The following is a 57,671-nucleotide window of genomic DNA, read 5'->3' as shown; positions in this document are numbered from 1 at the left end:
ACTTCGAACGGCAACATGATTGCGGCTAGGAATATTTTCTCCCAGAACCGGTAATACCTCTTATTTAAATTTCTTGCAATGATATAAGCGGCAGATGAGCTGCAAAAAACAATGAGAATTACGCTCACTATCGTAAATATCAAACTGTTTTTAAGAGCAAGAAAAAAAGAAGACATCTTAAGGGCTTCCACATAGTTTTCGAAATGCAGCACTTGCGGAAGGGATATTCCGGATAGAGCACTTTCAGCAGGCGACTTTAAGCTTGTGACTATAGCGATGTAGAACGGAGCTATAAAAACGATTGCCAATAACCACATAGCAGCCACCATAAACCATTTCCCTACATTTCCTCTGGCAGTCATTACATCTCCACTTCCCTTTTTCTAAAGATCGTTGAAAGTACAACCCCGGAAATGACAACGATGAGAAGAAATAAATAAGCCAATGCTTGTCCATAGCCTGCCCGGTTGTAAATGAATAAGTTATTGTATATATACAAACCCATGGACTCGGATGAACCAGCTGGACCACCACCTGTTGCAACAAGGAAAAGACCTGTCGAAGATAGTGAGCTTGTAAAATTAATCGTAATATTTATAGTGAATGAAGCCATGATAAGTGGCAGTGTTATCTTGAAAAGCCTATGCATAGCATTCGCTCCATCCACCTTCGCGGACTCATACATCTCGGTAGGTACTGAACTTAGCGCTGCGATATAAATGACCATCGCGACACCGCATCCCCCCCATACCGTAATTAAAGTTGCTGCCGGAATTACAGTGGACATGCTAGCGATAGGGTTACTAATTCCGAATATCTCGGGCAACACTTCTCCATAAATATAGTTCCAAATAAAAATGGCGAGAACACTGCTTAATGCGGTCGGCATGAAGAATATCATGCGGTGGATCGTACGTCCTCTATATGCATTTGTAACGCCTAGCGCTAAGATAAGCGCCACCAAATTAATAAAGAATGTATTTAATAAGGCATACTCTACAGAAATCCGTATGGGCCTAATAATATCAGGATCATGAAAAATATTGATGAAATTGTTTAAGCCGATAAACTCACCTTTAGGTGAAATTCCATCCCAGTTTGTAAAAGCAATATTAAACCCTGAGAAAAATGGATACATGACAGCAAAGAAGAAAAACAACAAAGTAGGTATTAGAAAGGTTGAATTACTGAGCGATTTTTTTATCTGGTTTATTCGCATAAATTTCTCTCCTTACATCCATTTCCCGGGATTAACCCGGGAATTGACTGACTGCATTCACAACTACTGTACGATCATTTTTTGGCGACTCGATCAAAAGCAGCATCTAGATTTTTAAGTGTTTCATCCGCATTGCGCGATTTGGAGAGCATGTAATTGATGATTTCATCATAGAAAACTTTGTCGTATTCCCCGCCGAAATCCATTTGAAAAGCCCCATAGCTTAAAACTTCATTCGCGCTTTGAGCCTGGGCAAACGAATCAAAAGTCGGTTCGAAATCCATCGGCAAATTTTTCGCATTTGAAAGCGTCTTACGATTGTCTTGCATGATTTTCCCGTTTTCTACTGATCCCAAATATTCAATGAATTTTACAGCCATATCTTTGTTTGGAGATTTGGCATAGGCTCCATAGCCGCCGCCGTAAGAAGCATTCTCACTGTTTTTCGCTTCGCCAGCAATAATGAATCGGTTTTTCGAAGCATCATCTGACCATGGGTAAGGGAAGGTACCGAGATTCGCATCTGCATCCTTTGTACGTATGTTCCCTGGCAACCATGAACCATTAATAATCATTGCGGCCTCACCTGAAACCAGAAGATCCTGCGCTTTATCCCAAGTTGTACCTAGCGGATCTGACTGCGAATTGTCGTAGATGTACGTAATTTGATTCAATAAATCTTTGAAACCTACCTGATCATCAACAAAGCTTGTTTTGCGTGACTTGAGATCTTGCGTCCATGATTCATGATAAGCACCGATACTAGGAGCTTTCGCAACATGAATCATATTGTTTAAAGTCCAAGAGTCTTTGTAGCCGGATGCGACGGGTATGATCCCTGCAGCTTTCAGCTTTTCGCACGCTTCCATAAATTCAGCCCATGTAGTAGGCGGTGATTCGATTCCCGCTTTAGCGAAGGCATCTTTGTTATAGTAAATGCTATAAAGAGTAAGTTCTGTTCGAAGGGCGTATGTTTTTCCTTCCTTACTCTTGTCTACTACGAGTAGGTTGTCCAAAAAAGGGCCTGTCAGTTCTGCCATGTAGCCGTTTTCAACAAACTGAGGATTACTATTTAAATCGATGTCAAAAATATCAGGTGCATCTCCTGCAGCAAGCTTTGTCTTTAACATTGTGTTGTAATTGTCTGCATTCATGGCGGTAAGTTCAAATTCGACATTCGGATACAATTTGGTAAACTCTTCCGTTGATTTCTCTATCCAAGCTTTACCTGATTCCTCTTGAATATGATGCATCCAACGTAATGTAATGGTCTTTGCTTCTGTAGTCCCTGCCGCCTCTGTAGCTTCTGGTACTGGGTTTTCATTGGATGAACCGCATGCTGATAACAAGCTCATTCCCAAGGCAAGAACGATTGCTAACTTGAACTTCTTCTTCATGGTATATCCCCCTATATTAGATTGGAAACGCTCGTATTTTATGAAAATAGAGCGCTTCCACGACTCATCTACTATACTAGCAAATATGATCGTATTTATAATTTCACTAATCTACAATTTCTCTTAATAAACACAGATTATATCTGTTTATTGAATTCATTTAAGGACACAATCGAACTCGTACAACGCCTGTATCCGCTTCAACCCAAATGCCGAAATCCACTTCATCACCATTGCGATTGCGGTTAGCATGAAAGTTTCCTTCTTGATCGAATCTCCCTTCTTCCACTGAAACATAATCGACACTGCGTGTGAGCGTGAATTCATTTGTTGCATGAGCTGGTAAAGTGTGAGTGATCAGCCGCTTGGGCATGAATAAAAGGCGATAGCCATCTCCAGCTACGTAGAACTCATGTTCCGACGTTTGAATAACTAAACCTCTGCCCCGACGGCCTTCTGCCTTCTGTTTCTGACGGTAATCTTTGTGATACTGGTCATGCCAGTTCCAATCCGAGTCATTATGTCCTCCAGCCGGATGGCAATTCGTGAAAAGAGCTAGTGCGTAATAATGATCGAACTCCAGCCGCTGCATAGGTGAGTACTCGTCTTGATAGATAACCGCTGTTGGCGCCTGCTTGTAGCGCATTAAACCACCAGCGAGCGCTGAAGCAACCTGCATGCTTCCCACTACTGGCCATGCGCTTGGATCCACCTGATCCTCTTCGTCAAGAATACTCTCTGCCCCAAATAGAAAATATCCGATTGCCTTATATTCGCCCAATGCTTTGAACAGAAAGCGCGAATTCCACTCTGCTAACGGAGCAGATTCAGGCACAAATAGCGCATTGTCTTCACGCGTGTAGTCCCTGCAAGCTTCCGTGTAGCCTTCTAGTGTCTGTTGATAAATGTCAGGTGAGATCATATCTAAGTGAGGAGTCATCCATTTCCAAATATCAAGCGTTCTAGATACTGGACCACCAGCAGGGTAGTTAATGCCTGGAATTCTCCAGCTATGCTGCTCCAACCATACATTGGTGAACATGAGAATATCGAATTTTTCCTTGCCCGCTCGGGCTATATCATCTACGTACTCGGAAATATGGTACGCAGTAAACGCTTCTTCAGCTAACGAATCAAACGCACTTATCCAACTTTCAGTGTTCTCATCGTTTTTCTGCCATCTTCGGCTGATTTGACTATTGGGATAATCCTTCATAAATTGACTTAACTGCATAGGAATCGGTGAACGAAATGCCCGTTCTGCCGTTTCGGAATAATCACGATAGGCGCCCGGCATAATTCCTGGTTCATTTTGTACTTGAATAGCGATAAGTACTTCCTTGTTCGGATCCAATGCATGCAAGTACTCCGTAAGCGCGACGAATGCACGCATATCCGCATGCTTAGTCTCTTCACAATGTGGAGATAGACTGTTTAAGCGGCTTCCATCCTGAGCGATTACTCGCCAAAACCTTTGCGGGTTTTCTTTTACCCAGTGAGGTGCATATTTTGCATTCCCGTTCTTCCAAGTTCCGAACCAAATAAAAATTAGTTTATACCCTCTTGCTTTGACCTCTTCCCAAATCGATCTAACCAAAGAGAAATCGTAAATACCTTCTTGCCCTTCCACAACACCCCAATACAGAGGAATAGCTACCGAATTGGCATGGATATGTTTGAGTGCCTCAAAACCACGATTCAATCCCTCTACGGAATATGCACTGGAATTATGAACCTGTGCACCGACAGGAAAAAATGGACGTCCTTCGCTGATAAACCCTTTTCTGTTCATTGATAAGCTCCTTCAACTGTTTTTATAGGTAATGACTTTAATGCCTGTCACTTCTTTGAAGACCGTACTGAAATACGAGGCATTTTTAAAGCCAACTTTCTCAGCAACTTCGTATATCTTCATATCGGTAGTCTTCAGATATCGCTTCGCTTCTTCTATTCTGAGATGATTGATATACTCTGTAATGCGCAGACCCGTCTCCTGCTTAAATAAATTGCTTACATAATTTGGGGTTAAATGGAGTGCAGCAGCTATTTCATTAATGGAAACCTCATTCATATAATTCTTTTGAACCCATTTCAATATTTTTTGGACCGCACGACCATAACCTTCATTTTTTCGGGAAGCAATCTCAATCAGCCGCTGCAGATATCCATTGAATTCACGCATGATTTCATCCATAACTTCTGTATCCTTCAGCATATCGTCTCGCCATAGATAGCTCTCACCGGTAATTTCAGAAAGCTTAACCTTTAAAATTCTCGCAGCCATATGCAATAAAATATCCAATTCGTGAAATACGGTTCTAATCTCTCGAATGTCAGCGTGACTTTCCTTCAATTGTTCAAATAATGCATTCGACTCCGCTACTAACCCTCCGTAATTGCCTGCGCTTAATAGCTCCGTCATCGCTTCAAGCCTAGCGAAAACATGTGTTTCTCTTTTTCCTTTTACTCGAACATGTGCTTGATAATGATAAATCTTGTTCTTGCCTTCATATAATTTGATATTAAGTGCAGACAATGCCTGAGAGAAACACTCGCTCAATTTTTCAATATCTTCACAATTGCCTCCGATCCCAATCGTTATTGAATGCTTCTCGGTTCGATGGATAGATAATCTGACTTGTTCAGCAATGTTGTGTATGATGTTATATTTTTTAGTTTCGCTTTTTTCATCTCGAAATCCGACAATTAGAACAGCTAAATGATGCTCAACTTGCGCAAACACATATTGAACGGTTTCCATATCTAATTGTTGACGCAATTCAAGCTCAATGTTCGCAAACGCGATGGGGTTCGATTCTATAGCCAATAGGGTCATATTTGAAATAGGCATATCCTGGTTGAGTGAACGCAAACTGCTGACCAATTCCAGCTTGTTCGATGATTCTTCCTTCAGAATCCGACTGACTAGACGTTGAATGATGGACGATAAATTATCCTTAATGACTTTATTTCCTGCCTCATGCTTCTGTTCCTCTTCGATTTTCTTTTTGCATTTGATTAGCAATTGATGTAACTGCTGTTCCTTCAGATCGTGCTTGAGCAAGTAATCCTCGGCCCCTAAAGTTAGCGCTTCCTTGACGAATTCGAAATCATTATAAGAACTAAGAACAATAATCTTAACCTTAGGATACTCACGTTTTACGGTCTCAATGAGAGAAATGCCATTCATGATCGGCATGCTGATATCCGTAAGTATCAGATCAGGTTCGTTTTCCGATATCAGTTCAAGGGCATGCCTGCCGTTAACCGCTTCTGCCGTAATATGAAAATCAATGGCCGTCCAATCCATTAAGGATCTAATTGCGTATCTGAACATGACGTCATCTTCAACAATCATAACGCTAATCAAGTGTTCGCCCCTCCCACTCCCCCGTTGTGAAAGGCAATACGGCCTCCACTATTGTTCCTTTTCCGAGTTCACTACGGTAACTTAAACCATATTGCGGACCAAAATAAAGCTTGATTCTCTCATTCACATTCCGAACGCCTATGCTATTTAATCCCGGATACTTACGAGCCTTGTCTTCCAATATAGCCGCGACTTGTTCCTCAGTCATTCCTACCCCGTTATCTTCAACCGTCAATACAATGAACGCGTCCCGCCTTAAAGCTCCGATTTTGATTAGTCCGCCTTCTTTTGACATATCTAATCCGTGAAAAAGAGCGTTTTCCACAAGCGGCTGCAAAATCAGCTTAAGCACTTTTGCGTTTTTGGCGTTTTCATCAATGTCATATCGTGTTTGAAATCGATCCTCGTATCTGAATTTCTGGAGTAGTACGTAGTTTTTCACATATTCCACTTCTTCATGTAAAGAAATGAAATTCCCCTTCTTATCTATGGCGCCTTTCAGCAGTTCGATTAACGAGATGACTAAGCTTTCTATCTCTTTCTGTTTCTTTAGATTAGCCAGCCATCTGATCGTACCTAGTGTGTTATATAGAAAATGAGGGTTAATCTGTGCCTGAAGCGTCTCGAATTCCGCTTGCTGCTTTGCAATTCGTTCTGTATAAACCGTATTAACCAGCTCATTGACCTTGCTCACCATAAAGTTAAACCGCAAACCTAGTAATCCGATTTCATCATAGCTGGAAGGCTGTACCCGAACCGAGAAATCTCCTTTTTCAATTTTTCTCATGCTTTTTTCTAAACGTGAAATATTTCTGCTAACGCTATGCGAAATCGCATACGCAATGGCTAGAGCAACTATAATGGATACACAAACAACGACTAAAATCGCGGTTTTTAATGTATCCACATTTTTCAGCATATAAGATAACGGAACAAAGCAAATCACTTTCCATTTTTGATTAGTACTTTCGACTGCAGTAACCAGGAATCTTTCTCCATTGATATCCATGTTTACAGATTGATTATTAAACGAGACAACTCCGCTGCCTAGCACCTGCATAGTCATATCCCAGATCCCCGAGTCTTTATCAGCCAGAATAATTTCGTCGTTGGCATTCAGTACGGCCAGGTTTGCTTCTTGAATACTTCTCACGTTTTTGTCTTTAATCAGCCTAAAATAGCTGCTGTCCACCGTAAACACGATATCCCCTAGATAGTCCAGCGACTCTGTGTCCACTATTCGCCTTCCAAACATGACCTCATTTCCATCAATCTTTGGTCTAGTCCACACCGTATTGTTTAGAGCGCTGTCCAATTTATCATAGGTAATTAAAAAATTTTGCTGACGCGACAATTCTAATTGACTAGCGTCATCCAGGCTTCCGTTATCTTTAAACCAATACCTGACGTCGCCGCTGGCTGCTCTAATACTCAATGAATTGATTTCATCAATAGATGCAATATATTTGCTAAAGATATTGCTTAAATCTTTATTTGCCGACACATCATACCCTTTTAAATTGATTTTTTTCAAAATCTCCTTCAATGAAGTGAACGAATCCCCACTGTCCGAAGCGAAAGTAAAAGAGAATTGTTCAAAATCGTTTGTCCTGTATTCGATGTTCTCTGTAATTTGACTTATCAACTGCTGCGAAATTTCTTGGGTGTTTTTAAGCATTACTTTATTAGACGTAATCATGACCATATAACCTATTAAAAATGACATAAAGAGAATAATGAAGATGTATGAGATGAGAAATTTGGTTCTAATTTTAAAATTAAGAAACCATCCTATTAATGTTTTCATTACATCTTCCTCTTTCTCCGAGATCGGTGTTTTTACTGATCATCATATAGTACTTGAAAAACTGCCGATTCGAAGTAGTTTTCTCCTTTATATAAAGTTTATGCGTCTAATAATGATCCTCCTCGTCATTTATTGAAAACGGATACATGCTGTTCCATGATCATATTTTATAACGCTGAGGATGAGCATAAAATAAAAAAAACTACAGTTTCTTTAATATTATTACGTTATTTTTAAACCTTCTATTATGAAACAAATAAAAAAACCACCTAAAAAGGTGGCGTTAACTCTTTGAAAGTAAATAAGTAATGATAAAAGCGGAAAGCCTTATCCTATTGAAATGATCGTATTTCATTCTAAAAAACCTTTGTGCCTCTCCATTATGTCCAATAAATCTTCTTGCCTTCTAAATCCTCTTTCTCTGGTAACGGACCAATGAAGCTCGGCTCTACCGTATTCGCCGTTTTATCGTTCGGATTGGGTTCACATGGATAATAACCGTTATCTTCAAATTGTGATGACTTCCAACCTTCGAGCGGAGCAAGAGGGAAGAAGAACGAATTTCCCTTGAAGCAATGAGAATGGCCTTCTGCCTGTGCCACTATTTCGATCGGGCTCATTCCTTCATACTGGTAGAATACATTGTGTTCATGCAAGGATTTTAGCCCCGAATCCGCTTGGATAATACAACGCCTGTCGTTGACGCTAATATTATTCCGCAAAATCGTACCTTCATAGTCAGGGTTATAGTTAATCCCAGCACAATCCAGCCAAAATCCGCCTTCGTTATCATGAGAGTAATTATATTGGAATATAGTCGTTCCGGCAGTCCCCCAGTCCGTATCAAATGCTGTACCGTCATTTTCAAATAAACGTGTTCGTGCTACTTCGTTGTATTGAATAAGTGCATTCGAAGTGGCACACACCCAAATGCCAGCAATCAACTTTGTGTCCGTCAAATTGCCTAGTTCGCCAGCATCGAAGCAACGGTTGAATTCAATGAGCGGAGATACACTATTAGCCACTATAATGCCGTCAGTGCCTGTACGCCGAATCGTATTGTTACGCACAACGATGCCCGTATGATAGATATCAACAATAAAATCTTCCTGCTGATTCACTCGGATTCCACTTGTTAGCACGTCATGAATATAGTTGCCGGAAATAACCACGTCGTCCAATCGACTCGTTTCCGAGGAACGGCCGGGAATGCTGACATAAATGCCCGAATTCCAATACATGCTATAGTAAGGTTCAAGATCTCTTCGATTCTCACCTGTGACATCAAAAATCTCGCAGTTCTCAATACGGATTCCCGATGTTATGGCTTCTGCTTTACCGTATACAGCAATGCCATTGCGGAGTGCACGCTCGTCAGCATGATTAGTCACTCTAATATTACGAATCGTCCAATGGCTGTGACCGTCAATTTTGACGGCTGCTTCCGCGCCATTACCGGCGATCAATGGATTATCCCCTACACCGTAACGATCCACCTCAATTGGCAATCCTTTTACGCCAGAACCGGTTGGGCATAACATTCCCTCCCATAATCCGCCTGCGTGGAACAGTATGCGATCACCGGGAAGAAACAATGCCTCGTTAACTCTATCTAATGATTTCCAGGTTTCTTGCTCTGATCGCCCATCATGATCGTCGTTACCTTCTATTTCGTTAACATAGAACGTTCTCATATGCGCCCCTCTTCCTTTTTAAAATATTCGCTTTCCATGCTCGGCGTTAACCGGCAAAATCTTGCGCAGCGCCTCTAAGCGAAACGCTGCTGGCCAAGCAACAAGCCACTGCGTAGGTGTATTTTCACTTTTCCCATACGTGTAGTTGCACGACTCATCTTGGCTGCCGACGGGTCGTGGCGATTTACCGTCAAGCCTCAAATCCCCATCAGATATTCCCTGCTGGCCATGCCTCCAGATAGCCCCTGCACGCTCATGCCATTGTGAGTGACCTGTCAAAGCTGCAAGATCACACAATTCATGAACGTAACAAAGTGCGAAAGGATCCATTCCGCCATGTATGGATACCGCCGTTCCTCCAAATGTATCGTAATCCAATTGCCCGAGAAGGCTTTCCTCCGGGAATGGCTTTGTGAAATGCCATTGCCACGTTGACAGATACCATGCGGCACGCTCCGCGCATGCGAGGTAAGAAGGATCGCCAGTTATGTCATGCAGCAGCATACTGCTTTTCAGCAGAGGAATACATGATTCCTTGTCTATTGAGAATATATCCAATGCACCTGCTGTCGTATACCCGCTCTGTTGCAATTCTGTCATATAATAAGCATGACTGCGCCTCGCTTCCGACAGATAACGTTCGCTGCCCGTTGCTTTAGCCGCTTCGCAAAGTGCCATCGTGAGAAATGCGCCTGTGCCCCCATCCTTCACGGCCGGTGAAAGATCCGATTCCAACCAACTCTTTCCTATCCGTCCGGAATCGTCCATAACCTTCAATGCGAAATCACAAATTCGCATCGCCATTTGTCCATAAGCTGGCCGATCAATACCCAATAGCTCAGCATTCCGCTCTGCCTCGAATAGTTGAACAGCGGCTGTTCCCAGGTTGCAGGCATCCGTAGTCTTGGCATGTCCGTTCGTGTACATATTATCGTCATAATGCGTTGGGATAAGACCCGTCGGCCCAGCAGCGGCAAGCCATGCATCTAATACGCTGATCGCCATCTCGGCAGCTTCCTTGTCACCTACCATCGCAGAGTGAACCAGCAAGGAATTCGCGATTGAAGCGTTCTGTCCGCACCATCCAATTTCATATTTCTGCACGGATCGTTTCATCCATGTCTCATTCTCCCAAATGAAGCCGATGCTGAAACCTTTGAATCCATCAGCTTCTTCGGTGTAGAGCAGCTTCGCATACTGAATGCCAAGCTCCCACAGATTTTCGTTAGAGCGCATTGGAGCTCGCCATACATAGTTCTGCTTCCAAGCTTCGTCAAGCAGCTTGCTCCATGACTCTCGAGGACGTTCGGTTGCGACAAACACCAACATGACACTGAACTCGTTTCGCGGCGAAATAGGTTTACGGTAGTGCTGATTTCGCTTGCCATCCGTGAACACTGGAAGTGGTCCGTCTTGTTCCGGCCATAGCCATTCGTGGACGGCTCCTCCGTTCTCCTCATAGACCGAGCAGGCTCCATCCAACTGTCCTGCAGGAAGAAATCCGCCTGCCGACATCCCGCTTCCCTCCGAATAGCTCGCCCCAGGAACGCTCATTCGGTGCCAGCCAAATCGCCACGGCAAGCCGGATTCTGGTTCCCTTTGATTAGCAAAGTAGGTGGGTTCTTCCTTTATCTCTGCTTGTTCGACAGTCGTTGCCGCATTTCGGACATCGATAAAATCTTGAATGGCGAATGTATTGCCGTTGTATTGCAGTGCCGGGATGAGATAATATTCAATCCCAAAATCCGCTTCGAATCGCATCGTCATCTCTGTCATTGGCGTCTTCGTGCTTCTCTGCCAACTAACGACGCCCTCCTCAGTCAATACAAAGCTATCCTTTGAGTTAGCTTCGTTAACAGCGGTGCCTACCTTTCGTCCATTCAGGTAGAACTCCGTGCCTTGCTCTCCTTCATGCCAATGAAGCAAAGTCATTCAGAAACCTCCCTATTCATCTAGATGAAGTGACCTAATCCCTCTTACCCTTTAACACTTCCAACAACGATACCTTTTACGAAATATTTTTGCAGAAACGGATACGCCATAATAATCGGCAATGTTCCCAAGAAAATCTGCGAAGCTTTTAGAGTACGGTCGGATATTTGAGATAGATTCATCAAATCCTCGCGGGTCATTGCACCAAAATCACCCTGAACCACAATGGTTTGTATATAACTCTGAAGCGGATAATTCATCGGATTGTTCATTAGAATAAGACCATCGAACCAGCTATTCCAGTTATCAACCATGGAGAACAGCGCAAGTGTAGCTAGTGCAGGCATCGAAATAGGAATGAATACACGCCAAAGAACCGTCCATTGACCTGCGCCGTCCATGACGGCTGCTTCCTCAAGCTCCTTTGGCGTTTGGCGAAAGAAATTCAACATGAGCACGACACTAAATATGGGAACTGCCCCCGGCAGAACTAGCGCCCATATGCTGTCAAGCAGGCCAAACTGCTTGATCGTGATGTACCACGGTATCATTCCGCCGTTGAATAATAGAGGAATGAAGAAAACCCAAGCATAAATGCTCCTGAAAGCAAATTGACCCGACTCCTTTGATAATGGGTATGCAACCAGCACAATCAGCAATAGATTAAGCGGGGTCCCTATCGCAATACGCTGCACCGATACGAGCATCGCTCTCCAAAACTCCTCGCGCCCGCCAACGTATTCATAGGACTTAAGCGTAAATTCAACCGGCCACAGTTTTATCAACCCGGCAGCAGCCGCAGAACTGGAACTGAATGATACAGCTGCGATGTGTATGAGCGGCAAGATGCATAGCAGGGAAACCAGCGTAAGCAGCACACCGTTGATGATTGCGAACCCATCGATTCGTCTCCTGATTGAAGAAGCGGAGTCTTTGGGGTATTTACCTGTTGCGATGTCCTTGGACATATCCGTTCCTCCTTAAAATATCCGATACTTTGCAAATCGGTAAGCACAGAAATAGGACACCGAAATGAGCAGCAGCGATACGATTGATTTAAATAGTCCAACAGCGGTTGCGACCCCATACTGGGCATCAAGTAACCCAATTCGGTAGACGAATGTATCTAGGATATCGCCGCTCTTGTATACAGGGAGACTATAGAGATTGAATACTTGGTCAAAACCAGCATTCAGTAATTGTCCTAAACTTAGAACGGATAAGAGCACAACGACCATACGCATGCCCGGAATCGTGATATGCCATGCCTTATGCCACCTATTCGCACCGTCAATCGTTGCCGCCTCATATTGTGCGGGATCGATCCCCATAATAGCAGCCAAATACACGATTGTTCCGTAACCGAAATTTTTCCAAACATCCGAAACGACTAGCGTCGTAGGAAACCATCGATTGTCTCCAAGAAAAAAGATAGGTTCTATCCCAAGCGACTTTAAAACGGAGTTCACGATACCGCCTGATGGCGACAGCATGTCAACCAGAATGCCTCCCAATATAACCCAAGACAAGAAATGCGGTAGATAAATTGCTGTCTGAATCGATCGTTTTAAAAACTTTCCTTGAAGCTCATTCAGCAATATCGCAAATACGATAGGCACAATGAGACCAAGCAGCAGCTTTAAACTGGAAATATACATCGTATTCCAAAGCACCTGCGTGAAGCCGGGTAGATTCATCACATATTTAAAATTGTCCAAACCAATCCATTTCTGATCGCCGAACAATCCCTTTGCAGGAATAAATTTTTGAAATGCAATCACGATTCCCGCCATTGGTATATAGGAGAATGCGATGATAAAAGCCAATCCCGGCAAAATCATTGCGTGAAGCGGGAGCTCTTGTCGCCATTTGCGTTTAATCATTTTTCTCGCCTCCACAAAAAACGTACTAAGAAAAAAGGGAGGATGGTCAATGCCAATCACTCCCCCTAACCTGAATTCTACTTGATACGCGCGTCATTAACTTCTTTGGTTATATCGTCGCCGCCAAGTCTTTTCCAATCCGTAACAAACTTATCAAAGCTATCAATCGAATCCCCAAGAATAATATTGATAAACGTTTCATTCTGAAGCTTATCGAGCGTCGATTTTCTTTCGATCATGGTCGGCGTTGGAACCGTAGTGAAGCCGTCCATCAAAAACTGTCCATTCTTATCATACTGGTCAATGACAGAGTAAGAGCTTGCCGGACCATAAATTCGTTCCCAGCCCCACAGTGCGAATCCTTCTTTGCTTCCTGAAGCGAATTCATCCAGCTTTGCTTGAATCGTTTTGGCTTCTCCCTTGAGAGCCGAAGTATCTCCCGATTGTCGTGCCGCATTAATCTCACGGAAAGCTGCAAGATTTTTGAACGCTGGTCCAGGTGTTACCGGGGATAGTTTCCATACGCCTTCCGCTTCCGGAGGTGCATAGTACTTGTCGTTTTCCTCACTTTCTCCCCAGTTCTTTTCTAAATGCAGATTATACATTTTAATAACCGCTTCGGGATTTGCTGCTCCCTTACGAACTGCGTACGCCAATCGCGTATTTGACTGAAGCGGAACTTTCGCTCCATCGCCAGTTTCACTCACGATAGGAAATGCCTGCCACTCTGCGTTGGGATCATTATCACGGCTAGCCTGCAACGGCCAAAGTGAGTTCCATTGTTGGCCATATTCCATACCAATCTTGCCAACTGCAAACTGCTCTGCTACTTTGCCTGAATCTTTGATGCCAAATTCCTTTTCAATCTGCTGCGCTTTCAGCATATTCTGAAGCACTTGCAGAGCCTTCTTGACTTCCGGCTGCACCCCACCGTAAACAACAGTGCCCGAAGCATCCTCTACCCACATGTTAGGGAAGGCATTATACCCAGCCATGAAACCTTCAAGTGCCATCGCGCCGCCCCATAGTTCCCTCGACAAGCCCAGGCCAAATGTATCCTGCTTGCCATTACCGTCTGGATCGCTTTCTGTGAAAGCTTTCGAAATAGCGAGTACATCATCCATCGTCTTAGGAGGCTGCAAACCGAGTTTCTCCAGCCAGTCCGTTCTAATCCATAGCAATTGCGAACGATCAATTGCGCCATCCGTTAATGGCAATCCCATCAATTTACCATCAATGGTCGTACTGTCGAAAGGTGCTGTACCTTCCTGAGCAAGCGTGTCTTTCGTCAACTGCGAAGCATATTTGTCGTACAATTCCGTTAGATCCTCAATCATATCGGAATCAGCCAACTGCTTAAGCTGGATGGCATCTACTTGGATGACATCCGGCAACTCCCCTGATGCCAGCGTAACATTCAACTTTTGGGTGTATTGATCAGTGCCTTTGACAACCCAATCGTATTTGATTTTGATGCCTAGCGACTCCTCGTATAAGCGCGTCCAACGGTTGTCCGCCAACGTTTCTCCTGATAGATTGCCGAGAACGTTCGTCTCGAGCGTGTCGTCTGTGGATCTTACAAACGAGACTTCGATAGGAGGATCATATTTGCTGAGCGGGCCTTCCTCTACGCTCGAAGAGGCGTTGTTTTTATTTGTCGCCTCTCCCTCATTCTTGTTATCGCTTTCATTTTTGCCGCAAGCCGATAAAATCAACACAATGATCATGATTGCAATCAGTGGCAGTAGGACATTTCGTTTGCTTTTCCACCTATTCATTGCGATTCCCCCTTCTTGATTCTATTTAGCTGCGATTGTAAGACTACAATCTTCCGCTAACACAATTATGCCTTACGGGAACCAGTCTATCCATGTACTTGTTTTGACATTCCTTACCCTTATTCTACTTTTTTGATAGCGCTTTCCTAAACTCTTGGGGAGTGACACCAATTGCTTTTTTGAAGAAACGGGTGAATGAATGAGCAGTCTCATAACCTACTAACGCACCTACTTCATGAATCTTATCCTCGCCTCTTTCCAACAAATCTTTGGCCTTTCTCAGCCGTATATCCTCGATGTAAGTAGAGAGATTAACACCACATTCTTGTTTGAATAACCTAGATAGGTAGGCGGGATTGAAGTGAACGAGCTCTGACAGCCGTACTAAGGATAAATCGCCTGAAAGATGATCCTCTATATATGCTTGAACACGGTCGATAATATCTCCAGCTCTGCGTCTTTCCTCCGTATGGCGTGCCATAAACAGCATACGAGCCGTCTCCTTCGCGTAAGCCATCGCCTCGCTTCGTGTGGCATGATCGTCGAAACGAATAAGACGACCAAATTCAATCTTAATATTAGTTGGCCGCCAACGATTGATATGAGACAGAAGCGCTAGTGTAATCGCATAATAGGATTCCAACGCCTGCATACTATCCACATTCGCAGCTAGAAGCTCCTGCTCCCATTGTTCCAGCAAGGCTTCGAACTGTGGCTTACGGCCAGACTCCAGGTAACCGATTAGCAGCTCAGCCTTCTGTATTGGTGTTCGATCTTGAGAGAATGGTCTTGGATCTCCTTCTTCATCGTCCGAATGATCCGTGACAATCATTGACACTCCATCGCCGATTTGCAGCCATAATAATTGCTGCAGTCTTTCGTAACATGAAACGAGCTCCTCCCACGGTCTCATCGATTCGTTGATTGCAAAGGCGACCGATAATCCGAGCGATTCCGTACATGCCTTCTGAATGAGCTCAAGCGTACCTTGAACAAATCGACCGATCTCGATTGGTTCCTTATCTGTGTACTCTTCATCCAACCTTAACGGTTGGATGAACCAAACCAAATTGCCGCGCCAGTCTGTCACGCAAGTAGATCTAAGCTGATCTGATAAGAAGGAATCGGTCAAGTAACAAACAGAGCTCAGTGAATCCTTCCTCGCTGCGTGCAAGGAATCGACATCCGTATCCAGTATCTGGCATATCGTCATCAGAATCGGCTTATCCGGATCAAGCTGCAGTCCCATTTCTTCAAACTCGAATGCGAGATTAGTAATGGGAACCTTCCCGGTTAAAAGATCTCTAAAATAGTCACCATGCAGATGGGACTCCAGTTTTTCCTCGAGTTCCTGCGATCGCTGTTGCAAATCGGTCATTCGCAGACTCTCATCCAACTCACGTACCGTTTCTGTTATTTTCGCAATCAGTTTGTCGTAACCTTCCGTCTTCAGCAGGTAACTAACTCCTGGAGACTGGATAGCGTGATAAACGTACCCGAATTCTGGATAGCCCGTAAGAAAAATAGTGCGACATCTTGGCCAATGGGCTTTGATTCGCTCGAATAACTCCAACCCGTCCATATCCGGCATACGGATATCTGTCAGCACAATATCTATCCGCGTACGACCGAGCCACTCGAGTGCTTCGCTGGCAGAATAAGCTTTACATACGTCCAATTCAGGCTCGTCCAGCCCGCTGATTACCTCATACAATCCATCAGTGATATATTCTTCATCGTCAACAATAAGCAATCTAAACATGATTCATTCTCCTCTCCTTTGGGAAGTACAGAACTACTCGTAGGCCCCCAAACTCACTTCGATCCACGCGGAGCCCGCTCTTCTCGCCTAAGCTTAATGCGAGCCTGCGATGAATGTTGATCAAGCCTGTCGTTTCTTCACCCGGTTCAATGCTGTTCATCGCACTCGATAATTGCATCAGACTTTGATCATTCAGACTATTTCCGTTATCCTCTACAACAATACTCCACTCCTCTTCCGTCGATTCAAAGCGGATGCAGAGATAACCGCCCTTCTTCATTTTTTCCAAACTATGTTCAAAGCTATTCTCAATAATTGGCTGTACGATCAGACGCGGAACGGCAATAAACGCCATATTCTCAGGCAACGGGTCAAATTGTACTTTAATGCGCCGAGAAAATCGGAAAGCCTGAATATTTGTATAGATACGAGCATGATGGATTTCATCACGAAGAGGAATGTCGTCTGATGCGTTTCTCGTAATGAATTGAAAGTATTCACCCAACTGCATTGTAAACTGTTCAACACTTTCATAGTCTTTCGTTCTCGCCATCGTATTGAGAATAAAGAAACTGTTATACAGAAAGTGCGGGTTGATCTGTGACTGCAGTTGCTTCAATTCGGCACGCTGCGTCATAATCTCTTGCTTATAAACGCGATCAATCAAATTGCGAAGGTTGCCTACCATATGGTTGAATCGGCTGTAAAGATATCGGAATTCATCATTATGCTTGTGCTTGATTTCAATGTTGAGATCTCCGTTCTCCATGCGACGAAAACTTTTAACCAGCGTAAGGAGGGGCTTATGGATGAGCTTATACGTCGACAAGGTGTATACAACGATAATAAGAATTGCAGTCAATATGAACACCCACGCCCAAATATAGAAACGATCAATGGGCTGTAAAATGACGTGTTCAGGGATATATTTGCCAATCGTAAGATCCAAAACTTCAGAGGTTGATTGCGTGAACAAATAATTGTTTCCTTTGACTTTTATGGAAGCCGTTCTAGCATCGTCATCTTCACCTAATCTTTGTGCAACATCCTTGATAATAAAGTCATTTTCAATGCCGCTTATCGTTCGGAGAGTAAAGTTCGAATCTGTGACCATTAGATAGGATCCGCTTCCGGCATAAGTATTAAACTGACTTAATGCTGCCCGTAGTTTATCGGTGTCGAGCTCTATCTCCACAACAAACAATGGACTTGCACCTTTCGTACCGCTAAGCCTCGAAGCGCTAATATGAAGACCATCATGCCAAACGATCAATTTTGCGCCTTGCCCGAATTTAGTCTGCAAATTATAATAGCGCTCTTCATCGAAGGTGTATGCACCCTCCTTAGACGAAATAGATTTTCCCGTTGATGGTACATGGGCAGACACATTACGAATGTAAGCGCTGCTATTTTGAATAGTCGTTAACCGATCTTGGACTAGATTAATGCTCTCGGTACGCTTGACGTTGCCCATCGCCGCCCATGTAACGGACAGCTTATTCAAATTGCCATCATTAATCGAATCGTATAAGAGGAACTTCATTCGTTCAAGCTCATTTTCAAGGTCTGATAGGTAGGTGGAAACCTGCGTCTCTGCTGATTGAGAGATATCATCTCTAGCCGTCTTGACGCTCCAATTGTAGATATAAAAGCCAAGCAAAAAAATGGGGATCATAATGAGCAAAAAAGTCGTAATCAGCCGGATAAAAATAGAGTTTGGAAACGAAATATCTAGCCTAGTTCTCATGGTTGCCCTCCGTGTCATGAAGTGTGTTCACAATGTTAAGAGATATTGTATGGGGATGGATCTTGAGTTTCATTATCTTATCACATTCAAAGGATACGTAAAGGGAGTTATTTTGAAATCGGGCTGATATCTGACATGGAGCTTAACAACATGCTGCCTGCTCCTCCTCTAAACTGCTTCGAATCATACAGTATTGGAATTTCAATACTTCTTTAATCGCGATGGGTGGCACTATAAAAAAGGAGCCGTCTCATAAGGTCAGAAATGACCATATCGGACAGCCCCTTGCATGCAATAAATATAGACAGAAATACAGCTCGTCAGGCAGCTATAAAAACGACTTCAAACATTCATTTGTTTACTGAGTTTTTACTCCATCACTTTTGTTTGGGAGACATCTCCGGAATGGAGAATAAAGTAAAAATACTAATGAATGCCACTGCACCGAATACCAAATAAAAACCCGTCCAACCTGTTGTCGCTACGAGAAAAGGCGCGATAAACAATACAACCGGATTTGCTAGATTCGTAGGGATTCCGATGATGCCTAAATCCTTGCCTGCATTGTTTTTGTTCGGTAACAGCCTGATCATAAGAGCCGTATCAACAGAGAGGAATACCCCATATGCAATGCCTATCATCCCAAAAGAAACCAATACTAATGGGAACGAATGCGTAAATGCCTGAATGACAAGCGCGGCCGCCATGAATACTCCAGAAAAATAAACGAACGGTTTTTGTTTTCTTAGCTTATCCGATAATGTTCCTCCAAGTACTGTCGTTATGGAGATCGTCACCACTGTGATAACCCCAATCAAACCGACATAGCCTTGGACGGTCTCATCTGAAAATTTGAATTTTTGCAGCATCATGACCGTATTATAGGCGGATGTGGCAAACGCGAATCCGATTAGCAATCTGGTGAAGAGACCCCATGTGAATGCTGGATATTTTCGTGGACTAGGGTAGACAGCTGTGATCCTCTCTATGAAAGATCCCTTTATTTTCGCGGAATACACATACTCGACCTTACCTTCCTTAATCATGAGCACCTGTATGATAATGCCCACACAAGCTGCGACTCCAAGAATCGTCGTTTTTAACGTTAAAGCCGATGCTCCCATTAGCGTGGACATGAGCGCCAAAGCCGCTGTGGAGAAGATCAAACCTCCGAAACCGGTTATGCCGCCGTATGTTCCAAGGCGGGATTCGTCAATTTGATCAGCAGCCAGTACCGGATTTAAGGCAAAGTTAAATGAAAGCGCAGCGACGGAAAGACCCCAGAATACCGCAACCTGAATCGCATTGGTGGCATAGGCGGTTGGAATAATGGAAAGCGCTCCAACAAGGCCGCCTAATAAAATCCAGAGCCTTCTGCGTCCAAACCGCGAAACGGTACGGTCGCTTATATATCCGCAAAAGGGTCCGAAAAGGAGAGCGATGAGTCCGATAATACCGCTGATATATCCGAATAATTCGCCATAGTGCACCGGATCCAGCTCTTTTAGCTTAAAAGGAATAATTAATGTAGGCGCAATCACATTAACAGACAAAATAAAGGCTTGCCCTACCATATTGGCAGCAACAAGACGTTTAAATGGAGTAATAACCTGTCGATTAATAGTAGACATTTGTAATATAGATCCTCCTTTCAGGATGACGGGCTGAGTTTAACTTTGAAAACCGGCATCATCAGTAGCTGACGATACCGGCTGTATACGAGCAAGGTACGATAGATAATAGTCTACGCGCTTTTATTCCACATCTAACGTTAATACAAAGGGTTCTGCCAACGTACATAGTTTCCATTCCGGCAGCCCTGCACCATTAGCATTCCCTGTCTTCATGAAGTTGGTCCAGTATCCGACCATCCGATTGGATAATGCCTTGTCGTCGGCAGTCATCGGACGCCAATTGCGTGACAAGGTATGGAATACATACCAAGGCTCGCAGCCATGGTATGCGCCTTCATCATTACCAGGCAGCGGCCGCGTGAAATAGTAGACATAGCTAGGCTTTCTTCCGATTTCCTGCTGTTTCATGCTCCAACCGATACTACCCTTATATACATCAGCTTTGTCATCGTTTTCTAGCATCTCTGGAGTAACCCCTATGTCGTTGCGCGTGCTGCCCAGCATATAGTCAATGTCCATCGTAAGGCCTTGCTCAACAGAAGCATTGTAACCTGTTGGCACAATCCGGCCATCTATGACAGGAACGAACATAAGACTGCTTCCGTCCCCTTCGCGCAATACAGCCATCATAGCCCCAAGGCCGATTTCAAATATCTTCTCTGCTGGCAAAGCCCTTAGTTCTTCCAGACTAACAAGACCTGCTGCTTCGAAAATCGCTTTTCCCTGTTCTTCAGCGATGTCCTGGGTCCGATCACTATCGATCCCTGGCAAATACCCGCCGCTGCTCTGCATGATCGCGTGATGAACAAGCCCTTTCGTCATCGGGGATGACACCAAAGTCTGGACACTCCTCCCGCCTGCACTGCAGCCAAATATTGTCACATTCTCAGGATCTCCACCGAATGCTTCAATGTTTTCACGCACCCAATGCAGTGCCGCCAACTGATCCAAAATCCCGTAGTTGCCAGACATTCCGTCCTGTTCCTGACTGAGTTCTTGGCAGGAGAAGAAACCAAACACACTCAAACGGTAATTGAGCGATACCAATATGACTCCCTGCCGCCCATACTCCTCGCCGTCCACTTCCATCGAGGCGCCATGACCTTCGAAAAATCCACCACCGTGAATCCATACCGCAACTGGAAATCTTTCACCAGCTCCCTTTGCAGGAGTCCAAACATTCAGATATAGGCAATCTTCACTCATTGGCGGCTCGAAGTCTGGGGATGAATCCGGTGACTCCTTCGGTATTTGAATGCACCGGTTCCCCCATTTATCCGCATTCCTTACGCCTGCCCAGGAATCTGGCTCCTGAGGAGGGGCAAAGCGAAGAGCGCCTATTGGCGGTTTAGCGTACGGTATTCCTTTAAAAACCTCCACATCACCTTGCGTTACACCTTTTAGCACGCCATATTTAGTCTGTACGTTCATATTACCGATCCCTTTCATTCATCTTTCATGACTTTATTCATATGAGCCATTCTCTTTCTTCTTCATTATAGAAGGCGCTTACAGTTTCGTATTGCATATTGGTGATCTATATTTCATAATGGTGACATACTTCTACGAGGAGCGTTCGCAATGTATGACATGAAGAAATACTGTGAGTATTTGTATCATTTTTTACATTTTCCAGTTTATTTGTTTGCGGATAAGGAACTGATTGCTTGTTACCCTTCAGAGGATATCGTGCCGCCAGCTGCTTATTTGGATCAACTTTGGGAAGTAGAAATCAACGTAACCTACATCATTACACCGTTCTACACCTACTATGGTTGTGTGCGGATACAAAATAGCAGCTCCTGTATTGTCCTTGGACCGATCAGTGACTTGCCATATACGAGAGAGATATTGAATGGCATGCTTAAAGAGCATGCTATTGAACTATCCAAAGCAGATCCATTTTTTAGCTTTTTTTATAAAATACCTGCGGAAAATATAGATACGTTTATCAACTCGCTGTTGTTCATCAACTACACACTGAATCGTACGGAACTTATTAGGGAAGACATCGAGCATCCTGTAGATATTCAACTGTACCGTACCATTCAACAAAAATACGCGGAGATATCGGTTATGATCAAAGAGGAGGGAATATTTAACAATAACTATCTAATCGAGAAAGAGTTTTTTCGATTAATAGAAACCGGAAATATAGAGGGTTTAAAAAAATTTTCCGAGCAAGAATTGAATACGAATATGGGGATACATGCAGATAACAACTTACGAAACTTGAAAAATATGTTTATTATTACCGTTACTTTAACTGCTCGTGCTGCGATAAGAGGTGGACTTACACCAAGCATAGCTTATCAGCTTTCTGACAATTACATTCAACAAGTAGAACGATTGACCGATATGCATGCGATCGGTACTCTCTTTGCTCATGTCTATCTCGACTATGCCAATCGTACGGCTCATTCATTACTTCCACCTGATGCAGATCATGTGCTTCGCCAGGTCGTAACCTATGTTCGCGAGAACACCAATCGAAATGTGACCGTTATCGAGGTTGCCAGCCATGTAGGTTACAATCGTTCTTATCTCTCCCGAAAAATGAAAGCGGAGCTTGGTTTGGATTTAAGTACGTTCATAAGAAATTGCAAATTGGAAGAAGCAAAGGGTTTATTGGCACATTCCTCTAAAACCATTAGTGAAATTAGCAGCTTTCTCTGTTTTTCCAGCCAAAGTCACTTTCAAAAAGCGTTCAAGAATCTGTATGGAATAACGCCGCAAGCCTATCGCAGATCGACATAGATTACCTTTCATTTATATATGACATATATTCAAAAGCTGTTGTTCCGTATATGGCTTTGAAGTGCTTATTCAAATGAGTCAAATCCACGAATCCACATGCAGCTACCGCTATATAAATATCATTATATTTATCGATGAGCTGCTTGGCATGTTCGATCTTACAGTTAAGAAAGTATTGGTAAGGTGAAATCCCAGTATGTGTCTTGAAAAACCGAATAAATTGAAATTTGGATAGTTGAAGCTCTTTACAAAGCTCATCCAGATCAAGTACTCGTTCTAGGTTAGCATGAATCATTTCTTTTGCTTTTTTCAATAGCAGGTTATCTTTCTTTTCATCTTTAGAGAGATTGGTTTGATCCATGTTATCCGTGAGGGATAGAAGCAATTCACTGCACAATGCCTCATCTTTTCCACGTAATATGGCATCAGTAAGACGAAGTATTCCTTGTTCAAGGATACGATCATACACAATAGGCGTTTTGAAGCGTACGATATCTTTTCTCGCCATCGCATCTAGAAACAATTCCGGGTCTATATATAGCATGACATAATCAATGCCTTCTTTATTATGAGCCATTCCATCATGGGCCTGTTCTGGATTAAATAACATAATCCCATTCTCATAAGATAATTGTAAACTGCTATCCAAATGATAATGTTGAATGCCACGCAATGTCACACCTACAGCATATTCCTTGTGAGCGTGCTTTTTATATTTGAACTCAGTCAAACTGGCTGACAAAGCAGTAATGCCTGCCGCTTTTTTATAGACAAACTTGTCCACTCCAAACACCTCAGTATCCTATTGCTTACAACCATATTATGAGGGCAGCATAAGCTAAAAATAAGCTCATCGTTACATTCACAATCGTATCATGCTTCTGTAAAAATGTCTTGAATAATGCACCGAAAAGAACCCATGTAGTAAAGGCTGAAAACCCAATCAAAGATATTACTATTATACTTATCGTCATGGCATGGATTCCGTTATAGTGAGGCATAATAAAACTCGGAATAACTGTAACTGCAAACAGGATTACCTTTGGGTTTAAAAACTGCATAAGGAAGCCCGATATTAATATAGATTCTTGGTTTACAGCTGGATGAGTTATATCCTTTTTGTAAATTTGATAAATGAGATAAAACATATACATGCTTCCAATGATCTGCATCAGAATAACTATTTTCGGTATAATCGTGACAAGCAAATTGTTTAATGCCGCAGAAATAACAAGCAATAAAGCAAACCCAACGGTTGCTCCATACGTATATTTCATTGCCTCTTTTGCTCCCAAATGATACACGGTGGATAATATGACCATATTCGTAGGCCCTGGCGTAATGGTGGCAATCATACAATAAATCAAAAAAGATGTAACATCCATGAGAAGACTCCTTTCAAGCTCTTCTCATAGGCTACAACTTTACAGGAAAGGTCTATAGTACATTATTGCAGTTCACTTCCCATTCGATTCCAGCCACTAATTCATAACTCCCATCGAATCATGAACCTCAAATAAAACTTCGGATACGAAGTTACTTTCGCCTTTCTCCATCTATTGAACAAACTCTAGTTAAACTGTTGAATTCATAACATTCATAAAAGTATTGATTATTGCAGACTTCAACAATAGCAGATTATACTAGTACCACGCCATTAAATCAACACATGTTCATATTATGAAAATGAAGGATGCAGTCTATCACGCGAATGATCGTGTAACGATCTTTCAAAAAAATAAGGAGAGTATAAGATTATGACTACTCAGATAAACAGACCTAATATTCTAATTGTAGGTGCCGGGGCAGTGGGAGTACCTGTCGGGTACCATCTCAGCCTTTCCGACTCTGACATTACATTCCTTGTACGGGAAGGACGAAAGGCATTATTCCAGTCTCCTCAACAGCTATATTGTTATGATGACGCGACAGTAAAAAGTTTCACTGATTTCAATGTCATCGAGAATGTTTCTGAACTAGGAGATACGAAGTTCCAGTTTATCATCATCACACTTGATGGCCATACCAGTCGAACGATAGAAAGCATAGACATGCTGCGTAAGCTCGGCGAAATGGTTCGTGCTTCTGAAGCCATTGTCATTATGTGCGGTTCTGGGATTGGCCTTCGCGAGCATTATCTCTCAGTCATGCAGATTTCGGAACAACGCTTGCTCAGAGGCGTTTTTGGTATGTTAAGTCATCAAACGAACGCTGACTTGCCTATTCACGCTCCTACTGACCGTGACAAGCTAGCTAAGACAAGCGTATGTTACAAGCATCCTAAGAGCAGAGTTGGTTTTCAAATCGAAACGAACAACAAAACAGCAGCAAATCAATTTTCCCAAATTTACAGCCAATGCGAGGTATCCCGCTGTGGTCAACTTAGCCCTACGCTGTTTGACCTCTACTCCAGTATTGGTTTTCCTGTATACGCAGCGTGTGAAATTGCTGGCTGGAAAGACTTCTCAACGGTTGTGTCCAACAAGGAGATTTGGAGGATTGCCTGCCGTGCCCAAGGCGAGATAGCAGCGCTTCCGCAACACGGTTTGCTGGGCAAGATGATGGCCTTGTTCATGGGACCGCGTATGATGGCAAAAGTACACCTGAAAATGGAACGAGACATGATGCCGCTAGATTATCAGGCATTCAACCGCTTCCATCATGGCGGTAAGGTTCGTGCTCAGGACTTAGAATCAATGCGGAATTCCCTTGCTGAGGGGGAACGTCGCGGACACAAAATGTCTGCGTTGCAGGAATTACTCAAGCGTTTAGAAGTGCATGAAGCGGTCAGTCAAGCCAACCCAAGATGAAATTATGACAAGAACATCTTTCGTTAATATGAAAAAGCCACCTGTATAGGTGGCTCACACTCACAAAGCGTGCAGAAACAAGCTAGATACCCTTCCATGGACTTCCTATGGGTTTGGAAAATCATCCTCTAGCTACAACTACTTTGGATGAGAATGCTTTTCTTTCCACAATCATCTTGTCGCCAACGATTTCAAATGCACCATGCAATCGAATGTCCTGGGAAGAGGCGCCGATGAACAATTCCATTTTTCCAGGCTCCACAACCTGATCCATATTCAAGTCATGGAAGGCTAATTGCCTCATGTCCACCTCGCAAATTACCTCTTTCATTTCATCTACTTCCAAGCTTAACTTGGCAAATCCAACTAACTGCTTAACAGGTCTTACAATGCTGCTCATACTATCTCTGATATAGATCTGAACGATTTCGTCTCCTTGATGTTGCCCGTTATTTTTGACTTTAAAGCACATTTTTATGGATCCGTCAGAACGAACAGTTGCATCCAAACTTAGATCGCTATATTCAAACTTCGTGTAGCTTAGTCCATGTCCAAAAGGGTACATTGGCTTGTTCATGTCATGATCAATATATTCTGACCAATCATTTATCTCCACATAAAACGGCAGTCGGCTATGATACATAGGGATCTGGCCCTTATCCTTTAAGATTGTCACTGGCATCTTGCCGCTTGGGTTGCATACACCCGTAAGAATATTTACAATCGCCTGCGCCCCAGATTGAGCTGGAAGCCATGAGTACAATAATGCTTTACTTTTTTCATTTATCAGTGGCGAAGCTAGTGGTCTGCCGTCAATGATAATGGAAATGACAGGCTTACCTAACTTAAATGCCTCTTCCATCATTTCAATTTGTGATCTTTCCAGATCAATGTTGATATTGTCCTTATTCTCTCCTGCCGTTGCATCCGAGGCTGTCATACTTTCTCTTCCCCCGAGAACAGCTATGACGAGATCCGCCTGCTGGACGGCGTCTTTGACCTCATCAATACCGCCATCAATAACCGTGAGAATATCACAACCTTGGGCATACAAGATATTTTCCTTTCCAAGTGCCTCTTCCAGTACATTTTTTACCGATTTGCAATTCGGATAATAGGTTTCAACAAATTCTTCTGCTGTCGTATACTCTTTATTGGATTTAGTAGAACTGTTCCTCAAGCCTGCCAAAATCATCTCTTTCTGCTCCGGCGAAGGTTGATCTTCAAAAACAATCCCTCTCTTCTTTAACACATCTTTGTAATCTGTAATCATAGCAAAATAGGCCGTTTTAATAAAATTATCCTCTTCCGAACGGTCAAAGTCACCGCTGGTCGTACTAGCTGTTCCCACAGAGGAGTAGCCGCCAAACATATTTATTTTACTATCTGCATTAGGACCTATAAGAGCGATCTTCACATTCTTTTTCAATGGCAGAATCTGATCTTCATTTTTCACCAACACAATGGATTTCTCGGCAATTTCTTGTGATAGTTCACCGTACTCTCCATTATTTATTTCTTCAATAAAATCGCCTGTTTCGTAAGGATTTTCAAATAAGCCGAGCTTAAATTTAGTCTCAAGAACACGTCTAACTGAAAGATTAATATAGGCTTCTTCTATTTCCCCCAGTTCAACGGCCTCTACCAAATATTGAAAACATGTGTTATTCGGCTGCTCCACATCCATTCCAGCCTGAAGTGCCAATATTGCTGTTTCTTTCTTGTCTTTTGCTACCCTATACCGTGCTTGTGCATGGCTGATACTGCCATAATCCGCTACCACCAAGCCGTTAAATCCTAATTTATCTCTTAAAATGTCGGTAAGCAGCCACTTCGATGTAGAAACCGCCTGATCATTCAAAATACCATAGCTATTCATAATACCCAACACGCCAGATTCATGAATGGCTGCTTCAAACGGAAAACAATACGTGTCGAGCAGTTTTCTTTCGGCTATCTGCTGTTCTCCGCCGTTTCGTCCTCCTTCGGTATTTCCATATCCTACAAAATGTTTAGCCGCAGCCATTAGTTCATTATTGCCTTGAACTCCCTTAACGTAAGCTACTCCCATTTGGGCAACTAAATAAGGATCTTCTCCGTAGGTTTCACCGATTCTGCCCCATCGCGGGTCTCTTCCCAAATCAAACAGAGGCGAATGTACAGCCCGAATTCCGAAGGCCATGAGCTGCTTTTTAACGACATCCCCCATTTTATTGGCTAACTCTGGTTCCCATGTTGAAGCAACATTAAGTGATTGAGGAAAGGTCGTGGCACCTGGTATTTGAGCACCAGCAATTCCTTCGTTATGAACAAGCGCAGGAATCCCTAATCTTGTTTCTTCTACTAAGTATCTTTGTATGCTTTTTAATGTCTCCCTATCCTTATTATTATTGCCCGTCAATGAGACATTCAAATAACTTAAAGTGCCGATACCATCTGGTATGTTTTCTGTGAAACCATCTAGATTATCGGCTCCGCCTATCGCCAATGTACAATACAACTGAGCTACTTTTTCTTGCAGCGTCATTCTCCCAAGCAGGTCTTCGACTCTTTCAAGAGTAGGCTTACTAGCATCTTTATAATTCATCATGAGTTCCTCCAACAAAATGTAATGCTTACACTACTATTTTAAAATAATTATCGTCACCCCTCTTATACTATTGTTGTTTTTTAATACAAATTGTTTCGAAAATGATATAATTGAAACATGAAAAAAAATTTGGATTTATTAAAAGAGCATTCCATTCGTGCCGAATATGCCAGTGATTATTCAGAAAAAATTACGTTGCTTATGATAAACCTGCAAGATGCGCTTTTGACATTAAATCTCGAGGCGGTACGGCGGTTAGCCTCCAATGCGGAAGAGATTAAAGATATTAAACTCTTAGTTGAAGAAGAAGATGTAGATGTTCTAAAACTTTATATGGCTTCCTCGATCTCTTCTTTTGTCTCCATATCGATTCGGAATGGTTTACCCAAAGATGTGGCGGAAATTATGAAAAAGAACCTATTCAAGAAGATTGCGCGTTGTCATAAGAATATAGAGTTAACCAATTGCCATATTCAATTTGTAGAAGAGCTTATTGAAGCCATTAATCGGTATTCCATAAAGCGTTATTCTTCTATCGTGAAGATGGCGATTGAATATATTCATAACAACAAGTTTACATTTATCTATTCCAAGGATGTTGCTAACGCAACAAAAGTAAATCGAAGCTATCTCTCGAAAAAGTTCAGTGAAGAGGTTGGACAAACCATTACCGATTATATCCATCGAGCCAAAATGGAGCTAGCCATTGAATTAATGGGGAGCAATCTATACCACTACAATGAAATAGCCGAGCTATTGGGATACGCCAATTATCCTTACTTCAGCAAAGTATTTAAGAAACTTTACACCAAAGCTCCTCATGCTTACATGAGGGACATGTAGCGAGTTTGCTAAATACAATTGTTCTCAAGATTAGAATACTAATTATGCTTATCCAACAATATAAATAAGCTGCCGTAATGATCGGCAGCCTCTCTCCATCTATGAGTCTAATAGTTAATAACGACCTTCAACCCTGCTGAACTATTAGCCGCATCAGCAATTGCGGCTTCGAAACCATCTAGCTTATATTCATGGGTAACTAGATTATCTAGCTTATAAGGCGTCTTCTCCATAAACTCCAAGACATAATCGACATCCTCATAGCCCGCGCTGCCAATGATCAACTGGCTTCTAATTGTAATTTGTTGAAGATCAATACTTCGTGGCGTATGGTGTATTCCTATTACGACAAACTTCGCCCCGATTTTACCAAACTGTTGGAACTGCTGTGGAATTTGCTCAATACCTACAGCGTCTATAAAGATATCAACATCTGCCTTGTCTCCGAAAATCTCGGTTTTCATCCCAAAATATTCGGCTAGCTTATCGCCAAGGTTCTCATTAAATGAATTACAAACCTCAAAATCAAATTGCTTGAGCAGATTCAATCTGTAATCACTAATGTCTACAATTAAGACCTTTTCAACGCCTCTCGTTCTTAGACCGAACGCAGCGGCAACCCCTATCATGCCTGAACCAAACACCACTGCCGTCTGGCCTGGCTGTGGACTAGCTTGTTTCGCTCCAAAAAAGCCAACTGTGAATGGTTCGATCATAGCCGCAGTTTTATTAGAAATCTTGTCAGATACTTTATATAAATTATGATTCAATTGCGCATTCGGAATAAGGATCTTCTCTGAGAAGCCTCCGACCGTCGCCGCACGCATCATATCTCCTTTAGCAAATGTAGGATAAGGATACACGCGATCACCAACGTTGATATCGCTCACATTCGAACCCACTTCAATGACCTCGCTGACCATTTCATGACCAAATTCACTGTCTTTGAAGATGAGTACTTTCTCCCCTCCATGATTATAGGCCGCAATATCCGAACCACAAATACCGGAAACTAAATTGCGAATAATGACGTCATTGTTGTCAAGAACTGGATCTGGAATCTGTTGAATAACAACATCTCGAACACCCTTATAAATAGCTGCTTTCACGTTAGAGCACCTCCAAATGATTTGACTCTAATAATTTTCTTCATGAGTATATCAAGTACGTGAACGATAGAGATATCAAATATCGTAGCGCTTTTATCAGATTAGTGCTTTCCTACCATACCGCAGTATGAATAATCTCCCCTAGTCGCAACAATTAATCAACTGTCTACGACTAGGGGAGAGATCAGCTCGTTCTATCTTAATCATTCAATATTAATAAGCAGTCCAGCCTGCATCAGCCGTAACCGTAGTGCCGTTAACGAAGCTAGAATCATCCGAAGCCAAAAATAGAGCAACCTTTGCAATATCTTCTGGTTGGCCTAAACCAGGATTGATAGCCATTCCAATCGATGCGCGTTCAGCTCCAAAAGGATTCGGTGCAGTTAACGATGCGGCGATGTTCGTGTTTACGGCACCTGGCGCAATAGCATTACACCGAATGCCGAGCTTCGCATATTGGAAGCCGACGTTCTTCGTAAAGCCGACTACGGCATGCTTCGAAGCTGTATACGCCGCACCTGCCCGTGAACCGAACAAACCTCCGGCTGAAGCGATATTCACGATGACTCCTTGCTGCTTCTCTATGAAGATTGGAAGCACCATCCGGCTAGTTCGCATCGGTCCGGTCGTATTAACGGCGAATACCTTTTCCCAAAGCTCGTCCGTTAGTTCCCCTGCAGGGACGAAATTATCCATAATCCCAGCATTGTTAACCAATATATCTACCGTCCCGAACTTTTCTACAGCAGTGTTGATCAACTGCTGAACATCCGTTTCTATCGCGACATTAGTCGCCACCGCGGTTGCAATTCCGCCTTTCTCCGTAATCCCGTCTACCACTTTGCCCGCATTATCGACGTTGAGATCCGACACAACAACCTTAGCACCTTCTGAGGCGAAGAGCTCCGCAATCGCTTTTCCCATACCTGATCCTGCACCTGTGATCACTGCTACTTTTCCTGAAAGCTTCATTTAACTAACCTCCGTGTTTTGTAGTAAATCGACTAGTATGGTGATTCGAGTGTCTATATCCTTTGGCTGTACTGTAAGTATCGTTCTGAGAAATATAGAGAAAGTGTGGTGTAATGCAATACTCTCCCCTATACCAAGACACGCTGCGCTTTGTCAGTCCAAACTTCTGTTATTCTCAAGCCTGCTTTAATTCTTGCCTTTATATCCGAAGTCCGGAATAGCTTGCCATCTCCTGCGCAGCTCGTGAGCGGCTGCCTTCGGCTTACGTTCTCGCGTAAAGACACCTTTTTTATTTCCTTGTACCCTCACGACGCCTTGACTGGTTTGGAAGTCAGCAAAGTTCCATACATGTTCGCCGACGAAAGCCTCAAATTCATCGAACACCTCATGGTTTGCTCGCAAATATTCAACTTGGTATTCCTCCGTAAACATAACAGGATCTACATCATGCAGACCGGCAACCGTATCAGCGCCGTATTCTGTCATCATGATCGGTTTGCCTGGACAGCGCTCCAGCCAGCCATTCAGTTCCTGCCGCAGCACGGCCTTTGCCGTCTCAAAATCTCCTCCGAACACGTACCAGCCATAATAACGATTAAGACACAACACGTCGACGAATTCAGCTACTTTATCTTTATCTGGGGTTGCCATCATAATATTAACGATCGTAACGGGCCGTTTCTGCGGATCCAATTCTTTAGCCAATTCAACCAGCGGCCTGAAGTACTCCTCCGCCCCATCTTCCTCAGATGCCGGTTCATTGGCTATGCACCACATGACCACGCTTGGATGATTTTTGTCGCGTTCGATCATTTCCCGTACGACTTGCCGATGTGCCTCTTGCGTATTAATCGTCTCCCAAGTATTCCGCTTTGGTCCTGGCTTCGGTGTTATGGCAAAGCTAAGATGCATACCAACAGCCGGAGTCTCGTCAATAACAACGATTCCCTCTTTGTCCGCAAGTCGCATAATTTCTTCCGAATATGGGTAATGCGCCGTGCGGAACGAGTTGGCTCCGATCCACTTCATCAGGTTGAAATCCATGACGTTTGCAGCTTCATTAAGTCCTCTTCCGTTGATCGGGGTATCCTCATGTTTGCCGAAACCTTTGAAGTAGAACGGCTTATTATTGATTAGAAATTTCCCGTTCTTCACTTCTACCGTCCGTACGCCGAAGGGCTGCTCGTATGCGTCTACGACTTGTCCGTCTTGCAGCAATTCAACCTTCAATTGATAGAGATAAGATTTAAGCGGTTCCCACAGCTTAACGTTTTCAAGATGAATACTGCCGGAAGCACTCTGGTTTTCACCGACCGCCCGACCTGCCTGATCGACGCAAGTGACTTTTACTTCGGCCTGACCTTCAATTGATGCTTCATATTTAACCAATCCTGTCGACCCATTCAATTCGGTTACGATACTTACATCTCGAATGTAAGCCTTCATTGGGGTCGTATAAATCTTAACCGGTCTGTGAAGTCCGGCATAGTTGAAGAAGTCGAAGTAGGGGTTATTCTTGACGACCTTGCCTCTCCCTGGAACTTCCATTTCGCTGTAATCCCCCATCGGAAGTGTGGTTTCGTCTACAATATTGTTCACAGCAACCGTAAGCCGGTTTTTACCCGCTTGCAGAAAGGGGCTAATCTCAGCTTCGAAAGGAGTAAATCCGCCTATATGCTCGGCGATTAGCTTCCCGTTCAGATAAACCTTTGCTTTATGCGTTGCTGATCCGAACCTCAATACGATTCGCTCTGAGAATAGCAGGCTAGGAACGGTAAACTCTCTTTCATACCACACCCAGCCCACATGATTGCGAATATCGGCGTTAACCCCCGTATCGTTGAAAGAAGACGGAACAGACATACTGATCGCATCTGTCAGGTAACCGTTATACCATTCTTCTTGAAAGCCGTTCCCCGAATCCAGCTTAAAATTCCAAATACCGCATAAGTCTATGATGCTCCGAGTTTCGGTTACAATGGGATATAACATGCTTTTTCAAGCTCCTTTTGTTTATAGTTTTTGACTTAACTATTATGATAAGCAATCCGAATAAAGCTCTCTATCACTTTAGCGACATTCGGAATAACACTTTCAAGACTTATTACCCTAGCCACAAGAAAACCGGGTCTATAATCAGACCCGGCCATCTAAACATTTATTTATTTGCTGCTGCCCACGCATCGAGCTGCTTCTGTTTCTCAGCGATGACTTTCTCAATGCCTGCAGCTTTCAGCTTTGCATTAAATTCATCCAGCTTATCAGCCGGATCGATCGTTCCGGATTCAAGAATTTTCACATACTGGGTACCAACGTTATTGAGCGCCGTAATCTCGTTTTTAACCGGTTCTGTATTGAACAAGAAACCAAGCGCTTTCGATTTGACTGATTCAGCGTTCGATTTTTTCGTTAGCTCCCATTTATCCGCAGGTTCTGTTTTGTACGTGTAGGTAAGAGACGAGTTTGGTACTAACCAAGCTTGATTGGCATAACCAACTGTACTAATGTCGATACCAGCTGGGAAGTCAACACTTGTTTCCGTTGCCTTCACATAGTGCTTGCCTTCAATGCCCCACAACAGGAGATTGGCGATCGCCGGATCCGAGTACAACATGTTCAAGAACATCATCGTTCTTTCAGGATTGGAAGAGTTTACTGAAATGCCCCATAATGTCAATAGTGTTTCACTGGTAGTCGAATATGTGCTTTCTGCCAGCGGAGCAATGATCAATTCTTTTCCGGTTAGCCGAATCTCTCCTTCTAATGTTCCCGGTCTTTCTGCAACGAAATAAGCAAAGGTCTTGCCCGCTTTCAGCATATCCGAAGGATTGTTCTGGCTAGTCGCCGCATCTTTATTGATAAAGCCAGCTTTAAACCAGCGATGCATCGTATTCAAAGCATCCGAATACTCTTTCGTTTCGTATAAATTCTCGACTTTCAAGCCATTGTCGAAATTTGGTAAGACGCCGTAGCGCTCACCCAATCTGTCGTACCACGTATACTGATCGAAAGGTACGGACAAGCCCACGCCGAGCGGAGTGATAGTGGGCTCATTATCTTTGATTGTCTGGAAAACGGCATCCAGATCGTCCAATGACTTAATAGAAGTGACATCGATGTTATACTTTTCCACCAAGTCTTTCCTCATGGCGACTCCGGGAATACCGGTCGTAAATTCTTTGAAACCAGGAACGCCATACAGTTTTCCGTCTATCTTCGCGCTATTCAGGTACGCCGAATCAATTTGCGCGCTCAACTCTTGGCCGTACTTCTCTACCAAACTATCCAACTCGATATATTTACCTGTACTCACTTCTGAGTTGTACATGCTTGAAAGGGAAAGATACAAATCCAGCTTCTCGCCGCTAGAGCTCATCAAGTTTAATTGCTGCCCATACGCGCCTATGCTAATAGGAAGAAGTTTAACCGTAGCATTAATCTTTTCTTTAGTGATTTTGCTGATTTCATCTTGAACCAGTTGGACATCTGGCGATATTGCGCCAAGTACCGGCATAGCCATCGTAATTTCATACGAATCTTTCGTAGCATCATCCTTTGAATTGCCGGCATTTGCATTTGCTCCGGTTGGTTCTTTGGACGGTGATTCGTTTCCTTTATTATTGGAAGACGAACATGCGGTAAAAAGTCCCATTAACATAATTGTAACTAGCACCATACTGATAACCTTCGTTTTTTTTCTCATTGCGATCCCCCTGATCGTCTTATTGAAGTACAACTTCATCATAACGCCCTATTCGAATATAGACTAACGCTTTCACGACTTCTTGGATAACGCTTTCACGACTTGTATTTGCACTATTCTGCTAACGCGTTCGTTGCAGCAATCTTACCATAATGTGAAGCGCTTGGCTTAGGCAGACGTTCTTGTGTTGTACGATCTACAGCGATAAGCCCAAACCGCTTGGAGAAACCAAGCTGCCATTCAAAATTGTCCAGCAGCGACCAATGCATATAGCCTTTCACGGGAATCCCGTCAGTGATGCATGCGTGTATGCCTCTCAACGCACAATCAATATAAGCTACGCGTCTTTCGTCATCGTCCGTTGCCACACCGTTCTCGGTAATGAAAATCGGCTTGTCCAGATGTTTAGAAACGCACCGAATAACGGCTTCCAGTCCTTGTGGATAAAACTCGTTGCCCATTTGGGTCTTCTCGGCCTCTTCAGGGATTGGCACGAATCCATCGGGTCCGTAAACGGTACGAGTATAGTTCTGTAGGCCAAAGAAGTCGTCGTCTTCCATATAAGATTTGAATTGAAGGAACTCCTCGTTGAGCGCCTCCGCCGCGTTTTCTTCGCCTCCGGGCAAGCTTTGAATATCATATAGAGACATGGTAATCCCGATTTTGGTGTTTGGAGCTGCATTCCGAATGGCAGTTCTCGCTTCCACATGTGCCCGGAAAATAATCTCCAATCCCTTCTCTGAACGTGGACCTAGGAATGAATGCACCTCCTGGGGTGGAACGCCAAAAGCTGTGCTCAACTCCCGATTGTAGGTTTCCATACGCGCTAACATATCTGTGTTAATGCCGACTTGTGCGGCGCCTTGCGATTGGTGCTGTTTAATGATCTTGGCAATACCGATGGAGATGTTCGCCTCATTGATGGTGCAAGCATAAGGAATAAGTTCACCTAATTCAGACATGACCTTAGCGCAATAACGTGCAAATCGGGCAGGCGTTCCTGCCGATTCCCATCCTCCTAACCGGATGAGCCAAACGGGGGAAGTGAAGTGATGCAGCGTCACGATCGGCGTGATTTTATTCTCATGGCAGGCCTTTAGAACGTTCCGATAATGCTCAATAGCCGCATCATCATAAACGCCCTCCTCAGGCTCTAGCCTCGCCCACTCGATCGAAAATCGGTATGAATTCAATCCTAATTGGGCCATTAGGGCGATATCCTCACGATAACGCCGGAAGTGATCTACTGCATCTCCGGAACGCTCTCTGAACGCCGAGCCTTCTAAATTTTCCATCAACCAAAAATCAGAATGTACATTGTTGCCTTCTACTTGATGGGCAGCGGTTGATGCTCCCCACATGAAACCTTTAGGAAATTGAGACGGCATTGTAGTTCCCTCCTGTAGTGTCGATAATAAGTTCTTATTATCAATTTTATAAGTTCTACACGTTTTCAACTAACGTTTTGACGACTACTTCAATGTCGCTTTCCCGACTAATTCAGCGCTATTAAAAGCGGCCTACCGGGTTCTTAACCAAGCTGCCGCTATGAGAAATAGCATTAAACAACGGGTATATCCCTTAAACGTTGATTCAAACGGTCGATCACATCCGAAGATGCCATATCGGGAATAACACCAATTAACACACGAAGCGTCGCTTCTCTTATCTGCTCATCATCCACAGGAAAATTCGCAAGCGCAGGCAATTCATCAAGAATAGCTTGTCGGCAGCTGAGATTATCCCATAAATCCCCAAGTGGAACATCCATGCTAAATTCTGTTATCGCTACATCATGTATGCTACCGGATCCTTTTTCGAAATTGCCGAATTGATTTATTAGCCAAGATACACTGAGCCCAAACCAATTCGCTGCATGCGGATCAACCTGTTTGCTGAACCCACCGGAAGTTACCGGCTTGGCCAAAGAAAGTCCATGACCGCCATTCTGAAAAATATGCAGCTCAAACGGTACTTTGGAACCTTCCAACGCGGCAACAAACGTCAGTGCATGCACCACGGGAACGAGCGCATCAGCGAGCGTATGGAATAAGAACACAGGCGGAGTGGCATCTGTAACCGATTGGTCGACACCTGGAATAGCCACTGGGAATAAGTTGCTTGTTGATTCCATAATCCAAGGATACCCTAATATAAGAGCATTCGGTCTTGTCCGTCCCATCGTACCTAATGCTGCTGCCAAATGACCGCCCGCAGAAAATCCGCATACGGCAACCTTGTTCGGATCCACGCCCCACTCTTGGCTTCGTTCCCTGATAAGCTCAAGCGCCTCCTCCGCATCATTTAACGGCCTCGGGTACTCTGCATTTTGTTTCGTGGAATAGCGCAGTACGAACGCATGGAATCCTTCAGCCAGATAAGCCATCGCGATCGGTTCGGCTTCTCTGTCCGAACAATAGTGATAACCCCCTCCAGGGAAAATCAGGATGGCCGGACGGACTTTGGCATTTTTCATTTCGTTAGAAGAATCCAGTACATAAGCCGTCAAAGTTAAGTTCTCTTGGGATAAGTCTATCGTTTGGTATATCATGGCTACCTTCCTATTCATGTAAATTAAGTTACCTTTTCTACACCAACATCATACGAAACATGCGTTATAAGCGTCTAACGTTTTAACGACTAATTCATAGACATTTTAACGACTTTTATTTCCAAAGAAAAAGCCGGATCCGTCAGGACCCCGCTTTTATCGTACGATATGCGAACTTATTTTTCATTTCCATGCTGCAATCTGAACTCGGTAGGACCCACCCCAGCCATTTTTTTAAATATTTTGGCGAAATGAGAAAAGTTCGTATACCCGACCGCGGTAGCGATTGAGCTAATTGGAACGTTCGTCTGCGACAATAACGACTTCGCATGATTGATTCGTTCTATAAGAATGTAATCTGAAATTGAATATCCCGTTTCCTTCTTAAACATTCTTGACAAATAGTCCGGGTTTAGGAACACCTGTTCGGCCACCTGTTCACGAGGCAAGTCTTGGTCCAGATTAAGCGCAATATAGCGTTTGACGGTTTCGATGACAGTCTCAGCCTCTCTGACCACATCCGCTTGTCTCATGGCTTTATCAACAACATGGCGGACCCAATTCAGCATATCGGTTACCGAGCGTCCTGCTGCTTCGGACAGTTTTCTAGACAGCTCGTCACCGAGCAATTGATAGGCTTGAACGCCTCTGACATTCAGATACGAATACAGCACCTGCATGAAGTCTTGATGAAATTGATGCAGCACATCTGCGCTCATCTCCTGCTTTCGAACGAGATCATTAAGCAGTTTTTCCACCTCGATAAGGACGACATCTTTCGTTCCTGACTTCATTAGAGAAGCCACAGAGCTAAGCTTCGGTAACGTGACCGAAAGCCCAACCTGTTCGTCTATGTCTGTAAACAGTTGGTTGACCGTTGCAACGTTGTTGCGATCCCGATTTCTCAAATTCGCTACCATTACGGCCATTTCATGTGCTTCTACTGGATATCCCAAATAACAGGATAAGTCGCAGTAAAAATACTTGTTGCATGACTCGATATATCGATCACATGTATCCTTAATCAAAGTATTGTCCCACTCAACGTTTTTGCTTTGAACAAGAATGACGAGCAGCATCTCTGGATCTAACTGAAAACAAATTCCGTTTAAATGACTGCCAATAATAATCTCTTGGGCTGTATTTTTCAACGCGTATTCAAGAATTTTCTCATCCCTGCGCTTCAAATCCTTGTTCCAACGTTGGATAGAGATCAAGATCGGGAGAAAAATGGAATCATCCGTGATCGGAACGTTATGACGCTCTACCTGTTCGCGCACTGCGCTAATCGTACTCGGCGTCGAATGGTTGATCAGATCCAGCCAAAACCGCTCAATGATATAGGCATGATGCTTCATCCAAAGTTGATGGGAGACGACATGCCTGTTGTTTTCGCTATACTTGTCCAAAACGTTTTGGGCATTCTCTATTGCATTCTCTAAGTCGGCTACGAGAACAGGCTTAAGCAAATAATCAAGACTTCCCAGTTTCAGCGCTTCCTTCGCATATTTAAAATCAGCATGACTCGTTAGAAAGATCGTCACCGTTTCCGGATGGTGCTCTCTTACCCAAGCTGCCAGCTCCAAACCGCTGCCTTGTGGCATTTCGATATCGCATAACAGGATATCAATGACTTCCTGTTCGAACACGTCCTTTGCTTGCCTCATACTGTAAGCCGTGAAAAACTTGACGATACTAAGTTTCGCAAGATCCAGATCAGCTTTTACGCCTTCGATGGCATGAACCTCATCGTCCACTAATAGCATTTGATAGGTCATCTAGCTTCCCCCGTCTTCTCCATAGTAGGAATAATCATTTCAACCACTGCACCGCCTGATTCCTTATCGTTCTTTAAGTGAATGGATATCGGTTCTGCGTACAATAATTTTAAGCGTCTTTGTACATTCCAGATTCCTGTACGTTCGCCTAGATCGTTCTCAACGCTTCGGCCCGCCTGCAGTTCGCACAGCACTTCATCATCGAAGCCTTGGCCCGTATCCTGAATTCGTATCTTCAAGTAAGAACCGCTTTCTTCGTCGGCATATTGAATGCTTGCAGCGATATGAATCGTTTTTTCCATTGTCATAGCATGCTTGATCGAATTTTCCACGAACGTCTGAATAACTAGCGGCGGTATCGGAATATCCGATAAATAATCCGGTGCATCGATGCACCAAGACAATCGATCAGGGAACCGCAGCATTTGAATACTCAAGTAATTTCGCGTATGCTCGAGCTCATCCTTGAGTTTCACAAAAGAAGTATTGCTGCGGAACAAGAAACGGAAATATTGAATCAATGCCATCGTCATTTGCATAATCAGATCATAGTTTTTGACTTTGGCGAGGTTATATACGATATTCAGAGAGTTTAGGAAGAAGTGCGGGTTCAACTGCAACTGTAAGCGCTGTAATTCTTCTCTTTGCTTATTCAGCTGCTCTTCATATACATTGACACGAAGCGTATCAATCTCCATCATCATAGCGTTGAACGATTCGCCAAGCACCTTGAATTCCTCAGAAGCCTTAGGCAGATTTACGCGCTGACTCCAATCTCCATTGCGGACTTTCTTCATTGCGAGCAATACTCGATTTAACGGTACAAGAATCGATTGCCTTATGGCATAAAGTCCCATTGGAACAAATAATAGAGAAGCGGCGGTAATCAGCCATATAATCCACTGAAGATACGGAAGTTTGGCTAAGATATGCTGGTCAGGAATGAACACGACTAGACTGAAATTTCCTCGTTGAGACGGCGTTCCAACAACCAGAAACTTCTCTTTGTTACCAGACAGGTAATAGTCATGAAGACTTCGTTTCAACTCGATTCCACGGTCTTTGGCGATATCCGTACCCGCTATCGGCTCTCCTTCCGAATTCGAGAGCAGCACCTCACCGCTCTCTCCGATCTGAAGGGAATTCAGCGGCGTAAGCAAACGATCGGTTTTGACCCATGCACCTAAATAAACATTCCCGTATTGAACCATTTCGATTAAATAATCATCTTGCGCAATTTTATGATGCTGCCATCCAATTGGAGTCTTCCCATTTGAATGTAAACGATTTTGAATCGAATCAACAATATATTTTTGATTACGGTCTATTTCTTCAATCGATATACTGCTCTTGGGAACAATCATAAAATCATTCTGCTTCGGTTCATACACGAAGAAGGTATCGATCGAATCGTATAACAAAATATCCTTTGAAAGTAAATTAAACAAGTAGAACTTGGCACTATAATACTCTGTGTCTGTGGAAGATAGTCCCAGCGATGTCAAATCGGAGCCTGAGCCACCTACTGTATTCATGTAGGCATCGGCGTCGTTCAGTCCGGTATCGATCTGGTTCATGTACAAAGTTAACAAATTATTATAGGAATCAGCGACTTGTCCGCGAACGACATGTATGGCATAGAAGTTATTGTATAAGAGCATTCCAATTAACGGTAAAGTCATGAGCAGCACGCTTAGTATCACCTTATGACGCAATGCGCTTCGTCCAAACGGCCATTTGCGATTATTCATGATAGAGATGCTCCTTCGATTGAATTTTAACTCTATCATACAAGCAAAGAAAGCCAAAGCGCCACAACCCCTTTTTAGAGTTGCAGCGTTTTGGACGCATACTTACTTTATATCTTCTTAGGCTTATCCCTTCACAGCACCGATTACGATACCCTTGATAAAATATTTTTGGAAAAATGGGTACGCAATCAGAATTGGTAACGCACCGATGACGGCCATCGCCATCTTGACCGAATCACTCGGCATTTGTGCCATCGCTTGGCTGGAGTTGGACGACAGGTTGGTTGTAATAAACTGAATATCCTGCATAATTCGGTTCAATAAGTTTTGAATACTGAAAAGTTCCGGCTTCGTAATATACACCATTCCGTTCTGCCAGTCGTTCCAGTAATAAATCGCTGTGAACATTCCAATAGCAGCGAGGATGGGCTTGGAGATTGGAAGTACGATAGACCACAAAGTCCGATATTCGCTTGCCCCGTCTAATTGTGCAGATTCGATCAATGCTGGTGGTACGGTCGATTGGAAGAACGTACGCATCATCATCATATAGTAGCCGTTCGTCAGTATTCCAGGAACGATCAGCGCCCAAATCGTATTCTTCAAATCAAATAATTGCGTATAAACGAGATAGCTAGGTACAAGGCCGCCGTTGAACAGCATCGTAAAAAGAATAATAAAGATGAACAACCCTCGGTACGGTGTCTCACTTCGAGAGAGCGGATATGCGATGAGCGTCGTTATAATAACGCCGACCACCGTTCCGAACACGGTTACGAATACGGTGACACCGTACGCACGTAATATATCCGAACCTCTATCAAACAGATAAACGTAAGCGTCCGTGCTGAATTTCTGCGGAATGAACGAGTAACCATGCGCCACAATCGCATTCTGATCCGTCAAGGAAGCTGAAATCAGCAGGATGAACGGAATGATGCATGCAGCAGCGAACAATAACATGATAATAGTACTTAACAAGCCAAGAAATCTGCCATCCGATTTCATGATGCTGCCTCCTTAGAACAACGCGTTATCTTTGCTATAACGACGTACAGTATAGTTTGCTAATATGACTAGAAAGAATCCGACAATTGACTGATACACGCCCGCCGCAGTCGACATGCCTAGATCGCCTGAGCCCATTAGACCTTTAAAAACGTACGTATCGATTGTCTCTGTTGTTTCGAACAATGCCCCTGACGCCATCGGCACTTGATAGAATAAGCCAAAGTCGGAGTAGAAAATCCGCCCGATACTGAGCATCGTCATCAAGATAATGATCGGTATCATGATTGGCAGGGTGATATTCGTGATTTGCTTCCAACGATTAGCACCATCCAGCCTTGCCGCCTCATAATATTCTTCATCGATGCCAAGCAGCGCTGCGAAGAAGACAATGCTAGAATAACCGACACTCTTCCAGAAATGAACTAAGCTCAGAATAACAGGCCAGTACTTAGCTTCGCTGTACCACATAATGCCATCCTCAATCCCAAACCATGGCAGCACTGTGTTATTGATAAACCCAGTCTCAGCACTCAACAGAGCATATACGAGATAACTGACAATGACCATAGAGATCAAGTGAGGCATCGTGATAATCGCTTGAAACGACTTAAGCATGACTTTGTTCTTAACCTCATTTAATAAAATAGCCGTGCCAAGAGCTAATACTGTTCCTACGACAATAAAAAAGAGATTATACAGGATTGTGTTACGGGTGATGATAAAAGCATCTGATGTTTTAAACAAATATTCGAAATTGTCGAATCCGATCCAGTCGCTATGAAGGATGCCTTTGGCGAAGTTAATATCCTTGAAAGCGATAACAATTCCTAACATTGGGAGATAGTTATTGAAGAACAAGTACAGTAGGCCCGGAATCATCATGATTAGCAATGGAGCGTGTTTCCTGATATTAATCTTCTTTTTCTTTACTTTTGGCGCGGTTTGTATAGCCGCGGCTGATGCGGCAGGTTCCATAGTTGATCCCCTTCCAATTTGTCTGCGTATTTGTGACTACCCTAATCATAATAGATGTCATGTCGCCTAACTAACGGTTTACCGACTAATGCAATGACGGTTTTACGACTTTAGTGTAACGACCGGAATTTCGACAGAAACTGTACCTAACTCGGGGATAGATACGGTCAGAATAGCATTCCCTGGTTCAAAGCCTGTACGTACAATTGCAAGCAATTGACCTTTGTAGGATGTAAACTCTCCCTTCGAGTAGTTTTCGGTTGTCTGCGGTCTACCAGTTCCGAATGCTGCAAGTACAGCCGCGCCTTCAACGGTTGCTGTCGCCTTGAATTCGGCTGTTGGAACGGTGCGGCCCTCTCCATCAATAATCTCTACAACCGCATGGACCAGCGCTTGCCCATCTGCCGCTAGCTCCTTCTTATCGGTAGTGATTCTGATACCGGCAGGTATTCCGGCCGTTGCCAATAAATCGGCAGATATTTTTTCACCATCTTTATAACTAACCGCTTCCAGTATTCCTGGCTCATAGGCAAGATCGAACTTTGCTGAATAACGATTTTCTCTTCCGGCCGGCTGTTTCCCGAGGCTTCTGCCGTTCAAGATCAGCTCCACCTCTTCGGCAGCCGAATAGATATCCACTTGGACTGGTTTTCCTTCATATCCTACCCAGCTCCACGCATGTTCACACTCCGGCCATCCCCATCTGCCTATAATTTCCGTTTTCCCGTGGTTTGCCGGGTTTTGCGATGCAATAAATGTTTCGTTGGATCCCCACACGATTCTACGGTACGCAAGCTGAGGACGCTCGAAGCCGCACAAATCGAAATCTGCGTCAAAGGCAAGACGCCAAGGATAGGGGGAGACGTGAACAACCCTATCTGCTTGTCCCACCTCATCGGGATCTAAATAAATGTGCTTGCCTAGACCAGCTTCACCTATATAGTCGTAGCTGGTCCAATTGAAATCGCCAATGACATGGGAATAGCGTTCAACGTCATGCCAATACTCAGCCATTTCCAAAGGTTTGCTCTCGGTGCCACAGATGACACGATTAGGGTAACTTGTAATGGAATCCTCGTACTGGTAGTTTAGGTAGTTGTAACCTACAACATCAAGCGGAGCGCAAAATGCTTCCGTATAGTCCCCCCATATGCTTCGGCCGAATTCCGAATCCAAATTTTGAAGTCCTCCTGGACTTGCCGCCGCTTCCATTAGACTCTGATAAAATTTCGCTGTATCTTCGTCGTCAAGCCCATTAAAAAAGGAACACAAGGAGTTGGTGACCAGGCGTGTCGGATCTAGCTCCCTCACCCATGCAGCAAGCTTGGCCGCCCATACATAACCGCTTGACAATCCCCCGCGTTCCGGAACCTCATTTCCCGTCGCCCACATAATGATGCAAGGATGATTCCGATCACGGCAGATAAAGGCTTCCATATCCTTCTTCCAATCCGTTTCGAAGTACTGACTGTAATCATGAGGGTTTTTCTCCATCACCCAGACGTCGAATGCTTCGTTAATAACAAGCAATCCTAGCCGGTCACACGCTTCAAGCATATCTCTCGATGGCGGATTATGGGCGCTGCGGATCGCGTTATAGCCGTTGTCCTTGTGCAGCTTCATCTTGCGGAACTCACTGTCGTAGAACGATGTTGCGCCAAGAATACCATTGTCATGATGCACGCAGCCGCCTTTAAGCTTAATAGTGCGACCGTTTAGCATAAATCCATTCTTGACATCTACAGAAATAGTCCGTATTCCGAATAGTGTGCTGTCCTGATCAATGACATTGTTTTTATCAGACAAACTTCCTACGATTCGGTATAAGCTTGGCGAATCAATATCCCATAGCTCAGCGTTTTTAATTGCAACAGTCACCCGGCCGATAGCCTTATCTCCTGCGGGGACAAATACCTTTATCTTGCCGCTTCCCGCTTCGGTACCGCATAACTCCTTGTCGATTTTAATGTCCACCCACACGCTGGCACTCTCGGCCGAATGGTTTTCCACCGTCGTTTCTATGATGACGAATGCGGTGCCGTTTACAATATGCGACGTATGGGCATAAATTCCCCAAGGCGCGATGTGAAGCTGCGGTGCAGAGCGCAGGTCTACATGACGATAGAGGCCTGAGCCTGTATACCATCTTGCATTTGGCTGCGCTGAATTGTTGACGGTTACCGAGAGCCGGTTTGGTTTCCCCGGCCTCATATAAGGTGTAATATCAGCATGAAACGGTGTATATCCGTAATGATGCTTGGCAACCGTATGACCGTTCAACATAACGGTCGTGTTCATATATGATCCATCAAACTCGACCAACACTCGCTTACCGGCATACGATTCAGGAATGTCCAGCATCTTGGAATAGGTACCGACTCCTCCGTCGTAGTAGCCGCTTAACGACCCGCTCGGTGCCTCCGGGAACGTATCCGTTCCGATCATAAAGTCATGCGGCAAATGTACAGTATTGGGTTCAGATGTGCCATACCCCGGTATGGAAGACGGTATTCCATTAACGAACTCCCATGCGCGGTCAATGCTTTGTCTTTTCATTCAGATTCTCCTTATCGCGGAAGTATGTTACTTATGATAAAGAGAATTTCAAATCCTCACTAACACTCTCACGACTTTCTCATTGACGTTTTAGCGACTTCTTTCGCTTATGCCGATAAGACATAAAAAGAACCCAAGCAACTAGTTAAGCTTGCTTAGGTTCTTTCGATTAATACCTATGAATCCGAATACGGAATTTCGACATACGAAGGGCATACTCCACCGATATGAAGCGTTTGTTCCGCAATTTTCTTCTCTTGCTGGAGCGACCATATCCCAGAAACATTTGGATGTACATGGAAAGCCGGGAAATTCGACGACGATACATCCAAACGAATGCGCGATCCCCTTTTTACCGTCCAAGTAGTGGATAACAATTCCAGATCAACTTCTACCAATTCTCCTGGACAATAATCCAATGGTTGAAGGGCTCCGTTCCGATAGGCTAATGTCGAGATGCTGTCTTGAATGTTGTATGCCTTGCCATCAGGAAATATTTCCATCACTTTCGCAGTAAAAGCCGTGTCCTCAGCGTCTGAACTTACACTTAATCGCACCTTTATACTACCGGCAATTCGCAAATCCTCTTCCAACGGCGCGGATATAAAGGTGATCACATCTTTCCTTGTTGCAGGCTCGTCTTGGACAACGCTGCATACAGATGCTGCACCATTAGGGTCAGCTGGATTCGCATAAATATTCGCACCGCCTTTACTCGGTACGGGTGCATTAGGATCGTACTTGTAAGAAATAGATTCGGACTGTTCCGAATTCTGATTATCCAATATTCCGATTTGTGAATTCGTCTTATTGGATGCTTTCAAGAATAATTTCCGAGTTCCGGTAGGTTGAATCCAATCCTCCCAATTTTTCCAAACTCCTTCACCTATAACATAGGTTTCTGCAACACCTTTACGGTGAGGATAAGAATTCCCCTTTAGATGATGGTCAAACCATTCCAGGGCAGACTTGATCTGAAACATCCCCAATACGCTTTCATTGGGATAGTCCAACTCACCAGCTGGCATATTGGCATGATGCCAAGGTCCAATAATAAACCGGCTCTCTTTTCTCGTCTTTTCCGGAAGATTTTGGAACGAATTGATGCCGGATTTAAGGAAGAAATCAAACCAACCGCCCTGAAAAAGGATAGGAATATTAACTTTTCCTGCTACTTCCTTAAATTCAGACCAGAAACCGGTATTCCAATACGCGCTGCCAGGGCCGGGATTGGTTATCCAGTTTCGATACCAAGGCAATTCTTGACCGAATAATTGCTGGTCCATTTCAATATGCGGATTTACATGCATTGCTTCTTCGCTTTTCTCTACTGGAGTTAGATTATCGTTTCCTCCGGGTCTCATCTCGACCGCCCATTTTGTCCAAAGATCTTGTTTGAACATGCCATTCATATAGAACAGGTCGTAAGGTTCGCCGCCATAAATTGAAAAGTACATCGTCTTGACCTCTGGGGGAACTTGATCGGCTATGCTCCATTGGACATGCCCCAAATACGAACCGCCGAAGGTCCCGATGTTTCCATTCATCCAGCTTTGCTTAACAATCCAATTCACTGTGTCGAGTCCATCTCTTCGTTCGTTTTCGAAAGGCAGCCATTCCCCCTCAGAATCGAGGGTTCCCCTGACTTGCTGATAGACCCCGACATATCCGTATTTAGTAAACCATGGTAGCTGAAATTCTGATAAAGCCTTAACTCCAAAATAAGGGTTGCGCATCAATATTACCGGCCATGGTCCATCTCCCTTGGGGAAGAAAACCCGAGTCTTCAGCTTTACGTCATCGCTCATTTCAACAAGAACATCCTCATGATAACCAAATTCATGCGTAGGCGTAGGTAATTCCATCTCGATTCTTTCTGATATCTGCCCGAACATTTGCTTCATCATTTGCTCGTCCATGTTCTTCCTCCTCATGATTGTCTAATAAAAATATATTAAATCAGTTTAGCCATACCAACTAACATTCTCCCGACTTTTTCACTATTGTTTTAAAGACTTCTTCTTGTGAATAAATCGCCATTCCATCTCAGAGTAAAGCAAAAAAGGCTCCTGAGAGCCTTTTCCAACCTATATGATCTAGTAAGCATTTCCAACTGTTCGCCTATTCTAGATGTTTTTTGATGAACACAGCCGTTTCTTTGAGCACTTGCATTCCTTCTGGAATAAACTTCGCCATAACCGGGAAAGTGTGGAATGTGTCATCCCAAATCTGATAATCTACTTCGACTCCAGCCTTCTTCGCTATTTCGGCAAGAAGATTCGAGTCTTCACATAATACTTCACCACTATCCACTACGATTTTCAATGGCGGAAATCCCTCATAATTTCCATAGAGAGGACTGATGTATGGATGATTGCCATCGTTCTCAGGGAAATACACTTCCTTTAACAACTTGTCAAGATCGGCTGGAATAGACATATCCGTATCGCTATATTTTTTTCTATCCACTTTTCCTGTCATATCAGTAACTGGGGCATATACCGTGACGGATGCCGGAAGAGGAATACCTGCCTCCATCGCTTTTAATGTTGCTACAAGTGCTAGGTTCCCTCCGGCACTTTCCCCTACCAGAGATATTTTGATTCCAGGATACTTCTCAACCAGTGCCTTATAAACCGTAAAACAATCATCGGGGGCAGCTGGAAACGGATGCTCAGGTGCAAGTCGGTAATCGACAGAATATCCCCTCATTCCAGTTTCAGCTACCAATATGGAAAGATAACTTCTCACAGTTCGCGGACTTCCGTATGTGAACGCTCCCCCATGAATTAATAAGATAATACTTTCATCCGTAATTAGTTCTGGTGCAGTTAGTTCAGCCTCTACTCCATAAAAATGAACGGGAGAAAAAGTAACTCCCGGTTCTGTAGGCAGCATGGCAAGTGTTTGATCATTAGCCTCTCTTTGTTTGGGATAATCCACATTTGCACCGAGCTTGGGCATGGCATCGGCGCCAGCTGAAGACTTCATTAACTGTCTCATTTGAATCAATTCTTTGCTTGGCATCATTCGCCTCCTAAATAATCAACTTAATAATCCGCCAGAAATCAAAACGGATCGCCATAACAATCATGTCTATGGTTTGTACATACAGCAATTCCAAAATGGTTGGATTATTGTATTCTAATAATAAGGATAATCTCACTTTGTCACTAACGCTTTCACGACTTATCCACTAACGCTCTAACGACTCTTTTTCAACTTATTAATTGACTTTAATGAATACTATATTTTCCTGCATGCCTTCCGCTTTGACTGTCACTTTGATCTCTCCCTTATCTATCGGTCGAATGACTGCCAATGCGCGTCCGTCAATGGTTGTGCGTATAGAGTCAGAGAAGTTTTCAGTCGTATTAGGATCATCGGTTCCAAACCCGGATAGTTCACCAGGCCCCTCCACCAATACTTGCACCTTGCAGTTTTTTGTCGTGTATATGCTGCCTTCTGAATCTGTAAGCACAATGGGGATAAAAGCCAAATCGGCATCGTCAAAACAAAGTTGATCCCTTTCCGCGAATACCCTTATATTCAATTCTCCTTCAGCTGAATACAATGAGAATCGTTCCTGTTCGACACCATTTGTATACGCCACCGCAACTAGCTCACCCGGATGATATTCCGTGTCGAATACGGCTTTGAAACGATTTTTCTCGCCTGTAGGTTGTCTTCCTAGCGAACTCCCATTGAGCAATAATTCCACTTCTTGCGATTCGGCATAGACCTCCACTTTAATAGGCCTGCCCTCATATCCGAGCCAAGACCAGCTACAAACTGAATCACTCCAACTCCAAGGTGTAACAATTGGCGAGACATGGTAATATTGTGGGCGCTGTACCGCGATATACGGAGCTTTACGCAGCCCGAATACAATTTCGCGATAATAAGATGCGGGGCGTCTGAATCCCGTAATGGAAATGTCGCCCGACATCGAAGTCAGACTGGGGTATGCCCCGTACACCCCTTCTAGGATACTTGATGGCGTATATTTGACCTGCCCGATTCCCGCTTCACCCAAATAATCCCATCCAGTCCAAGTGAAGTCACCGATTACATGGTTGTTGTCAAGCACCTTGCGCCAATTAAGATCAATATCTGGCGGGAAGGTCTCCGTCCCGCATATGATACGGTTAGGAAACAATTCCTGATCCATTTCATATCTGGAATCCATATAGTTGTAACCTGCTATATCCACGCATGCAAAGGATTCCTCCGTCGCTTTTGTCACAACCTCCAGGACCATTACTGCCTTCATCGTATCCCCCAGATTGGTCATCATACCATTGATTTCCTCTTGTGCCTGCTCCCCTTTTTTTTCTTCCGCATTCGCGCGCATCTCATTAAGCAGATCCATAACGGAAACCATTCCGTTAATACTATTGATTGTGAACCTAGTGGAGTCCAGCAATCGGATCTTTTCGGCAAGTCTGCGCCCCCACACCGAACCGTTTGGAGATCCTGTGTCCGGAATTTCGTTTCCAATCGAGTACATAATAACGCTCGGATGGTTGTAACATTTACTCACCATTGCTTCAATATCTGTTTCCCACCATACGGGAAAATCCAATGCGTAATCGAAATCCGATTTATTCATCGTCCATACATCAAAGGCTTCTTCCATTACCAGCATGCCTAGTTTGTCGCAAGCCCTCAGTAGAGCCGAGCTTGCTGGGTGGTGCGACATTCTAATAGCATTAAAACCCGCTTCTTTCAGAATCGTGATTCGGCGTTCTTCCGCAGCAGCAATAGATACCGCTCCGATTGGACCGTTGTCGTGATGGATGCAGGCACCACGAAGTTTAACGCTTTTCCCATTAATGGATAAGCCGGATTTATTATCAAGCTCTAAGCTGCGAATGCCGAATGGTTCCACGCTTTCATCCAACAGATTCTCGGCAGCATCATATATCTTTGTTTTACATACATATAAGTTCGGCTCCTCGACACTCCAAAGTTTTGGGTCCGATACATACATCCGTTGTCGTAATACAGCGGATTCTCCCTTTAATACGGTTACAACACTTTTATCATTGGTCACGATATTTCCTTGATTATCCATAATCTCTGTCTCAACTTGAATCGTAGCCTTTGAGGCGGCAGAATCGTTTTTAATGGATATTGCAGCACATACGACGGCCTGATTATTCGCAACGTTTGGCGTGGTCAGCCTTAAACCTCGCGGTTCAATATAGACAAAATCCGCTGTAAGCATATAAACATCGCGATAAATGCCAGCCCCCGAGTACCAACGGGAATCATCGGCGGTACGTACGATTACCTTAATCTCATTGTCGCTTCCATAGCGAAGAAACCGATCGCCCTCAATGAAAAACTGGGAATAACCATAAGGATGGTGTCCAGCAAAATCTCCATTGATATAAACCATTGCGCGCTGAAATACCCCATCGAACTGAAAAATCACTTTCTTTTTTTCGTAATCTTCAGACACGTGGAAAATCTTCTTATACTCCCAAGTACCGTTCCTGTAAAAGCCCGTCTTAAATGATCCTAAAGCATCCGGTGTGCGTTCAGAGAATAATAAGGCGTCGTATGGAAGTGATACCGTTTTGGAATGCGTTTCGAGCTGCATTCCAAAACTACCTATCTTTTCTGCTACCTGCCAGTCTTTGTTGAATAATCGACTAATCATAATGATCACCTTTTCTCATTAATGATGGTTTTTAAATTGATTCTATACTATTCTCGCTTCCGCATAGAACTCACGCTGACCATATTCAAGACAAACCGTGTCGGTAATACAAAAGCTACTAGTAAGCGTTGGATTATCCGAAGACGAACCGATCATCACGTCGATGACTCCTGCCTCGACCATCCACTTCATCTGGCGATTCAGGAACGCAGTCTGACTGGCATAGAGAGTCAACCTGATCTTTTGGCTCTCGCCGGGTGCGAGAGTAACACGCTTGAAGCCTGCAAGTTCCTTCTGTGGTCGAACCATGCTAGATAGACGGTCTGTAAAGTACAACTGTACAACTTCGTCCCCCACGACGGTACCGGTGTTGGTAACCGTACAGGTGATTTTCACATCCCCGTCTGGTGTGATTTCTTCCGTGGAAAGGTTAAGATCACTTACCTCAAAGCTTGTGTAGGAGAGACCGTGGCCGAACGGATACAATGGGCCTGCCACCTCATTCACATAAGCAGTAGAGTCCCCTCGGCCAAAGGGACCGGAGCCATGGGGCTGCTCGGCATAGATAGGTATTTGCCCCGCATTGCGCAATGCCGTGATCGGCAATTTGCCGCCTGGATTCGATTTTCCAGTAAGGGTATCGGCAACGGCTTTAGCACCCATTTGACCCGGATGCCACGCCTCGATGATAGAAGGGATGTTTTCCGCTGCCCATACGCTTGAGAGTGGGCGACCATTCATATGCACCAGAACCACAGGCGTTCCGGTTGTAAATACAGCTCGCAGCAGTTGCTCCTGCACACCCGGGAGGCCAATATCGCTGGTATCTACATTCTCGCCCATCGAGCAGCTATTACCGGAGCCGTTCTGACCTCCCAGCACCATAATTACAACGTCACTTTTCTCTGCCAGCCCCACAGCTTCATCAAAACCTTCAGTCTTCTTGCCCATGATGTCACAGCCCTGTGCGTATCTCACCTCGCAGCCGGGCAGCGCCTCGTCTATTGCTTCAAACACCGTTTGTATGCCGGGATAGTTCATGGCTATAACCTTCTCAACTGATGGCATCCATGCCAGAGTAGCTTCCATCTCCGGAGCAAGCTGTACGCCTTCCTGACCGCCAGTAGTATTTTGATCGCGTATTTTATCCAGCATCATCTCATGAAAAGCCGGATAGCTGTAGGTGGCGAACATGACCCTCGCGCTATCGGCATTGGGACCGATGACAGCCACTTTTTTAGCGTTTTGAAGAGGCAGCTGGTTACCCTCGTTTTTCAGCAGCACCATACTTTCGCAGGCCAAACGGTACGCGGTTTCTTTTGCTTCGGCACTTTGCATTCTTGTTTTCATAGCTTCACGGTCAGGATACGGATTCTCGAACAGACCAAGGCTGAATTTTAACCACAAAATACGATACACGGCTTCATCGACCAGAGCCAGCGCTGCCGAATCAACTTTCACAGCCTCCACAAAATTGGAACCATAGCACACGATGCTAGGCGTTTCACAGTCCATGCCGGCTTTGAGTGCCTGCAGGCCAGCCTCGGTTACATTAGAAGCCGTACCGTAAGTGCTGCACAGCTTATCTATTGAAGAATAGTCAGAAATCGTGGTACCGGTAAAACCTAACTCGTCTCGCAGCAGATCTTTCTGTACAGCCTTGCTGGCTATCACCGGTTCTCCGTCAATGCTAGAATAGCTGTTCATTACACCGGCAATATTCGCTTTGCGAATGACAGCCTCAAAGGGCTTGGCATACACCTCTCGTAACTCACGCGGGGCAAGATGTGTCGCCGCTTTATTCAAGCCGCCATCGGTTACTGCGTAGCCGACGAAATGCTTGGCACATGCAGCCATTCCCTGCTTCAAATCGTTCGTCTGCAGAGCGTTCACATAAGCAACACCCATTTCACTGCATAGTGTTGGGCTTTCCCCGTAGGTTTCGCCCACTCTACCCCAGCGCGGGTCACGAGAAACATCCAATACTGGCGCCAATGCCTGACGATGGCCTATAGCTAACATCTCCATACGAATTTCATCTGCCATCTTTGCAACAGCTTCGGGGTGCCAGGTAGCACCAAGACCAATAGCGAACGGATAATTTGTAGCCCCTGCGGAAATGGCGCCGTTTAGTGTTTCAACATGGAAGAGAGCCGGAATACCAAGTCGGGTATTTTCAAGCAGGTACTTTTGAACTTTCTCAACCATGTCGGCATTCATATCTGGCGTAAAGCAGCCAGTCAACGTACCGATCTGTCCAATGCCGTTGCCAAGATCGCCCTCCATATTCGTAAAATTACCAATAGCCGCCATAATGCAGTTCATCTGGGCGACCTTTTCCTCCACATTCATGCGGGCAAGCAGATCCTCCACTCGAGTGTCAAAATCAAGTTCGGCATTTTTGTAAGCAATCATTTTCGCATCTCCTTTATTCCATTCGTATGGTTAATTCCAACAGTCAACTTTTATCAAATAATAGAGGCTGCACGCTTTCCATTTCGAAATCTTCTAATTATCGGTTAACCTGCAACTACCTCCGGTTGATCGAACTGGCTATTATACAGGTTCGCGTAGAACCCGCCTTTCCGTATCAATTCATCATGCGTTCCCTGTTCAACAATGTCGCCTTGATCCATGCAAAGAATCATATCCGCATTCCGCACTGTCGACAGCCGGTGTGCAATAATAAAACTAGTTCGTCCCTCCATCAGCTTATCCATCGCCTTCTGGATCAGGATTTCGGTCCGGGTATCCACAGAGCTGGTCGCCTCGTCCAGAATGAGAACTTTAGGATTCGCCAGAATCGCTCTCGCTATCGTAAGCAATTGCTTCTGCCCTTGAGATACGTTGCTCGTTTCCTCGTTCAATTCCATTCGATAGCCTTCGGGCAGCGTACGAACAAAATGATCGACCTGAGCCTCCATAGCTGCCTTGAAGACAGCATTATCTGAGGCGTTCAAGCTGCCGTAGCGGATATTATCCATTATCGTGCCGTTAAACAACCAAGTATCCTGCAGGACCATGCCGAATTTGCTTCGTATATCCTGCCGCTTAAATGCTGTTAGATCATGACCGTCGATAAGTATCCTGCCGCCATCGAGATCATAAAATCGCATTAGAAGCTTGACAATCGTCGTCTTTCCAGCCCCTGTTGGTCCTACGATCGCTACGCGTTGTCCTGGCTTCACATCCAAAGAAAAGTCTTTAATAATCGGATTGCCCTTCTCATAGCCGAACTTCATATGCTCAAACCTGATATGCCCGTGAATCAAGGCTTGATCTATAGTTGAAGACAGCTCATCCTCCGCTTCCTCTTCCTGATTCAGAAAATCGAACACGCGCTCCGAAGCGGCAACAAGGCGCTGAAACTGGCTTGACATGTTCGCCATCTGCATAATGGGCTGGGTAAAGTTCCGAACATATTGAATGAAGGCTTGAATATCGCCGATGCTGACCCGTCCATTAGCGGCCATAGTCCCTCCGACGATACAAATCACGACATATCCGAGATTACTTATGATCATCGTGATCGGCATCATTAAGCCTGAGAAAAATTCAGCTTTTTTCGCATGCGCTGCAAGCTCGCCATTCTCCCTGTCGAATTGCTCCAGCGCCTTTTTCTCGCCGTTAAAAGCTTTCATGACCATATGACCGCCATACATCTCTTCTACATGTCCGTTGACGCGTCCGAGAAAATGCTGTTGATTGCGAAAATGCTTTTGTGATACTCGCACCAAAACCATAACGAACACCATCGAGACAGGCACCATAACAATAGCGATTAGCGTTAACTGCCAGTTGATCGTCAGCATCATGACCACGACGCCGATGACCGTTGCCAATGAAGTGAGAAGTTGGGTAATGATTTGACTGAGTGACTGCTCCATCGTATCCACGTCATTCGTCATTCTAGATAAGACGTCTCCCTGACTGTTCCGATGGAAATACCCCAGAGGCATGCGGTTAATCTTGTTCATAACGGCGTTTCTGAGGCTGTATGAAATCTTTGTGGCAACATCAGCCATGACATGCCCTTGAATATAGCTAAACATCGCCCCAAGCAGATATAAGCCCGCTAAGAAAATAATGATCATACCAATAAAGTGAAAGTCAATTGCATGGGATTCCCCTTGCATAGTACGTGAAATGCCTGCCACGAGCTCGTCGATTGCCGTTGCGAGTATTTTGGGACCAACAATATTGAATAGCGTAGCTCCCACGGCAAGGAAAGCCACAGCAGCGAGCCGCCAACGGAATGGTGACAAGTATGACAACAACATCATCATCCCTGCCTTGAAGTCTTTGGCTGATGTTGGGTGATGGCTGGTTTTGCTCATGCCAATTCCTCCTTCGAAAGCTGGGACTCTGCGATATTACGATAGTTCAAACAATTCTTGAGAAGCTCATGATGTGTTCCTATTCCGACAATTCTTCCTTTATCCAGAACGATAATTTGATCCGCGTTCTTAATCGTGCTCACCCGCTGTGCAACAACCAGAACGACAGCATTACGCGTATACGACCCTAGCCCCTTTCTAAGAGCCGCATCCGTCTTCAAATCCAATGCCGAGAAGCTATCATCGAAAATATAAATAGAAGCTTTCTTGATGAGCGCCCGGGCTATGGCTAGGCGCTGCCTTTGGCCTCCACTGACGTTCGCACCGCCTTGTGAGATGGGTGACATGATTCCTTCCTCCATACGCTTAACGAATCCGGTTGCTTGCGCTACTTCTAGCGCCTCTTCGACTTGCGTTTCGCTGGCTGACTCCATCCCGTATCGAACATTCGAACCGATATCGCCCGAGAATAAAAAACCCTTCTGCGGAACGTAACCGATATTTGCATGCAGCTCCTCTTGCGATTGTTCACGAATATCGATCCCGTTGATTGTGATTTGACCCGCCGTCACATCATAGAAACGGGGAACGAGATTCACGAGTGTTGATTTTCCTGATCCGGTCGTACCGATGAAAGCCGTTGTCTGGCACGGCTTTGCCGTAAAACTGATGTCTTCCAAGACAGGTTCCTCCGCATTCCTATACTGAAAAGACACGGATTTAAATTCAATTGTTACGCCTTCTTTAGCGGCAAATAGCTTCGTGTGCTCGGGATCTCGGATGGACAGTTCGGTGTCAAGCACTTCACGAATCCGCTCTGCGGAAGCGAGCGCTCGCGGGACCATCATGAACATCATCGACATGAGCAGGAAAGACATAATGATCTGCATCGCATACTGCATAAAGGCCAACATATTGCCGATCTGCAGCTCCGACGACTCAATCGCACCCGCCCCCACCCAAATAATCAACAATGTAACAAGGTTCAAGACTAACGTCATCGCCGGAAACAGGAATGCCATCGTCCGCTGGACGAATCGATTGGTCACTCTAAGAGTGTCATTCGCTTGCTCGAATCTAGCCTCCTCATAGTTTTCGTTGCCAAACGCACGAATGACCAACATACCTGAGAGGCTCTCCCGGCTAATCAGATTCAACTTATCAATTAATACCTGCAGCTTTTTGAATCTCGGCAAAGATAAGGAAAACAAGACGAGAATAATGCCCACAATTGAAATGACAGCTACAGCAATGATCCAACTAAGTGATACGCTGCTTCGAATAGCAAAAATAATGCCGCCGATGCCCATGATAGGCGCTAAGAGAATTAGACGCAGACCCATCAGGATTAGCTGCTGAATTTGCTGCACATCATTAGTTGTTCGGGTAATGAGGGAAGCAGTTGAGAACTGGTCGTACTCCACGCTTGAGAATCGGGTAACTTTCTCGAATAGGTCTCGACGAATTCGCAGGGCAACGGATGTGCCAATCTTGGAAGCATACCAGCCCACTATGATCGCAGCGAGACCTCCGAGTAACGCAACCGCCAGCATTTTCAATCCCATTCCTAACATGTAGTTTCGTTGGAGCTGATTGAGGTCCACGCCAAGCTCACTATAGAATAGACGCGTGAATAAGATGCTCATCTGCTTGCCAGCCAAAGTCTCGTCCATCGCTGCCGCTGAGATGAGATCGTCAAATTCGCCGGAAGCTTTGTTCTCCGTAAACTGCGGTGACATGGCATACAATTGTTCCAAACTCATGTTTGTGATGCCTTCTTGGTCAATGGCAAAAGGTACGAACGAAGATCCATGTAGCTCTTGCATATAGAGAACCAAAGCGTAGACGGCACGGGCATAGGCTTCGTCGACAGCCTTGAACCGCTTGTCGACCAGTTTGAACACGTCTTGCTTCTCGGTTGCTGGGTATCTAGCATAATCAGCCTCACTCGTTCCGGCAGCGACTAGAATATAGCCATTCGCAAATGTTGCCAATTCCTGCTCGCTCAGAAACGTCTTTAGCAGCTCGAAACCGTCT

General features: G+C 44.3%; 38 protein-coding genes and 1 pseudogene (2 of these 39 cut by a window edge). 3 read left to right on the top strand and 36 right to left on the bottom strand.

What is annotated here, in order from left to right; genetic code table 11:
* From FGT79_RS00375 to FGT79_RS00305, 16 genes and pseudogenes are all read right to left on the bottom strand, one after another.
* Positions 1–362 carry the 5' end (the start) of a carbohydrate ABC transporter permease gene (locus tag FGT79_RS00375; RefSeq protein ID WP_138750818.1) on the bottom strand. The gene continues 472 nt to the left of window position 1, outside the view, so only the first 362 of its 834 coding nucleotides appear in the window; its start codon is at positions 360–362; the stop codon falls past the left edge of the window.
* Positions 362–1,219 (bottom strand): carbohydrate ABC transporter permease, encoded by an 858-nt coding sequence (locus FGT79_RS00370; RefSeq protein ID WP_138750817.1) that lies wholly within the window; start codon positions 1,217–1,219, stop codon positions 362–364. The genes FGT79_RS00375 and FGT79_RS00370 overlap by 1 nt, the downstream gene beginning before the upstream one ends.
* A 74-nt stretch (positions 1,220–1,293) precedes the next feature.
* The gene (locus FGT79_RS00365; protein WP_138750816.1) at positions 1,294–2,616 is read right to left on the bottom strand and encodes an ABC transporter substrate-binding protein; all 1,323 of its coding nucleotides are present in this window, start codon (positions 2,614–2,616) and stop codon (positions 1,294–1,296) included.
* A 160-nt stretch (positions 2,617–2,776) separates the two neighbouring features.
* A complete protein-coding gene (locus FGT79_RS00360) occupies positions 2,777–4,408 on the bottom strand; it encodes a DUF5597 domain-containing protein (RefSeq protein WP_138750815.1) in 1,632 nt (543 codons plus the stop codon).
* A 12-nt stretch (positions 4,409–4,420) separates the two neighbouring features.
* A complete protein-coding gene (locus tag FGT79_RS00355; protein ID WP_138750814.1) occupies positions 4,421–5,986 on the bottom strand; it encodes a response regulator in 1,566 nt (521 codons plus the stop codon).
* Entirely contained in the window at positions 5,979–7,793 is a 1,815-nt protein-coding gene (locus FGT79_RS00350) for a sensor histidine kinase (protein WP_138750813.1), read from the bottom strand. The genes FGT79_RS00355 and FGT79_RS00350 overlap by 8 nt, the downstream gene beginning before the upstream one ends.
* A gap of 380 nt (positions 7,794–8,173) precedes the next feature.
* Positions 8,174–9,487 (bottom strand): right-handed parallel beta-helix repeat-containing protein, encoded by a 1,314-nt coding sequence (locus FGT79_RS00345; protein ID WP_138750812.1) that lies wholly within the window; start codon positions 9,485–9,487, stop codon positions 8,174–8,176.
* Between the two features lie 18 nt (positions 9,488–9,505).
* A complete protein-coding gene (locus tag FGT79_RS00340; RefSeq protein ID WP_138750811.1) occupies positions 9,506–11,419 on the bottom strand; it encodes a hypothetical protein in 1,914 nt (637 codons plus the stop codon).
* A 44-nt stretch (positions 11,420–11,463) separates the two neighbouring features.
* Positions 11,464–12,387, bottom strand: coding sequence for a carbohydrate ABC transporter permease (locus FGT79_RS00335; protein WP_138750810.1), 924 nt, complete (start codon positions 12,385–12,387; stop codon positions 11,464–11,466).
* 12 nt (positions 12,388–12,399) lie between these two features.
* On the bottom strand, positions 12,400–13,302 hold the full coding sequence (locus tag FGT79_RS00330) for an ABC transporter permease (protein WP_138750809.1): 903 nt from the start codon (positions 13,300–13,302) through the stop codon (positions 12,400–12,402).
* A 77-nt stretch (positions 13,303–13,379) separates the two neighbouring features.
* Entirely contained in the window at positions 13,380–15,080 is a 1,701-nt protein-coding gene (locus FGT79_RS00325; protein WP_246096059.1) for an extracellular solute-binding protein, read from the bottom strand.
* A gap of 124 nt (positions 15,081–15,204) precedes the next feature.
* Positions 15,205–16,842, bottom strand: a complete 1,638-nt coding sequence (locus FGT79_RS00320; protein ID WP_138750808.1) for a response regulator — start codon at positions 16,840–16,842, stop codon at positions 15,205–15,207.
* On the bottom strand, positions 16,835–18,589 hold the full coding sequence (locus FGT79_RS00315) for a sensor histidine kinase (protein ID WP_138750807.1): 1,755 nt from the start codon (positions 18,587–18,589) through the stop codon (positions 16,835–16,837). The genes FGT79_RS00320 and FGT79_RS00315 overlap by 8 nt, the downstream gene beginning before the upstream one ends.
* 377 nt (positions 18,590–18,966) lie before the next feature.
* A complete protein-coding gene (locus FGT79_RS00310; protein ID WP_138750806.1) occupies positions 18,967–20,220 on the bottom strand; it encodes an MFS transporter in 1,254 nt (417 codons plus the stop codon).
* 123 nt (positions 20,221–20,343) lie between these two features.
* A complete protein-coding gene (locus FGT79_RS32450) occupies positions 20,344–20,631 on the bottom strand; it encodes a carboxylesterase family protein (RefSeq protein ID WP_425464998.1) in 288 nt (95 codons plus the stop codon).
* A 48-nt stretch (positions 20,632–20,679) separates the two neighbouring features.
* Positions 20,680–21,654 (bottom strand): annotated as a pseudogene (locus FGT79_RS00305) (carboxylesterase/lipase family protein); the annotation flags it as partial.
* 150 nt (positions 21,655–21,804) lie between these two features.
* Between FGT79_RS00305 and FGT79_RS00300 the strand changes: the two are divergent.
* Positions 21,805–22,980: an AraC family transcriptional regulator gene (locus tag FGT79_RS00300; RefSeq protein ID WP_138750804.1), complete on the top strand. Its 1,176-nt coding sequence runs from the start codon at positions 21,805–21,807 to the stop codon at positions 22,978–22,980.
* A gap of 1 nt (position 22,981) precedes the next feature.
* On the opposite strand, the gene FGT79_RS00295 is transcribed toward FGT79_RS00300, so the two are convergent.
* Together FGT79_RS00295 and FGT79_RS00290 are read right to left on the bottom strand one after the other, a co-directional pair.
* Positions 22,982–23,764, bottom strand: coding sequence for an AraC family transcriptional regulator (locus tag FGT79_RS00295; RefSeq protein ID WP_138750803.1), 783 nt, complete (start codon positions 23,762–23,764; stop codon positions 22,982–22,984).
* A 25-nt stretch (positions 23,765–23,789) separates the two neighbouring features.
* Entirely contained in the window at positions 23,790–24,365 is a 576-nt protein-coding gene (locus FGT79_RS00290) for a LysE family translocator (protein ID WP_138750802.1), read from the bottom strand.
* Between the two features lie 372 nt (positions 24,366–24,737).
* Between FGT79_RS00290 and FGT79_RS00285 the strand changes: the two genes are divergently transcribed.
* The gene (locus FGT79_RS00285; protein WP_212758489.1) at positions 24,738–25,790 is read left to right on the top strand and encodes a ketopantoate reductase family protein; all 1,053 of its coding nucleotides are present in this window, start codon (positions 24,738–24,740) and stop codon (positions 25,788–25,790) included.
* Between the two features lie 121 nt (positions 25,791–25,911).
* Here the strand turns inward: FGT79_RS00285 and FGT79_RS00280 are convergent, their stop codons facing one another.
* Complete coding sequence (locus FGT79_RS00280) at positions 25,912–28,380, bottom strand: glycoside hydrolase family 3 N-terminal domain-containing protein (RefSeq protein WP_138750801.1); 2,469 nt, start codon at positions 28,378–28,380, stop codon at positions 25,912–25,914.
* Between the two features lie 117 nt (positions 28,381–28,497).
* Here FGT79_RS00280 and FGT79_RS00275 point away from each other — a divergent pair, with 117 nt between their 5' ends.
* Complete coding sequence (locus FGT79_RS00275) at positions 28,498–29,223, top strand: helix-turn-helix domain-containing protein (protein WP_138750800.1); 726 nt, start codon at positions 28,498–28,500, stop codon at positions 29,221–29,223.
* 107 nt (positions 29,224–29,330) lie between these two features.
* Here the strand turns inward: FGT79_RS00275 and FGT79_RS00270 are convergent, their stop codons facing one another.
* The 17 genes from FGT79_RS00270 to FGT79_RS00190 form a co-directional block, all read right to left on the bottom strand.
* Positions 29,331–30,332 carry a zinc-dependent alcohol dehydrogenase gene (locus FGT79_RS00270; protein ID WP_138750799.1) on the bottom strand — a complete coding sequence of 334 codons (1,002 nt, stop codon included), beginning with the start codon at positions 30,330–30,332 and terminating at the stop codon, positions 29,331–29,333.
* Between the two features lie 213 nt (positions 30,333–30,545).
* The gene (locus tag FGT79_RS00265) at positions 30,546–31,304 is read right to left on the bottom strand and encodes an SDR family oxidoreductase (RefSeq protein WP_138750798.1); all 759 of its coding nucleotides are present in this window, start codon (positions 31,302–31,304) and stop codon (positions 30,546–30,548) included.
* A 186-nt stretch (positions 31,305–31,490) separates the two neighbouring features.
* Positions 31,491–33,296 carry a beta-glucuronidase gene (gene uidA / locus FGT79_RS00260; protein WP_138750797.1) on the bottom strand — a complete coding sequence of 602 codons (1,806 nt, stop codon included), beginning with the start codon at positions 33,294–33,296 and terminating at the stop codon, positions 31,491–31,493.
* A gap of 166 nt (positions 33,297–33,462) precedes the next feature.
* The gene (locus FGT79_RS00255; RefSeq protein ID WP_138750796.1) at positions 33,463–35,007 is read right to left on the bottom strand and encodes an ABC transporter substrate-binding protein; all 1,545 of its coding nucleotides are present in this window, start codon (positions 35,005–35,007) and stop codon (positions 33,463–33,465) included.
* 113 nt (positions 35,008–35,120) lie between these two features.
* Positions 35,121–36,395 carry a glycoside hydrolase family 1 protein gene (locus tag FGT79_RS00250; RefSeq protein WP_138750795.1) on the bottom strand — a complete coding sequence of 425 codons (1,275 nt, stop codon included), beginning with the start codon at positions 36,393–36,395 and terminating at the stop codon, positions 35,121–35,123.
* Between the two features lie 173 nt (positions 36,396–36,568).
* On the bottom strand, positions 36,569–37,558 hold the full coding sequence (locus FGT79_RS00245; protein WP_138750794.1) for an alpha/beta hydrolase: 990 nt from the start codon (positions 37,556–37,558) through the stop codon (positions 36,569–36,571).
* A gap of 176 nt (positions 37,559–37,734) precedes the next feature.
* Entirely contained in the window at positions 37,735–39,336 is a 1,602-nt protein-coding gene (locus FGT79_RS00240; RefSeq protein ID WP_138750793.1) for a response regulator transcription factor, read from the bottom strand.
* Positions 39,333–41,087, bottom strand: a complete 1,755-nt coding sequence (locus FGT79_RS00235; protein WP_171056019.1) for a sensor histidine kinase — start codon at positions 41,085–41,087, stop codon at positions 39,333–39,335. Before FGT79_RS00235 ends, FGT79_RS00240 begins: the two co-directional genes overlap by 4 nt.
* A 123-nt stretch (positions 41,088–41,210) precedes the next feature.
* Positions 41,211–42,095 (bottom strand): carbohydrate ABC transporter permease, encoded by an 885-nt coding sequence (locus FGT79_RS00230; RefSeq protein WP_138750791.1) that lies wholly within the window; start codon positions 42,093–42,095, stop codon positions 41,211–41,213.
* Positions 42,096–42,107: 12 nt separating this feature from the next.
* Positions 42,108–43,073: an ABC transporter permease gene (locus FGT79_RS00225; RefSeq protein ID WP_138750790.1), complete on the bottom strand. Its 966-nt coding sequence runs from the start codon at positions 43,071–43,073 to the stop codon at positions 42,108–42,110.
* Positions 43,074–43,175: 102 nt separating this feature from the next.
* A complete protein-coding gene (locus FGT79_RS00220) occupies positions 43,176–45,629 on the bottom strand; it encodes a glycoside hydrolase family 2 TIM barrel-domain containing protein (RefSeq protein WP_138750789.1) in 2,454 nt (817 codons plus the stop codon).
* A 176-nt stretch (positions 45,630–45,805) separates the two neighbouring features.
* On the bottom strand, positions 45,806–47,548 hold the full coding sequence (locus FGT79_RS00215) for a CocE/NonD family hydrolase (protein ID WP_246096057.1): 1,743 nt from the start codon (positions 47,546–47,548) through the stop codon (positions 45,806–45,808).
* A gap of 202 nt (positions 47,549–47,750) precedes the next feature.
* The gene (locus FGT79_RS00210; protein ID WP_138750788.1) at positions 47,751–48,659 is read right to left on the bottom strand and encodes an alpha/beta hydrolase; all 909 of its coding nucleotides are present in this window, start codon (positions 48,657–48,659) and stop codon (positions 47,751–47,753) included.
* Between the two features lie 196 nt (positions 48,660–48,855).
* Entirely contained in the window at positions 48,856–51,297 is a 2,442-nt protein-coding gene (locus FGT79_RS00205) for a glycoside hydrolase family 2 TIM barrel-domain containing protein (RefSeq protein ID WP_138750787.1), read from the bottom strand.
* A gap of 42 nt (positions 51,298–51,339) precedes the next feature.
* Positions 51,340–53,649: a glycoside hydrolase family 3 N-terminal domain-containing protein gene (locus tag FGT79_RS00200; RefSeq protein WP_281285924.1), complete on the bottom strand. Its 2,310-nt coding sequence runs from the start codon at positions 53,647–53,649 to the stop codon at positions 51,340–51,342.
* Between the two features lie 167 nt (positions 53,650–53,816).
* Positions 53,817–55,634: an ABC transporter ATP-binding protein gene (locus FGT79_RS00195; RefSeq protein WP_138750785.1), complete on the bottom strand. Its 1,818-nt coding sequence runs from the start codon at positions 55,632–55,634 to the stop codon at positions 53,817–53,819.
* Positions 55,631–57,671 carry the 3' portion of an ABC transporter ATP-binding protein gene (locus FGT79_RS00190; protein ID WP_138750784.1) on the bottom strand. 176 nt of this gene lie beyond the right edge of the window, so 2,041 of the gene's 2,217 nt are visible here — the last part of the coding sequence; the start codon falls outside the window, past its right edge; the stop codon is at positions 55,631–55,633. Before FGT79_RS00190 ends, FGT79_RS00195 begins: the two co-directional genes overlap by 4 nt.

This window comes from Paenibacillus sinopodophylli (genome assembly GCF_005930355.1).
In the GTDB taxonomy this organism is placed as follows: domain Bacteria; phylum Bacillota; class Bacilli; order Paenibacillales; family Paenibacillaceae; genus Pristimantibacillus; species Pristimantibacillus sinopodophylli.
The sequence above is the reverse complement of the archived record's forward strand: the minus strand, read 5'-3'. Positions and strand labels throughout refer to the sequence as shown.

Coding starts and splice junctions, on each gene's coding strand:
- FGT79_RS00255 (WP_138750796.1), bottom strand. CDS start 35,007: ATGAGAAAAAAAACGAAGGTTATCAGTATGGTGCTAGTTACAATTATG.
- FGT79_RS00285 (WP_212758489.1), top strand. CDS start 24,738: ATGACTACTCAGATAAACAGACCTAATATTCTAATTGTAGGTGCCGGG.
- FGT79_RS00245 (WP_138750794.1), bottom strand. CDS start 37,558: ATGATATACCAAACGATAGACTTATCCCAAGAGAACTTAACTTTGACG.
- FGT79_RS00325 (WP_246096059.1), bottom strand. CDS start 15,080: ATGAATAGGTGGAAAAGCAAACGAAATGTCCTACTGCCACTGATTGCA.
- FGT79_RS00205 (WP_138750787.1), bottom strand. CDS start 51,297: ATGATTAGTCGATTATTCAACAAAGACTGGCAGGTAGCAGAAAAGATA.
- FGT79_RS00215 (WP_246096057.1), bottom strand. CDS start 47,548: ATGGACGAGCAAATGATGAAGCAAATGTTCGGGCAGATATCAGAAAGA.
- FGT79_RS00250 (WP_138750795.1), bottom strand. CDS start 36,395: ATGCCGTCTCAATTTCCTAAAGGTTTCATGTGGGGAGCATCAACCGCT.
- FGT79_RS00265 (WP_138750798.1), bottom strand. CDS start 31,304: ATGAAGCTTTCAGGAAAAGTAGCAGTGATCACAGGTGCAGGATCAGGT.
- FGT79_RS32450 (WP_425464998.1), bottom strand. CDS start 20,631: ATGAAACAGCAGGAAATCGGAAGAAAGCCTAGCTATGTCTACTATTTC.
- FGT79_RS00320 (WP_138750808.1), bottom strand. CDS start 16,842: ATGTTTAGATTGCTTATTGTTGACGATGAAGAATATATCACTGATGGA.
- FGT79_RS00370 (WP_138750817.1), bottom strand. CDS start 1,219: ATGCGAATAAACCAGATAAAAAAATCGCTCAGTAATTCAACCTTTCTA.
- FGT79_RS00300 (WP_138750804.1), top strand. CDS start 21,805: ATGTATGACATGAAGAAATACTGTGAGTATTTGTATCATTTTTTACAT.
- FGT79_RS00225 (WP_138750790.1), bottom strand. CDS start 43,073: ATGGAACCTGCCGCATCAGCCGCGGCTATACAAACCGCGCCAAAAGTA.
- FGT79_RS00235 (WP_171056019.1), bottom strand. CDS start 41,087: ATGAATAATCGCAAATGGCCGTTTGGACGAAGCGCATTGCGTCATAAG.
- FGT79_RS00220 (WP_138750789.1), bottom strand. CDS start 45,629: ATGAAAAGACAAAGCATTGACCGCGCATGGGAGTTCGTTAATGGAATA.
- FGT79_RS00340 (WP_138750811.1), bottom strand. CDS start 11,419: ATGACTTTGCTTCATTGGCATGAAGGAGAGCAAGGCACGGAGTTCTAC.
- FGT79_RS00330 (WP_138750809.1), bottom strand. CDS start 13,302: ATGATTAAACGCAAATGGCGACAAGAGCTCCCGCTTCACGCAATGATT.
- FGT79_RS00275 (WP_138750800.1), top strand. CDS start 28,498: ATGAAAAAAAATTTGGATTTATTAAAAGAGCATTCCATTCGTGCCGAA.
- FGT79_RS00315 (WP_138750807.1), bottom strand. CDS start 18,589: ATGAGAACTAGGCTAGATATTTCGTTTCCAAACTCTATTTTTATCCGG.
- FGT79_RS00345 (WP_138750812.1), bottom strand. CDS start 9,487: ATGAGAACGTTCTATGTTAACGAAATAGAAGGTAACGACGATCATGAT.
- FGT79_RS00195 (WP_138750785.1), bottom strand. CDS start 55,634: ATGAGCAAAACCAGCCATCACCCAACATCAGCCAAAGACTTCAAGGCA.
- FGT79_RS00365 (WP_138750816.1), bottom strand. CDS start 2,616: ATGAAGAAGAAGTTCAAGTTAGCAATCGTTCTTGCCTTGGGAATGAGC.
- FGT79_RS00200 (WP_281285924.1), bottom strand. CDS start 53,649: ATGAATGTGGAGGAAAAGGTCGCCCAGATGAACTGCATTATGGCGGCT.
- FGT79_RS00360 (WP_138750815.1), bottom strand. CDS start 4,408: ATGAACAGAAAAGGGTTTATCAGCGAAGGACGTCCATTTTTTCCTGTC.
- FGT79_RS00350 (WP_138750813.1), bottom strand. CDS start 7,793: ATGAAAACATTAATAGGATGGTTTCTTAATTTTAAAATTAGAACCAAA.
- FGT79_RS00335 (WP_138750810.1), bottom strand. CDS start 12,387: ATGTCCAAGGACATCGCAACAGGTAAATACCCCAAAGACTCCGCTTCT.
- FGT79_RS00210 (WP_138750788.1), bottom strand. CDS start 48,659: ATGATGCCAAGCAAAGAATTGATTCAAATGAGACAGTTAATGAAGTCT.
- FGT79_RS00240 (WP_138750793.1), bottom strand. CDS start 39,336: ATGACCTATCAAATGCTATTAGTGGACGATGAGGTTCATGCCATCGAA.
- uidA (WP_138750797.1), bottom strand. CDS start 33,296: ATGTTATATCCCATTGTAACCGAAACTCGGAGCATCATAGACTTATGC.
- FGT79_RS00280 (WP_138750801.1), bottom strand. CDS start 28,380: ATGATGAATTATAAAGATGCTAGTAAGCCTACTCTTGAAAGAGTCGAA.
- FGT79_RS00290 (WP_138750802.1), bottom strand. CDS start 24,365: ATGGATGTTACATCTTTTTTGATTTATTGTATGATTGCCACCATTACG.
- FGT79_RS00310 (WP_138750806.1), bottom strand. CDS start 20,220: ATGTCTACTATTAATCGACAGGTTATTACTCCATTTAAACGTCTTGTT.
- FGT79_RS00230 (WP_138750791.1), bottom strand. CDS start 42,095: ATGAAATCGGATGGCAGATTTCTTGGCTTGTTAAGTACTATTATCATG.